Genomic DNA, 57,671 nt, shown 5'->3' with positions numbered 1-57,671 from the left:
GAAGCGTTATTGTTCATTGGTTCGGTGCAATACCTTGTTTAGTCTTAATTATAACCGGTGTAATAATCGGTGCGGGCAAAGTAATCTTCGACCCAGGTAGTAGCAACTGGGCGGCAGCCGTTAAGTTATCAGCAACTCTACATGAGTTTGCCGTATTTCCATTTATGATTGGTGCTTTCATCATGATTCTTATGTGGTGGAAAAAACAATTATTTAAAAAGTACGATATTGACTGGTTTAAAAAAGCGGGTGGCTACATTAATTTTGGAGAAAAGCAGCATCCAGAAGCTGGCTTCGCCAACGGTGGTGAAAAACTCTGGTTTTGGGTATTTACAATAAATTTTTTAGTTCTGTCTTCTACCGGTCTTATGCTCTTTTTCCCAGAGTTAGCACCATCCCATGAAAATGCTCCAGTTGTTATTTCCCTTCATATTATATCCGCAATGATTATCGGCGCATTCGCCGTAGTTCATATCTTTATGGCAACCGTGATTTCTGAAGGCGGTTTGAGCAACATGATCAACGGAAAGTGCGATGAGAACTGGGCAAAGCAGCACCACAATCGCTGGTACAAAACATTAAACAAAGAATAATAATAAGGCGAAAATAAAATGGATAGACGTAAAGCGATTAAGCTACTCGCTGGCGGTACCACGGTATCACTGGTATCAGCCTCACCCGTCATTGCATCAGTAATAGCCAGCGACTCAGAACAAGAAAACAAACAACTGGCAATGGTGATCGATCTGCGCCGCTGCAACGGCTGTAAGGCCTGCGTCACCGCCTGCGGTCATGAAAATGGTAATGAGCCTAATGAGCACCGGACTCAGGTACTTCAGAGTAGTACTGAAATTGATGGCAAGGAGTATGTGCTCAATCTCCCGCTGCTTTGCAATCAGTGTGACAACCCGGTATGTACCAAGGTATGTCCGACCGGCGCCACGTTTAAACGCAAAGAAGACGGAATTGTTGTGGTCGATTCCACCGGCTGTATCGACTGTAACTTCTGTGTCTACACCTGTCCTTATGATGGCGTGCGTTTCACCAATAGTAAAACTGGCACGGTAGATAAGTGCAACTTCTGCATTCAACGAACTTCGCAAGGCTTCTTACCCGCCTGTGTTGAAACCTGCACCGGGGGCGCTCGTGTCTTTGGTGACCTGAAAGATCCCGACAGTGAGGTCTCCAAATTGCTCAAGGAGCATGAAGCGTTAGTTCTGCAATCAGACAAGAACACCCAGCCTAACGTTTACTACATTGGCTTAACGGATACAGAAAGTGATCAGCCGTATAACCTAAATTCAGAACTTAGATGGCAGCGTTAATTATGGATCGTAGACAATTTTTAAAAACTGGTGCCGCCGCAACAATCACTGGCGGAATGGCAGGCATTTCTAAAGCGACTGCTGGCGAGCAAAGTCAGGACATCAGCCGTTATGCACCATTAAGTGCCGAGCCAGAATTTATTCTGGGCCCAGACAACAAGCTCACCAACAACCCGAACCAGCGCTTCGCATTTACCAAGTGTTTTGGCTGTTACAACGTTTGTGGTGCACGCATTCGTATCGACAATAAGACCGATAAAATCCTGCGAGTCTGTGGCAACCCATACGCTCTTTCCACTCAATCTGGTAATCCTGTTGCGATGGAAGTATCGCCCCAGGAGGCGATGTTACAGCTAGTCGGTGAACAAGGTAATGAGAACCGGGCAACACTCTGTGGCAGGGGGAATGCTGTCCCTGATGCCGTTACCGATCCACGCCGCGTTACTCAATGTCTGAAGCGCGTAGGTAAACGGGGTGAAAACCGCTGGCAGTCTATCTCCTATGAACAACTCGTTAAGGAAGTGGTAGAGGGTGGCGATCTGTTTGGTGAAGGTCACGTAGAAGGCTTGGCAGATATCTACGACGATAAAACCATCGCCAATCCAGCCTACCCGGATTTTGGTCCGAAGAAAAATCAGCTGCTGATGACCGGTTGCTCAGAAGACCCGGCTCGGTGGGAATTTTACAAGCGTTTCTCTGAAGCTTCTTGGGGAACACCGAACATCGGTAACAAAGACTCATACTGCGGCCACCAGCAGGTAGCGGGTTGTGCTCTTGGTGTAGAAGACGGAGCCAACAGTGGTGCCCTTCCGACAACGGATTTCGAGCACTGTGAATTTGCTATTTTCATTGGCACTAATCCCGGACTCAGCGGGATCAGCCTGAACTCTGCCTCTAAGCGTTTGGCAGATGCTCGTACACAAAACCCTAACTTCAGATATGTGGTAATCGATCCGATTCTGCGCTCGCTCACCACTTCATCAACATCAGAAATTTGTGAGTGGGTTCCTATTCGTTCCGGTGGTGATACCGCCTTGATGCACGCAATGATGCAGTACATCATCAACAACGAGCGGTATAATAAATCGTATCTGGCTTCATGTAGCCAGGAAGGTGCTAACAAGGTTGGCGAAATCAACTATACCAACGCTCCTTATCTGGTAGTCACCGATGTGAAACACCCTCTGTATCGCAAATTCCTTACTGCCGAAGCCTGTGGAAAAGGCGATGCTGATACCAAGATGGTAATAGATGCCAAGAGCCAGCAGCTAACGACTTCAGACAGTACAGAGCCTTGTAACATCAAGTTCAGTGGAGAAGTCACGACGGAAGATGGTCAGTCCATCCGGGTTGAAACCGCCTTCTCACTTCTGGCAAAACGCGTCAATGAACACTCTATGGCTGATTACGCCGCCGAATGTCAGATATCTGAAGCCAAAATAGTAGAACTTGCCAAAGAGTTCAGCTCGCACGGTCGTCGCGTATCTATCGAGACCAATACCGGTTGTAACGCCAGTGATGGCAGTCAGTTTGCTTTCGCCATGATCATGCTCGCCACCCTCGTCGGCGCACATAACGCCAAGGGCGGTATGCTGCACACCGGCAGTATGGGCTTTGAGAACACCTCACCTCTCTACGATATGATGGCCTTTGAACATGCGCATCTTAGCGGCTTTAATGCTGAGCGTTCGGGCGACTATCGTCAAAGCAATGAGTACAAGGAGAAAGTTAAGAAAGGAATCAATCCGTTCCCATCAGATATGCCGTGGAATGAAACCTTTGTCCAGGACAATGCAGGAGAGCTGCTCGTTGCCCATGCCAATGGTAATCCATTCAAGTTTAAGGCCTGGATTGCATGGGCCAACAACCCTATTTATGCCTGCTCAGGCTTAAAAGACCAAGTGGAAGAGTCTATCAAAGACCCTAAACAGCTGGGCCTGATCATCGCATCCGATCCTTACTTCAATGAAACCAATATCTACGCGGACTATTTCGTCCCGGATCTGGCTCAATACGAGCAGTGGGGAGCCTCCCGTCAATGGGGAAGTGAGTTAATGGGTGATGTAGTGTCCTTCCCGATTATTACCCCTAAAACACCGCTCAATGCACAGGGCAACCGAGTATGTATGGAGCAGTTCCTGATTGACGTTGCGGAACAGCTCAAGCTGAATGGCTTTGGTGACAATGCCTTTAAAGATGCTGCGGGTAACGCAAAAGCAATCTACACGCCGGAAGACTACTATATCCCTGTATTGGCCAACCTGGCACACAGTGATGAAGTGCTGCCTAACCCGACAGAGGAAGACGTTAAATTCACCAGCGTAGACCGCATTTATCCTCAGTTAAAAGAGCGGTTAAAGGCAGAAGAGATTGGACCGACCATGTTCCTGTTCACACGGGGTGGCCGTTATTATCCGGTAGACAGCCGATACGAAGGCGAATTCTTCAATGAAATGATGAGATGGGATGCTCAGTTCCAGATGTACAACGAAGGGCTTGCGCATATCACCAACTTCCATTCAGGAGAATACCTTGACGGCTTGCCGGTATTTGACAAGCAAAGACTCTGGGACGGTACCGCCATCCGGGATCTCTGGAACGAGAGCGAATATCCATTCTACTTTTCGACGTTCAAACATCAGCTTCGCAGTCCGTATTCCGTTACGCTCAAGAGCATCACCGCCCTGGGCGAGTCAAACTTTATTCAGATGAATGAGAAAGACGCGAAGAAGTACGGGCTGAAGACGGGTGACAAGGCACGAGTGACTTCACCAAAAGGTGCCTCCATTGAGGGAATCGTTCAGGCTGACGCCACCGTTGCGAAGGGCTGTATCGCCGTGCCACTTGGATATGGCCATACCGCATTTGGCGCGAGCGACATCACCATAGACGGTAAAACCCTTGCGGGGATCCCTGAAAGAAAGGGCGGCATGGCAGTGAATGCCTTTAACGCCGTAGATCCTACCCGTAAAGGAGCGAGCTTATACCGAGACAGAACTTTTGGTTCAACAGCACGTCATGGGATCCCGGTTGCTATAAAGAAAATCTAAGCAAAGCTACTAGACCATACATTACTAATAAGTGAAAAATGAAAAAGCCCTGGCATTTTGCTAGGGCTTTCTATTTTGGAGCGGGACTGATAGGACAGGCATCCTTAAAAACCATCAAATCTGTTATTTTCACTGCATCTCAATACTAATCCCAATCTGATCCCCTCCCCCTTTTCAAACCCAACTCATAAGCTATGGTCATTATTCCACCAGCGAGGAGTAACTCATGACCACCGCTAGAAAACAACATATTTGCCTGGAATCAACGCCATACTACCAGCTCGCGGTACATATTGATGAAGAAAATGCGCAAGCATTAACGGTTAAAGAGGTCATTGATCGCTGGTGCGCCCTTCATAGCAAACCGGTACTGATTCAACGCTTATTAGCTGGCGACACTAATAGCTAAGTCGAATTCAATGCCTGCAAAGCCATTATCGATGACTGGCGTTCTCGTCTCGCCAGCCTCAGCTGGTTTATGCGAGAGCTCAATTTAGATATCGCCACGCGGGTTAATAAAGAGTCTTTAGGTTTTGATTCTGTTGTTGCGGATTAACCCGCGTTTTACGTTTTTGCACAACTTACCGAATCGTGATATTTCATCAAAATCTGGAGTTACCCCCCGATTAATCGCGTGTTCCCAGTAAGTTAACTCTGTATCCACGATTTCCATTAGCTTCTTTGGACACCCAATACAGTTGTTGTCGGGGCCACAAACAAACGTGTCTGATTCGTAAAGTGGAAACTCCTGCTTAACTTGTTCAATAATCATTCGCATTGCGGTGGTGCGGTCAGGTTTTTGGCTCATGAAGTAAAATGCAGTTCTAAAATAATCACCAATTATAATTGGTGGTAGTCAAAAAGTCCCTACCACGATTTGGGGGAATGCTTCGGGCACCTACGGCTAACAAGGCACTGCGGTCGGTTAATTGTTCCGCTGAGTTTGTGCTAATGTAACAACATAACAAATAAGGATATATGTCGCCGGCTGATAGGACAGGCATGCTTAAGAAACCATTTCCATACTAGACACGACATCACGGGTACCCTGCTGTAGATGCTCAATCAGCGTCTGAATCTCCGAGGTAGCGTCTTGAGTACGCTGGGCCAGTCCACGCACCTCGTCAGCGACAACAGCAAAACCACGTCCCTGCTCACCAGCGCGGGCAGCCTCGATGGCCGCGTTAAGGGCAAGCAGGTTAGTCTGATCGGCAATGCCACGGATCACATCGAGGATACCACCGATATTGTCTGCTTCCTGCGCCAAGCCACCCAGCCGGGTTGATGTGTGGCTAATCTCACTTTCCAGCTTGTTGATGCTTTCAACCGTACCCTGCACCACCTGGATACCCGTTTGGGCTTCGCTATTGGCCTCGTTGGCAAACTGCGCCGCTTGAACAGCATTCTGCGCCACTTCTCAGTTAAATGTGCCTGTTCTATTTTGCTCAGTTGTACTCTGCGAAAATATATCGAAGCCTTCAGCAAATCCGTCTGAAATCAACTCGTGTACAATTCGAACATCAAGAGTGTTTGAATTACAACTAGGGTTACTCTGGATAAACTCTAAGGTTTCTTTGATTTTTTGATTTATTCCTTTTCGCATAAACATTTATTCTCAGCTGATATTTTGTGCCCACCTAGAATTCCTCGCCAATCAGTCTTCAATCAGCTGATTAAGTTCCTCGACGTATTCCGCCGGTTCTTCAAGAATTTTGTGGCTCAGCGTTTGGGCATGCCGGAAGTTGAGCTGCTCGGCATCCTTCATGTGACATCCCTCTCTTGCAGTGCCTGCTCGATTTGTTCAATCAGACCATCAGGCAGATCGGTTAAAATCAGCTGGCCGGTTTCATGGTTGTAGCTGACGCGCTTGCCGAGTTCGCTTTTGTGGAACGCGATCTCATAATCGTCGGTTTTGAGGGTGATGGTGTCGTCGTCGTTAATGGTTAACATAACGCTCTCCTGATTACTTCTCGGTCTCTAGTGTGGTGCCTGGTCTGGATTGATAGCGGGCAAGATCCCGTCGTTGGTTTCCAGCCTATCGGCCAACTCGCGCAGTCAAACACCCTCACCCTTTACCGCCTATGAAAGCAAAAAAACCCCGCTTGGCACTTGGAGAAGCGGGGGATTCATTAACAAAAAGGTATTTATCATGTTATCAGCTTTATTGCGCTGACATTAAGAGCATATGCGCGACCGACTGAAAGCGCACGAAATTAACGTCTCAAAGTTGATTCTCTCGCGCTCTACACTGCCCGCGGCCCACCCCGAGCCTCTTATTCGTCGTTGCCGTGCCTTATCTGCCTATCACGACTTTTCGGCAATAAGACAATTTTCGTCATCTTATCAAAGCGTGAACTATAAGACCATATTGAGCTAAAACGTCTTTTTTTCGACCATGCAGCACTGCAAGCTGTGGTGTAAAAAATCTCAGCTGTCGGAAATTCCAAATCCGAACACGGCTACGACACCTACAGTACAGATACAAGAAAGGCCGCCAGTTGGCAGCCTTTCAAATGTTCTGTTTATCCATTTTTAAAGTGTCCTGCTTTTCATCCATGTGAACGATGGTTAGATTAGGTAAAAAACGGGGATAACAACTGCCAGCCCATACGTTATAGGCGACCTTTCGGTGATTCATTGTTTGGCTGTTATGTTGAGTGGGTACCGAACCAATGCTTAAACGACACGCATAAAAAATGCCGGCCATTGCCAGCATTTTTTTCAGAAGATCAGTCTTCTAATTATAAAGCAACTACGTTCGCTGCTTGAGGGCCTTTTTGGCCTTGCTCCAGGTCAAAAGAAACTTTTTGACCTTCGGCTAGGGTTTTAAAACCTTCCGAAGCGATAGCGCGGAAATGAACGAATACGTCAGCGCCGCCGTTATCCTGAGTGATAAAACCAAAACCTTTATCTTCGTTGAACCATTTTACGATACCAGTACTTGAATTAGACATATGCTGCCCCTTATAAAAATTCATTAATAAATCGCCAAAATGCGATGTGCTAAGCGGTTGAATTATTTAATGTTACTAAAAAATATAAGGGAAACACTGAGGTACAAAACGATAACGTAGATGTAGCTGAAGGTTTAACTTGTACTTGATGTTGCATTTAATAACTCTCTGTACAACAGAGCGAGCGAGATAATAACAGCTGTACGTTTTTTGTACAGTAATTTTTAGCCATCCATCAAAAAAGGCCGCCAATGACGACCTTAATTCTACACATAAGCTTTTTGAGACGCTTTACGGGCGTTACGTTAAATCATTAATTTCGGTAGTCGATGCGTTATGCTGTACAGACTCGATACCTTTTTGTGCATTTTGCTTTGTTGCATACATTTTTTTAAAACTCTGTTTCCTTTGTTCTACATAAGGAACCAGAAAAAGAGAAAACAGTGATCCAGACGCAAATAAAGTAAGTTTCATCAATAAACACTTCTAATGATAATTTAGACAATAGTGCGTAATTGCCAAAGTAAACTATCAGATCCTTCGCAAAAGTGTAATAGGGAGCTAGTACGATAGTTTGATTAGGTTCATGAATATTTTTGGACAAAATTACATTTTCAAAAAAGTTGGAGCGCATGAATCGTTCACGGGCACAAGGATATAGGCTCACAACGCAAATCGCTCTAGAGAATCAAAGACTCCCCTCCTCATTCTGAAACCAGAACGATAAACCCTAACTTCAACAAGCCAAAAGACGTGAAATTTCATCGTTTTCAGACTATTAAAAGCAAGAAAAACAACAATGCTGTTCCAAGTGTATTTCACTGACTTAATAATGTAAGTCTTAGTAGACTCTTCTAAATGTACCTGTCCTATTTTGTAATATTTAATAAATTATGCCTCGGGTTGAGAATAATGTTCTTACCCGAGGTATACACCATTAAATTCAAATAGGAATAACTTACGAGATAGCTCCTTTATTAATTTTAGTTAAAGGTTCGTTAACGTCGAAGATTTTACCAAAGACCTCTTTAACACCTAAGTTTTTTAATCGTGCAGCATGCATTTCAAGGTACGCTAGGGCTGTTTCTTCACTCTCGAAAAGATAAATACCACCACCCTCTTTTTCCTGCGAATTCTCAGTCCAGATTTTCCAAATGAAACCTGGTTCATTATTAATAGACTCAGCAAGATCTTTTAATCCATCTGCCATTTCCTGACCAAAAGGACCGTTAAACGCAAAGTGTAGCTGCAACAATTTTTTCATGATTTATTCCTTCTTACTAATACATGAGTAGGTGTAACCAATTTAACGCGATTCACTGGATAAAATGTCACTCTGACATGTGCTGCGACTCGAGATATGTAGCAATAATACCTATAAAAAATGTACAATAAAGTTCAATAAATTGCGCATTTATGTGGACAAAATAGACCATGAAATTAAAGTCAACCTTAGAACAGTGGCTTACTCTTATAGAGGTAGATAAAGCTGGTAGTATTCAGGCTGCATCACATCGGCTGAATAAAAGCCACACCACCTTGATCTATGCGATCAAAAAATTGGAAGCTCAACTTGGCGTTTCACTAATCCGCATTGAAGGGCGGAAAGCTGTTTTAACTGATAATGCGAAAACACTGCTTCGTAGAGCCGTACCCATGGTGGATCAAGCACGGGAGTTGGAGGTCATAGGGGCTCAATTATCCCAAGGAATGGAGTCTGAGATTATAGTGTCTATCGACCATCTTTGTTGTCGTCGCTGGTTATACCAACCGTTACAAGAATTCTTTGCAAATAACAGTGGTACTTCGGTTAAAATTCGTGAAACGTCATTATCAAGCACACAAGATGCCGTTAAAGATCAACTTGCTGATATTGCAATCGTCAACTTACCTGTCGAAAACTATCTGGCCGAAGCATTTGGTGTCGTAACTATGATTCCCGTCGTGTCTCGAAACCACCCATTAGCGCAAAAAGACACAATATGTAACGATGATCTGCTCACTGAAACTCAGATTGTTGTACGTGATCTTGGCTCTGAAGAATCATTAGAGGAACAAAATGTGGGTTGGTTGAAATCCCAGCGGCGAGTTACGGTAGATAATTTTGATCATGCCTGGCAGGCGGTTAGCTCGGGGCTTGGTTTTTGTCGGATGCCTGACCATAGGCTAGAGGAATTAGATACATCAGAACTAGTGCGATTGCCTTTGCAAGGCGGAACGCGCTATCAAGTGCCGGTACATCTTGTTGCGCCGAAGGTAGGTCGCACTGGACTAGCAGCAAAGCTACTTTATGACATATTGCTCGCCGATGCGGGCAAGCGATTAGCTGCGACGTAATGAGTACGGAGTGTTTTTTTATTTCCAGTGGTAAGTTAGTTCTAAACCAAGCGCATAATGGTCTACATAGTGACCGGCGATTCGCCCACGGCTGGGATCAACACCGGTATCAATAGGAGCTTTTCCGCTATCGAATAGGTTGAAATTCACATCGACCAAATCCCCACTTTCGCGCTTGTACTGTATGCCGACACCCGCGCCGTAAATTCTATCAAGGGGAAAAGAGAAGCTGCGATTTTCATCTTTCATCGGGGATTGCACATAAAGTGCCCCTACTCTGCCGGTCATTTTTGCTGCTATCGGAAAAGATAAGCCGGCGGAGAATGCCCAGAAGTCTTCATATAAGTCATCGGGTGCTTCGATGTCATTACCAACAATACTGATCTCGGTCACGCCAAATTCGGAAAAATTTATCCACATGGCATCAAAAGTTAATTCCCACAGATTATCCAGTTGGTGATACACCCCGAATTGGAATTGAGCGGGGACTTTACTGGTAATTTCGAGGTCTTTGATCATATCCACGACTTCTGGTGGAACACTAGTCCCTTTGATATCGATATCAGGCTCACTACTTGCGTCAGACTCAGTGTGAAAATTAATCCCCACCCGCGTATGAGGAGTGAATTCTATTAAGCTACTGGCAACGAAAGCCACACCGAGACCGTCTGACTCAACATCCAGTTCACCATCTGACAAACTGGGATCACTATTCGCAATTGCAGACGTGATTTCAGAAGTCGTGTAATTTAGATTTAAACCAGCTCCGAGTGACAGCCATTCATTGACTTTATAAGCTACACTGGGATTTGCGCTGATTAAAATAAGGCTAGACTCAGTACTGTAGTATCGGCCAGCCCAACTGCCTCCGCTACTCGAGCCAAACCCCGTGGGAATATTCAATGAAAAGCCCGCTCGCCAATCGTCATTGATAATATGGACGTAATACATTGCAGGGATAATGATCGGATCACCGCTATCAGGCTCTCCACCATTTACCGTGGTTACACTTTCATTAATTTCAAATTCACCAAAATAATTAATTAAGTTACCTGACAAAATCAACTCATTTTCCGAGAGGCGGGTCATCCCTGCGGGTGTGTTGTAAGCTGTTTCGGCGCTGTCAGCTGCTGCAAATAAACGGCTAAAAGCCGGAGCCGTGGCGTTGGCATTTAAAGGAACAATCAAGAGCAGTGACAAGAAAATTTCTCGCATATTATGCCTTTACTTTCTTGGGGAGAATTAAAGCATAGCCAATTGAATAATGCGGTTGCTCTAATAGGAGTTCTTGTGGTGCTCAGGCACTTTCCCATAAGGCGATAGGTCATCACGGCTTTGCTTCAAATATCAGTGATTATTCTAATAATTCAATTAAAAACCTGGGTACCCGGATACCAATGTGACCATACCATCCAGAAGACACCGTTATGCATTGGTAACTGTTTTAATCGCCCATTTTCATTTGTACCTCTGAAGTCTATCGATTCAAAATCAACCAACTGGTCATCAATGACTCCATCGAACAGATTTACAATATCGTGCTCTTCATCGTAGACCAAGACTAAAGGATGACCTTCTAAGTCAAACTTAAACACCGGATTTTTCTGAGCAAAAGAACGGGTAAATGCTGCCTGAACGTCACCAGAATCGAATCCCCATATTTGCTCTTTGGGTGGCAATCTATTGTCATTCATCGCCAGTGTCGGAAATATTGGTCCATATTCATTGCTGAACTGTTGTTCCATTGGGCCTTCAAACAAGGCGAGCAGTAACGAATCAACCACACGATTAAACTCGTAATTAAACACCGTGGCTTGAGGATACAATTCCTTGAAACTTTTCCATGTCGTCATCGTATTGGGATGAGACACGACTTTCGCCTCAGAAAATTCAGGAGTGCGCGTTATCTGCTGGATAAGTTCACCTGAGTTACGATCAACCATCACCAAATTGTTGTGGGTTTGGATGAGGATCCCTAAATCGGATTGACCAAAACCGATATCCTGCTCAATCACCACCGGTAGGTTGCTGAGCGCACAGAAAGTCATTACGACATCTTTGCCGCCAATGTTGTCACCTGCAATGTGCGGCACTTCAAGATGCTTTCGTGGGTAGCCTCGTACCTCGTCATTGATTTCAACTGCATAAATCACATCGCTGTCGCTTAATATCTTATCTGCATCTGTAATAGAGACGTAGTTTGCGCCGTATTGATATGACGGAAAAAAAGCGGTCAGTAAAAAATTAGCGGCGATAATACACACCGCCACGCCGACACTTGCAAGGCTAACCCAAAATCTAGACCAGATATTTAAGCTCACATGCAAATACCATAGGTAGGCAAGCAAGCAAACATTCACGCCAATGAAAAACCATCGATACTGAAAGTACGTCATAACCCAACTGCGAGGCAAGTTCAGACTTTGCCCAGGTTCGGTCATCAATACAGCCGAGAATATTGAAAATACAGCGGTGACAATGGCTATCACCAAGAATAATATTTTTTGCTTTTTCGTTGCATCTATCATTGAGCGATTCCTTCATTCTTAAAAGCTTATGCAATGCTGTTCGACAAACAACAGCAAGTTGCACTGTTTTAATAATGCTCAGTTCTGAAGCGAACCCAGTGACACGACATCTTGCTTGATCACCTGAATCACAACAGCTGAATTTTCACATCGCTTGTACTCAAATATTCACGAATGAAAGCCACTTTCTTTCTCATCGTACTACTCGCTCATCACGCTAGATTAATTGGTCAAAAAGTCGTTTAAGCCTAGCTGGAAAACCTTTGGGGTGTTTTCCTATTATTAATAAAATTACAAGCAAGCAGGAAGTAATGGACTAAGATTTATAACAAATATTCATCGGTCAATGAGGTTTTCTATGCGTTACCTTAGTTTTCTTGTCTTCAGCACTAGCATGGTCTCATCAGCTTTCGCTATTGATTCAATTCCCCAGGAAAGCGGATTCAGTGGTTTTATCAACCTTGGAGCCGGTGTGACCCGCGTCGAGTCCAACACGCTGGCAGAGTTCGGCAGTGTCGAGCTCGGTAACAAAAGCATCGACACTCTCACTAAGTCACCTGATAGTGAAACTTCCGGTCTACCGGTAATAGGTCTGGAGCTCGCCTACACTTTTGCCAGCACCCGTACCCAGGTATTTTTTGGTAACCAGCTTGAAGACTATATCCGCTTCGATTTTGCCGCCCGCGCCGGTATGCGGCAAGAAATTGGTAATGCCGGTGTAATCGGTGTTAGCTTTTTGCAAACCCCGCTTGCGACCGAAGTGTGGGAAGATCCCTTTGTCACCGGCATCGATCGAACAAACACCGATCGTACCAGCAACGGCTATCGACTCATCTGGGATAATATATATGGTACTGAACTAGAACTGCGCTACTCAGCACGGGAAGTTGATATCGATAAGGAACGCAGTGGTGAAGCTCTTGGATTATCCGCTGCCGATCGCGCTCTGCTGGATCGTAACGGCGATAGAAATCGTTTCTCTGTTCAATACACATTTAACTTGGACGAGAATAAACATCGAGTCACCCCTGCAATAGCCTATATCGATCAAGATCTCGACGGCGACGCCGTGGCCTATGATGGACTGTCTTTTAATGTAAACTATATTTACTCGGTTAATCGCTGGAAATTTGTCACCAATGCCACTTATGCTGATCTGGAATACGATGAGGCCAACCCTGTTTACAGTAAAAAAGCAGACAGTAAGCGGTACGGTGCCAGTTTTACAGCCTTCTATAACAAACCTTTTGGTTGGGAAGACTGGCTGGCCAATGCTGGTGTGGTCTGGTTTGAAGAAAATAGTGATATCAACTTCTACGACTCGTCGGTACAGCTGATAAGCATTGGGATGTTATATCGGTTTTAATTAAGTAGCCTTCAATCATTAAAGCCCAATGGATTACCCCCACCTTTTTTGTTGACTGTATATAAAAGCAGGCAACCTTAAGCTGAAATATCATCTTGCAGACAAGATGGTTATTTGTGCCTGCCCTATTTTTGTTATCCCTGTTTATGGACATTTAGCCATAGTCATGACCGATCTACACGAATGATGTACAGGTGGGTGTCCCTGATACACTTCCTTCATGTTAGAATGCGTCCCCATGCTCTTCTGTTATGGACTGTAACCTTCGACTTATAGGACAGGCAGGCTTAAGAAACCATCAATTCTGTTAATTTCACTGCACCGCAATACTAATCCCAATCTGATCATCAGCCCCTTTTCAAACCCAACACATAAGCTATGGTCATTATTCAACGCTTGTTAGCAGGCGACACCAATAGCGAAGCCGAATTCAACACCTGCAAAGCCATCATCGAAGGGATCCCGATGCGATTGATGGATTACTTAGAGCTTGTTGACTGGACAGGTCGGCAGCTTCGCAAAGGTAAAACAAGGTATATTGAATCCCACACACCGCCAATCCTTCAACGTTTAAATTTCGAACAGCAAAATTGGTTAAAAGCCTGCACACAGTTTTAACGACAACGTGCGTTGCTCATTGGCTCATCACACTCCATTCAGACTGCAACAGTGAACTTCAATCGTTCTCGGGCACAAGGATATAGGCTCACAACGTAAACCGTTCTAGAGAATCAAAGACTTCCCTCCTAATTCTGGTCCCGGAAGGATAAACCCTACCTCCAACAACCAAAAACACGTGAAATTACATCATGTTCAGACTATTACAAGCTAGAAAATCAACAATGCTGTTCCAAGTGTATTTGACTGACTTAATAATGTAAGTCTTAGCTAGCTTCTGTTAAATGTGCCAGTCCTGTTTTGTTGCGCAGAAACACGGTTTCAAAAACGCGTCAGAGCCTTGCTTAGACATCAACCGTAGCTCAGCCTTGGATTATCTATATAGTCGCAGCCTGACAAACGAATGTGCGTACTATGGCTCTGATTCACACGTATTCTGGGGAGTAACTCACCCGACAACAGCGACTCACAAATACATCGCAGATCGTATTCTTGAATCTGTTTTCAACAAATTTAAGTTCTAAGTAAAGTTGTATCAACTAAGGTGATATAAAATAGACCAAGCACCCCATGCTTGGTCTATCTTTTGAGTGTGGTGCGGCGATATTGTTATCACCAGATAGCACTCTGTAGTGGTAATCAAGTGATGGTAAGTGTTATGTCGATTGTGAGTTATTTGTTATAAAGGTAAGCGTGAAATTGCACATGACGCTATTATTATGAAGCAACGGGCATTGTTTTTTGTTCATTACATTAAGCCCTTTTAAAGTGGGATAAACAGAATTTTGAGGGTGTAATCCCATAGAATGAAGTAGTATTCGGATCAGCTAATTAAGCTCTTTGTTGTAATTAAAACACCCGAGACTTTATCTTTCTTAGCTCACTTCTTTTTTCGGCAGATGTCTCAAGAAAAATAGATGTATTGATCAGGTTCTTAAATCGTTCATCACTTACATCTAACTTGTCTAATGACAAGCAGGCCGCGTGTAATAACTCATTAGATAATGGATATTGTCTATAATGCTTGAAGATATCATCTGCATTCTTGCATGCTGTAACCGTTTCAATCTTTAACTGTACCTCTTTTTCTAATTTATCTATTAGTTTTAACGCATTTTCATGCTGAAGTTGGTTAAAAGTTTCAGGATTATCATCTAACTGAACTCTTTTAGCATAACTGTTTCGGCCAAGCAGAGAAAACATCAATGAATAGATTATCGCTTCTTTAGGTGATACATCACATTCATCCAAGGTACGGATCTCGCGCTTTATAATTTCACCAGCAGCATAAGATTTACCCGCTAATAACATCGGCATAACTGATAGTACAAAACTCGTTTGTTTTGAACAATTTTGGATGATTTTTTTGTTGATATTTATCCTTATCCGATTGTTACTGAGCGTATTAACAAAAAGCTTTCTCAGTACGCTTGGCTGATACATGAACCTATTTGCTGCTGACATGGCTAGATCCAACACAGCATCTTCCCGTGACAAAATATATTTATTTAGAATACCCAGAGAGCGGCTAGACGAATTCTTGGCATGCAGTTCGAAGATAAAATCAGGATCCGTTTCACCCAGCTGACTTTGATCTGTTTTTAGAAAATATGCCAAAGCCTTTTCTGGTGATCTTGCCATATGATACTTACTTAGCGTATGGTTTGCCCGGAACGACCAGGGGCATACCTTTAACAGTTCTGCGGAGTAAACAAGCCCACGCTGGAAGCTGCTGTTTTCTACAAAGTAGTGTGTTAATTCAGTTAATAAACTAATTTTATGGTTTTTCTTATAGAGAGCCTCAAGAAGTGCAATCTTGTAGTTTCTGTATACATAATCCCGAAAAATAAGCTTCACAAGTCGGTGATCGGACACAAATTTAATGAAAATCTGCAAATACAGCTTTTCAGTTATTTCTAGTGTATCAAGTTTGAAAGCCAGTAAGTTTCTTGTTTTTAGCTTTTGATATAACGGAGTAAATTTGCTTTTAAAATCCCTTAACTGATAAGCATCATCTAAAATTAGATCATACCCCTGTTCTACAAGAAAGTTTAACGATTGAGCATTCAATATTTTAGGGATTGCAACGATAATGGTTTTAACATTATCTGTAAGGCTTTTATTTTTATAGACGTTATTAACGCTATAATATACCTCTTTAATGTATTCTTCAGAGCCAGCAATGAACATCAGTTGGATAGGGTGATTTTCCAAAACATGAGTAATATCTCCCTTCCGATTTGAGTGGTAAGCTTCTACCTTACATAGAGCGTTCAAGCTGCTTCGCATCAACAGCCCGGCTGATTTATCTTCATAGCAAAACAGTGTTACCAGTCTCTCATTTAGCACTTGCATATGTTTTAGTTATATCTTTGTTGGATCATCATCATCGTTGTCATTAATTTATCATGATAATCTAATCAGTTAAATATATTAGCGGAAAACACTCATAACATGAGTACTGTGCCATGAGCCCTCATCCTGATTACGGCGAATATCTCGGGTGGTGACGTTGGTCGATACCGTATCTTGTTCATTGAAACGGCGAAGATTACCCACAATTCAGTGTAGTTAGGACTATCTTTAACAAACCGATATAAATGGGAGCCTGAAAGCAAGCTAGGTGCATAGAGCCCTTGAAACTTGGCGCAGACTTGCTGAATCAACAAGGATTTTAGCCTTGCATAATTTTGCGGCCGATACATCTGAATCCTCAATTGATGTACTTCTGTTGACTTCATCGAATAGCGAGTTCAAAGCACCCATTCATTCACATGAAAGAGGACAGTTAGTTATGCCCGTGACTGGCTCAATGATTTGTGAAGTAGATAATGAAATATGGATGGTACCTACTGAGTCGGCAGTATGGATCCCAGCCAGCTTGCCACATAGAAATACCCCAGCCTCTTCTGCAACATTCTGCTTCGTGTTCATTGACTCTGCCAGAGTGGCACTACCTGATAGGTGCTGCACTCTCTCAATCAGTCCTTTGGTGAGAGAAATGATACTCTACTTGACCAAGCTCTCTGCTGAAGAGTCAGCAAAGGAGCAAACAAAAATGCTGATTGATGTGCTATTTAAAATGATGGCGCAAATGCCGAGAGAGCAACTCAACTTTCCTCTTTCCAGCGACGCAAAGCTGAGGAAAGTCGCGGACATACTCCTCAGCGATCCTGCTGACAGGCGGACTATCAAGCAGTGGGCCTCTTTTCTTGCAATGAGTGAAAGAACATTCTCTCGGTTGGTGGTGAAGGAAACCGGAATGACATTTGGTTTATGGCGAAAACAACTGCATATTGTCGTTTCACTCCAGTTACTTACAAAAGGTGAGTCTGTTCAGCCTGTCTCAGAACAACTCGGCTATGACTCTGTTAGTGCATTCATCACAATGTTTAAAAAGGCGTTGGGAAAGTCTCCAAAACGCTACATAAAGAAATCGTGAGTAGTTGTTTCTAACGAGTCTCCGCATTCCGTCTTTGACTATTTTTAGTGATTATTTGTCAATTCTTCTAAATTTTTACACTTTGATAATCGGTACTATGAGACAGTTAATTAGAGAGACATAAGGCATCATTATGTACCCCGTATCAACAATCGATGAATTACGACTTGGCAAAGTAAAAAAATCATTCTCAATAAATACCGGTATTGATAAGCACCCAATAGACTGTTGCGAAGTGACTCTTATAGGTCTTGCTGGTGATGAACAGGCTGAAACCTTCCATGGTGGTGAAGAGCGGGCAATTCTACAATATGATTCAGAGCACTATGAACCACTAGGTGTGACGCTCCCTAACTCCAATCACTTGTTTGTCAAAGGCGGATTTGGTGAAAACTTGGTTGTGGCAGGAATGAATGAACACAATATATGCGTGGGGGATATCGTTAAAGTTGGCACTGTGTTACTTCAGGTTACGCAACCGAGGCAGCCATGCTTGATGCCTTACGAAATAACGGTGTAACGGTTGAATCTGTCTGTGAAACCGGTATGTGTGGTAAATGCAGGGTTGATTATGAAGGTGAAGTTGATCACAGGGATTCAGTTTTGACCAAAGGCGAAAGTAAGAAATGCATGACACCATGTGTTTCACGAGCCAAAGGTAAAGAACTGTTAATATCAATTACATAATTGAAGCGTTTTAATGTTCTCTTCGGTGTGTTAGTTGAACCAGTAAACCTCGTTAATCAATAACAACTTTAAATGTTAGCCCTCGAGAATGATCGCAGAAAGGGGGCTATATTAATTTTTCTCACTTTGGGAGTGGGCTATCGTAGCCTACAAATAAATTGTATTAGGTTTCAATTTGTTCAGAGAGACGTAAAGCGTCTTCTAGTGCAACAACTTGCCAAACTTCTGCTTATACAGAATCTATTTATATCACCACTTGTAGGTGAGGCCGAAGTTTGCACCTTGCACATCAGGCTGAAAGTAACCTGTATAAGCCATATATTCAGCTGAAAGGCTTATGTTATCTCCTGCGTCGTAAGAAATTCCGATCCCCCATGACAGGCCATCATCTGTGTCAGTATCACTCCACCCTATAAGCATGTAAGGACTGATTGCTGCAGGGGTTGTTGCTTTGCCGTAGATGCCAGTTAGGTCAGTATCCCACCCTTTTGCGATTCGCGCTTCGGCTGCTAACACTTCACCTCCATATCCAAGCGCCAGTCCCGTTACCTGGTCAGAATCAACAAACCCACCGAATACGCCAACATAGGGTGCAGCGTTAACAGTGAATGTAAATAGTGTTGTTAGTAGCAGTATTTTCATGAGAATCACCTTTAGCAAAAATAAAACAGGGCAAACCTGGTTTATTGATATACAACTAAATGTAGCCTCAAATATATGTAAAGGATTTCTAGTTCGAATAACGCTTCTATTGTTAAGAATAGTAAAAAGATCATGATCTTTTTACTTATTGTTGCTTCTAATCTGAAGCAACATTAAATAAAAGAGATCATCATTGCTTATACATTCATGACTCAGACGAATCTGCTGATGGCCATCCGTAATTTAGGCACACCCAAAATAATATGTTCAAAGTTATTTTCTTTGCAGCGTGATTTCACGCAATGCTAATAGTTACAACTCTCGTTACAATTACTTTTGCTATATCATAAACTGGATGTCTTAGACTGAGATTAGCGTGCTTAATGCCCATAATCTCCCTCATGCGGTAAACGCGACGAAAAAATTCTATGACATTTCGACAAATACCTGGACTCGTCTAGAGCCAGTCGTCGATGCCATTATTGTATTAGATACAAAGGAAAAAAAGCCATCTCCAAGTGGTGAATCGGTCATTAAACATTGATACTTTCCGGAAAGCGCATCGGATACTCTTCCTTCATGTTAGAATGCGTCTCCATGCTCTTCTGTTATAGCCTTCAGCCTTAACAGTTGTTTATTAATCATACACCTGAGACTCCAAATGCCATTTTCCAACCTTGGATTAAGCGATCCGATTTTAAAAGCTGTAACCGAATTAGGCTACAAGACTCCTACGCCGATTCAAAAGAAGGCTATTCCGGTCATATTGACGGGTAAGAACCTTATCGCTGCCGCGCAGACGGGTACAGGTAAAACAGCTAGTTTTGTATTACCAATATTACAAATGCTGAGCGACAAGCATCCCGTACGTGCCAAACGTATTCGCGCCCTCATCCTTGCACCGACGCGTGAACTGGCAGTGCAGGTTGAAGACAATATTGCGCAATACAGCAAGCACCTAAACCTCACCTCGCTGGCGATGTATGGCGGTGTTGACTATAAAGAGCAAAAGCAGCGCCTCATAGAAGGTGTCGATATTTTGGTTGCCACTCCTGGTCGACTTCTGGATATGTATAGCCAAAGAGCCGTGCATTTTGATGAGCTAGAAATATTGGTTTTGGATGAAGCCGATAGAATGCTCGACATGGGCTTTATCGAAGACATCAATAAAATTATTGAACGCTTGCCTTCGCAAAGACAAAACCTGCTGTTTTCGGCCACGCTGTCAAAGCAGGTTCGCGTCTTAGCCAAAACCGCTATTGAACATCCGGTTGAAATATCGGTCTCTTCCGACAACACAACTACCCCGAAGATTGACCAATGGTTGATCACCGTCGATAAAGACAAGAAATCGGCATTGCTGAGCCATTTAATTCAAGAGAATGATTGGGATCAGGCGCTTATTTTTATCGAAACAAAACACGGCGCAGCGAAGTTAGTTAGCCAGCTTGAAAAGCGCGGAATTAAAGCAGAAGCTATTCACAGTGGCAGAAGTCAGGATGCTCGTGCAAAAGTATTGGAAGACTTTAAATCGGGTCAACTCAAGTTACTAGTTGCAACCGGTATTGCTGCACGCGGTATTGATATTGACGAGCTGACGCGTGTGGTTAACTATGACTTACCTCATCCAGCTGATGACTATGTTCACCGTATTGGTCGTACTGGCCGTGCTGGTGCTTCCGGCGAAGCGATCTCGTTTGTTTCTAGAGATGATTTCAGAAATCTTTGCGCTATCGAAAGTCGTTTGGGGCATCTTATTACCCGAAAAGAGATTGAAGGATTTGTACCCAACAAAGAGGTGCCAGTTTCTATTTTGAATTTTGTTCCAAAACATAAACAAAACGGTGAACGCCAAAATTCAAAAAACAAGCCAGCTAACCGCCGGACTCAAGAGAAGAACAATCAAGCATCAAAAGGGAAACGCTAAAACAGACTGATAGCCTGAACTCATACGAAAAAGCGAGTACTGCAATTGCGGCACTCGCTTTTTTTATAGTGATTAATGAGGTCGTTGCGATGATCGCCCTCTTTCTTCTGTTAATTAACAACTATCTTATTTTTTTGGTTTCCACGCTTCGAGGTCAATATCCAGATCAGGGAAATCTTTGGGGTCGAACAGTGGGTGTTCGATACCTGCTTTAAGTTGCTTCTTATAGTCTTTCAAAATACGGATGAGCGTAGGAAACAGCATTATAAGTGCTAACAAGTTAACGATAGCAAGGATGCCCATCATCGGATCTGAGAAGAAAAACACTGACGTTGCTCCCGGAGCAACAGCACCCATAAAGATAATTCCGATCACAACAAAGCGAAGAATGTGTACAGACAGTTTGTTCTGTGACATGAATGTAAGGGCGTTTTCCCCCAGGTAGTAGTTGTAGATAATAGAACTAATAGAAAAGAGCAAAATCGCCCCGGTCAGAAAGTACTGAGACCAAGCCCCTATGTGTGAAACCAGTGACTGCTGAGTCAGAACGACACCATCAATGCCTTCTGCGCCAGGGACATATACATCACCCAGTAGGATAACGAATGCAGTACAGCTGCATATTAGGATTGTATCGATAAACACCGATAAAGACTGTGTGATACCCTGGCTGATTGGGTGAGTGACGTCTGCCGTAGCGGCAACATTAGGTGCGGAACCCAGGCCCGCTTCGTTTGAGAACAAGCCTCGACGCAAGCCTTGTGCCATCGCAGTCCCCATACCGCCACCTACAGCCTCCTCCCAACCAAATGCGTTAGATACGATACTACCAATGACCGCTGGGATCTCAGTGATGTTGATTAGGATGACTAGAAGCGCCATCGCGACATACCCGATAGCCATAATAGGTACGATAACATCCGCCGTTTTTGCGATACGTTTAATACCACCGTAAATAATGAAACCAGTAATAATAGCTAACAGGCCACCAGTCCACATGCGGTCAATACCCAGGCTATCCTGGGCAGCCCCTGCAACGGTATTACCTTGAAAGGCATTAAAACCAATCGCAAAGGAAGCAATCAAACAGACAGCATACAGGTAAGCAAGCCACCGATAGTCTTCACCAAGACCATGAATTATCGAACGTGCAGCACCTCCACGAAATGCATCACCTTCTTTACGCTTATAAAGCTGAGCGAGTGAACATTCCACCAGGCTTGTTGCCATACCAACCAGGGCAATTGCCCACATCCAGAATACAGCACCAGGACCGCCAAGAGAAATTGCAACAGCAACACCTGCAATGTTACCGCCACCAACACGACCACCAACAGATAACAAAAGCGCTTCACGACCAGAAATTGCGCTTTTGTCAGCTGTTTGGTTTTTGTTTAATAAGACACGGAACATACGTCCAAAGAAAGTAAATTGAACAAATCCGGTAACTAAAGTAAAGAATAGACCCAACACTACCAGGAATGGTATAAGTGCCCATCCCCAAGTGAGATCTCCAATTACACCAAAAAGGCTTTCTAACAATTCCATCTCGACTCCTAAACATATCATCCCGGAATCGAGGAACGAGATATCCGGGATCCAGCTCTAACCGTGTACGCCTTAGATACCGTACAAGTTCGTTCCTCACTTTACGGAATGATTAAGTTTGGTGACTGACTCGTCAAAACTTCTGTTATGTACTACCAGCCCTGAAAGATAGTTGAGAGAAGTATAGTCGGTCACAACATCTTTAGTCGGAAATCTCTGAGACGTTTTGGTTATTTCAATGCCCAAAGCACTTGTGTACCTAAAGATATTTTCTGTCCGATTGGAATAACATCTATACCCAAACCACCTCAAGATGCGAGACTCAGAGCTTGCTCTGGAAATTTAATTCGAGCGAAATGTATGTAGGAATGGCATGCGTTTTCAATCTTATACGCTCCATCAAAAGAGGCTGCATACTCCTAAATAGGTGCAGATAGTCGGTTTCAAACTATACTTCCAAACGAGTGCGTTCGGTATACATATCGATATACCATCCGAATCAGCATCGTTTATTTTTATACAGGGAAACGGAGGGTCATCATGGCTGACAGGGACAGAAGTAAAAAGTATTTAGTATTAGTTATGGGAGAGAAAATCGTGAGGCTCCTGTGGTGGCGCGGATTAAAGAAAGCGACGTCTGCCTTTAATGACAAGCACGCGAAGCTTGAACTATTCATCCAGGAATTTCTGACAGACTTTGCAAAAGTAGGCTCCCTGACGAAAGTGCTTGGCGAAAAACCTCTGGAGCCTTTTAGTGCCGATAACAGTGAGCTCAACGAAAAATACTATGATAACAGTAAAAGCTATACGCAAGCCTTGATGAATTTTTTCATAGATCTCACTCCCTTTAAAAAGGAATGTAAAATCAAAGCCTTGCACCCTCCTGTGGATGTCCACAAAATCAATCCCACGCCAAATGAAACCTGGTTTTTCTTGAATGGGATCGGAACAAACGAGGACATGGCAAAGGTAAACGCCCGAATGCTCAGCGATATATTCAAGCGCCCCATCACCCCACTTCACAACCCTGCCAATGGTTTCATGGCCGATTTAACTGAAGTCATGAAGGGAAGAGCCTTCAACCTGAATACTGCCATAGCTGAATCCGCCAGGGATCACATCTGGAATGAATTAAAAAAAGCTAAGGAAAAGATGAGAACCGCTGACGAGGAAATGAAAAAATCTTACAAGGTCGTGGTGATTGCCCACTCTCAGGGAGGACTCATCATTTCAAATGTCGTCAAGATGCTGCTTCAAGACCACGGTGGTAATCCACTGTTAAATCAGCTGGAAGTCTACACCTTCGCCTCCGCACATGATGAATATCCCTCTTCTTGTACGGGTGCACAACAACATCAGGTTCCATTCACCGAGCACTTCGCGAACAGCGATGATTACGTTGCACAGGTTGGCGTCCTCAAGGGTGGCAGCAAAGAAACGGTGGGAAATATCTACATTAAAAATGGAGCCGGTCATCTGCTGAACTTCCACTACCTTAGGGACTTCGTTCACGGTAAGTATGAAGGCAAGGACGGTAGCCGCCTGTATTCTCTGCTTGACGGAAGCCGCCTAGCCGAAGCCGAAAAATGAGCACAGACAAGACTATGAGATAAAGGGCAAGCTGGTCCAGGGTGGACGCTCCGATAGGAGCGGGTTGTTACCTGCCTAAGAACTTTTCTTCATTGTTTATTAAACAAAAAAGGCGCACATGCATGGCACATGTGCAACCTAAAAGACAATCACCCATAGTGAGATGACAATCCAAACAAGGTTACATATCTTCTGGGTTAAGAGATGTAACCAAGTATCGACAGTTATTCTTATTCTGCCAATTTTTCGACTGCTTGGGTCAGTCTGTCTATTTTATCATCCATATGATCGAGCTTTTCACGATCAATACCGCTTAGGCGATATAACAGGTCATTTGTAACTGCTTCACTTTCATCAGCAGCTTTATCTGCTTTCTTTGCAATGCATTCTTTCGTTTGAATTTCTACTTCTTTACCTCGTTCGACCAGCTCATCAAACGCAGTTGTTGTTTTCTCATTAACTTGCTGGGCTTCTTCCAGTGTGCGGCTATATAGACCAAGACCTGCTAACCAAATATTACGCGCAACACCTTCGCCACTTTCTACGACATTTTTAGCCGCTTTCACTATTATTTTATCGTTCATAATCATATCCTTCTGCGCTTCAGCGCTGATCTGTGCAATGGTTAATTGTTAGTTACTCACCAGAAACCAGTCTTCCTGTTACTATCTGGCGTTGCGGCTTTTGCTAGCTTACGACGCACTACCCGTGAGTGGTTTGTGCGACTTAAGCAACGGTTTATTTTTCAGCCTTAACGGGTACTTTTTTTGCCGCAGGCTTTGTTTTCTCTTGCTTGCGAACTAATAGCGCCTCAATGTTTGCTGTTAGTTGGTCGATTTTGTCATCAACACGATCTAAGTGATCATTATCGATACCGACAACTTTCTGCACCATTTTGTGTACACGTTCTTCAATTGCAACTGAAGTGTGGCTACGAGCTGTATGTACACGTTCTTTCGTATTTGATTCAACGGCACGGCCACGTTCAACCAACTCATCAAATAAGCTTTTACCTTTACCTGATAACTGGTTTACTTCATCAGTGCTCTTTGCGTATGCGCCCAATCCGGCCAGCCAGATGTTATGAACCAACGCGTCACGAACAAGATTTTTCTCTTTGCCGGTATCTTCAGCTTTCTGTTTAAATATGCTCATCGTTGCGCCCTCTCTCACTCATATAATCGTTAATCAGCCTGTGAGTATTTCCTGACTGCTTATAAACAGAATAAGAATTTAAATTAGAGTGTTCTAACTAAAATAGCGATTTAGAATTCAAGATCAGCAGCCGGGTGTCCGTAACCCAGTTTGGTGTCCACCCTTCAGTTGGAGCTGTATCCCGATTGGCATTAGTTATGCTCGACAACTAAAATATAAACTGAGAATACATAAAGACGATTGATCTAAAGAATCAATGGATTGTATGAACTAAGTCACGGCACGTTTCCTGGTTGCTTGCTAGTTTGATTATATGACCTGTCGATTTCTTATTCGTTTGGTTATAACGTTTTAAATACAGAACGTATCAACGCAAGGGGTAGCTTATGAATACTCAGTTTACAATTACTATCGCGGGCCAGGATCATCCACAATTAGTCAATCAACTAGCAGCTACAACCAATAATCTTGGGGGAAAGTGGCTGGACAGTAAAATTAGCCGGTTAGATCATCAGTTAGTGGGTATCATCAAAATAGAAATTCCGGCAGCTTCCGCTGATCAGTTAAAGCAGGAGTTCAATGCTCTGAAAGAGCTCCATGTACGTATCGTCGAAAGCGATATGCCAACAACACCGAGTAAATTCGAGCAGATAACGTTGAAAATTGAATCCAATGACCGCCTTGGAATCGTTAACGATATCACCCATATACTCGATAATATCGGTATCGACATCATTCAAATTGAAAACCATCGTATTGCTCTAGCTGACCTTGGCCGAACCGTGTTTTCCGCCAGGTTAGCCGTGGATGTGCCAACCGAAGTCAGTATCGAACAGCTAGTAGAAGCCGTTCAACAAGTCGACGAAAATATGCGAGTTGAAGTGATCCATTAGCATTGCCTCAAGTTGATAAATAGCTTGATACGAAAAAGGCGGATCCAATAGGATTCGCCTTTTGGCTTATGCACGTCCTCGCCCATAAAAACGGGCTACACTGACAGATAGCTATTGTCAGGGGGAAGTCGTCATGTCATATCCGGTGGTCTGCGTAAACTGCGGCACAACACTCCACGAAATCCGTTATCAACAATCGGCAGATAACCCACCTCTGACCGATCCTCCTCTGGGCACGTGTTTTTATGAGGTCGAGTGCACCTGTACTCAGTGTGGCGCTGTCTCGTGGCACGACCCGGAGTTAATTTTTGAGGCTCAGTCAGAATACATAGAAAGTAAGTGACTGCATTGTCGATAAACTACATTGTTTGCAAAGCTCAAACTAGACATCAGCGAGCAACGATGCCCAGCGTTCATGCCTGTCGATGTAACAACGAATGTAACTGCAGACAGGTACAACTTTGTAGCCTTCTGACTGAATCTGCGTTAACACGGCTTCCATAAGTACACTGCCGTAGCCTTGCCCTCTTAGTTCATGAGGCACTTCGGAGTAATTGAGGTGTAATACCTTATCCTGCTTTGTATAGGTTACCAATGCCCAGAGCTCAGGTTGAACTTGTACGCGGTACTGCTGCTTAGCAGTATCGTGTTCAACACTGTATTCGTGTTTGGTTATCATGGTTTCAGCTGCCTTCTTTTGGTTTATCGATCTTTCGATAACTGTCTTCTTTTCAACATTAACAATATCGCCAAACCTTTCAAGTAACCGTTTGAGCTTAGGGGTGATTTGAGTGGTACAAAACGGTTTGTCTGGGTTGGAATAGTAATAATCTTGGATCTGTTGACGCGATGGCATGAACTCTTTACAAATCAAAGCCTTTGTAACTACAGGCTTATCAAAGTCTGCCTGTAGTTCTGTCAGGCAAGCTTTGGCTGCTTCCTTCTGTGGCTCTGTATAGGCGTAAACTGCAGAACGGTATCGGTGCCTTAAGGGGTGATTAGAGGTACAACTGTGAGTATGGAGATGTACTTCGATTAAAGTACACAGGCTGATAAGTTGTTCATCAAACTCAATAATGACGCCTTCTGACAAACTATCATCTTCGCCGGCTGAAGCAAGCCAACCCTGAACAACAGTGGTTACCCCTTTCAGAGAAAGGAATACTGCTTCAGTACACCAGTGGCAACTTCCACCCGTTCCGACTTTTTGCATACCTTTACTCACTGTGCATTTAAACCACTCTTCATAACTATAAGTGTTCTTTATCTGATCAGATCTGCGCTTTATAAAGAAATAATGTAATGACTACTATTGTCAGTCCGTACAATATTGAACTCACCACCAGCTTGAACTGCGGTTGGCTCTTTACCTTCTTGCTCTTTCTCATCTTCAGCTTACTCTCTTAACTGCTATTTGCTTACGGTAAAACTTATTGAGCTTATGACGGCGATCTACGGCAATATTCAGGCTTCGCCCGACAGGACAAAACAGACGACACCAAAAGTCTTTGATGAAAAAGGCACCTATAAGTGCTAATGGCAAGATATACCATTGCACACCGACACCATCGAGTGAAAATATCATCGAAAACGGCTCATAAGAGCTAACGGCCGGGTTACGTGAAACAAAAATCAACACCAAAGACAGCCACAGCATAAAATTCACAATATTAACGCTGTGTTTATTTATTATGCTCGGCACCGGCCAGTTATTTCTGCCCAACATATAAGCCCAACGCTGGATATGGTGAAACGGGCATAGCTGGCTGCAATATATATTTCGGCCTAACCAGATGATCCCCAGCACAACGCCTGCCAGCAAGATATAAAGCGAGGGCTGTGTTATCACGTCAGGCCAATAGCCTAATGCGATTGACGATAGCGTTGCCAGTGATAACGAAGTATTAATCCAGTATCCAATCACGATAACAGAAGCAATACCGATAATAGCCAGGTGATATTTTCGTATTTTTACCGGCAGATGGCGCTCAAACAGTGCCAGCAATACCAAAGCAACCAACGCTGCATCTGCAAGCTGCAAACGGTAACTCTCACCAGGCCACTCTTTCGCAACGCCTCTTTGGGTTGCAATTTCATGAGCCGGAGCCTGAACGGCTTCGATGATCCCTTTTGATGTCAAAGTTGCACCAGAAACACCGTCGACATCATCATTCATGACAAAATTATCTGAAACGAGTTTTCTTTCAAACTGCCTTAAAAAATGTTGATTTATTACGTTCACGACATAGCCGGGGGTATCAACATGGGCAAGCAGTTCGATATTGTTGATTCTGTTTTTATCATCGACCGAAAACTGAACCACCAGTGGCCCTCCATACCCTTTGCCAGTAGAAGCATACACGGTTGAATGCCCACCAGCTTCCGACACGGTGAAAGCGTAATCTGATCCCTTTTGCGCCACTATTTCGGCTTCAGGATAATGCTGTGTAAGCAAAGAAAGTACGCCAGTTTCTTTTTCTGCCCCAACCCACCAGGCTACAATCAGAGTAATAATTGCAAATATGTTGACTGCACTTATGCCCTTTTTTTTCTTTTTCCTGACTTTCATCGCTTCATCTTTACCTATATTCAATAATGAAGTTAACATACTGGTTTTCTAATGAACCATTTTATCACTTGAGGAATATGCTATAAGTCCAATAGCTGAATAGGGGGTATAACTTAATTGATATGAATAAATTGTCTTTTATCACAAATGCATATTTTAAATGATATAAATCAATCTCCCCCCCTTATAAAATGAAGAAAAGCTTCGCTGTATTATTCATAATGCTCATAGTTAACGGAGTTATTATGAAGATAGAAGATTTAGAATTATTTGTTCTGGTTACTGAACACATGAGTTTTACCGAGGCCGCAAATCAACTTGACTTGCCTCAATCAAGCGTCAGCCGGAAGATCAAACAAATTGAAGACAGTCTGGAGGTCAGGCTGTTTGAAAGAACAAGCCGTAAGATCTATCTGACCGAGCAAGGCGATCGATTTTATAAACAATGCAAACAAATTGTGGAAGAGTTCAACTGCGTCACAGAAAGCCTTACAGAACATCAGAAAGAACCGGAAGGAACACTTACCCTTTGTATGCTCCCCCTCATGGCAGAGATGCTCGCCGAGGAGTTCTTTGTTTTCTTTATGAAAACCTTTCCTAAAATCAACTTGGTATACCATGCATTAAATCCTGAAGATTTAGAACATTCGTTCAATGCCGACCTAATGCTTTATATTCATCCGCCCAAAGAGCAGAATATGATTGCCCGCAGGATCATGACCGTTTCCAGACGTTTTTATGCTTCACCAGATTATCTGGACAAACATGGCATACCGGAGCATCCATCGGCTCTCAATGAGCATAATTGCCTGAAATTCGACACCAAAGTTTACCCAATAAATGAATGGAACTATCTTGAAGATCAAACCATAAAAACAGTATCAGTTAATGGCTCATTCACCAGTGATTCCATCAACCTTACTATGGATTTTGCCATTAAGGGACAAGGTATTTGTTGGATACCTCAATTTCTTGCCAATAAGGCTGTCAGAGAAGGTAATTTAGTCTGTTTGTTTGACGGGAAATTTAGCATAGAGCAGCCCTTTTATGTGATGTATCACTCACGTCGGTACATGCAAAAAAAAGTAAAGGTTTTTTTAGATATGCTCACTCAATATATGGAACAAAAATACAATGTGTTTAATAACTGAATAAGGGGCATAACTTTTCTGTTATATATTGCAGCGAATCTCTTAGATAAGATCTATCCCGTATCTTATATAGAGTGTGTATAACATGGATAATAACAAAACTGAGCATCAAGCTGACAATGATTATTCAATTGAGAACCTGAACCGTCGTAAGTTCTTTCGCATGAGTGCAGTTACTGCTGGCGTTGTTGCCGCTGGCAGTGCTGCCGGTTGGATAAATCACCGTGTACAAGGGGTTCCTTATGACTCATTTCCTGTAGAAATAAAGGATGATGAGCTCAAGCCTATGGATCAGCGCAACCTGATCTTCAGCTATGCCTTATCCCCTAAAGAACAGCGTAAATATCCCGAACGTGAAAAAGCCTTTGGCGATGCCATCGGTGATCCTGACTTTAAGTTCCGAAAAGTCATCAAAAGTTTAATGAAGCATTCAGAAGTCACTCCTGAGGCGTGGGACAACAGCAAGCTAGGCTACCGCCAAATCGACTGGGCATTAGCCCTCGCTTCCAAATCATCCCTTGATCGCTCTCTCGCGCCTTTCAGTAAATTCGGCGTCCCAAACACAGGTGAGCATACCTGGGAGCAGCTTCATCTTGCCCCGGTTAAGTGGCAGTTCGAATCCCCAGCAGAGGCCTCGCAGCATATTAAACGCGCAAGCCACCTGTTTGGCGCGGTGCGTGTTGGTATCACCCCGAATGATCCGCGCTGGAACTACTCGCCGCTGTATGATGCGATCAATGAGAAGACCTATAGTTGGGAGGACGATTTTCCTTTCAAGCCTAAATCAGTCATTGTGCTGGCTTTCGAGCAGGATTATGAAGCCATTCGTGCGGCGCCTGCGCCCTTGGCAATCGGCTCGGTCAATAATGAATACACCAATATGTCACTGGTCGCAGGCCAGCTTGCCGACTTTATCCGCCGCTTAGGCTATAAGGCTGTTGCTTCCGGCAACGATTTGGGCAACAACGTGGCGTATGGCATCGCATCCGGTATAGGTGAAGGGGCCCGTAACGGCACTCTGATCGTACCAAAACTCGGCAACCGCGTTCGTCTGGCTAAAGTCTATACCGATCTTGATCTTGTCGAGTACGATATGCCACGTAACTTCGGCATTATGGAGTTTTGTGAAAACTGTAAACGCTGTGCCGAACAGTGCCCGTCAAATGCTATCAGCATGGATGATAAACCCGATTTTTATCCCACCTATGAAGACGGCGATAACCCCGACTACGCCTGGCATGGCCAAATTGCGGTTAAGAAATTTTATAACGATGCCAAGAAATGCTTTAAGTACTGGGGCGACAATGGGATCGGCTGCGCGATTTGCATCAAAGCCTGCCCTTGGAACAAACCTGATTTCTGGCACCATCGTCTTATTGATGCCTCTAATACATTCACGTCAGGTTTTGTTCACCGGTTAATGAAAGATGCCGATATTCTGTTTGGTTACGGCAATATGGATGTAGATAACGCCGTACAAGCGTTCTGGCACTCAGATAAGGAGTCTTAATATGATTGGTTTAATGTGGTATCTGATGGGCATGCTGACAATGGGCGCAGCATGGGGGTATGTCAATTTAAATCGGCAGTATCGTTTAAGCCTGATTGCTAATTTGAGCCTCGCGGCAGTATTTGGTTTCTTCTGGATCTGCATCGGCTGGTCATGGGCTTCTTTTGCCGAAGGCGAACCTCGATCAGGGGCGATGGGATTAGTCTGCTTTGGCCTGCCCGGACTGATTTTAATGAGCCTGACCTGGACGCGCTTGATCAGTCCAAACGCCAAGTAGCTGCAGTAATGTAATCGTAAATGCTTGCTGCAAAAAACTCGTACCTGAGTTTTTTCAGCAAGCCTATTTTCCTGATGGTTTTCTCTTACTCAACTTGAAGCCAAAAAATATAGTTCTGATGCGACTAGCAAGGTTATAAGATCAGGTTTTATTACAGATCACCTTCTCTTGTGATCAGCGCTTATGCTCACCGTGGAAAGCGTAACGGCTATACTTGTTTCCATCTTCCGTCACTGCTACGTACTTAATTGATCTTGAATGATTCAATGATAACGGTACAAATACACGACCATTCTCATTAGTCTGGAACGTATTACGATTTTGGGGCAGATTCGTTAGTGACACCGCCGCATTCGCAGCTGGCTGACCATTCTCTGTTACCGTTACCCACGCCCCGTTTTGCGTATCAGACACACTGATATCAGCAAGTGATATTGAAGAAAAAGCAATCATCATAGACGACAGAACAACATTTACTTTTTTCATCTTAGTTTCTCCATCATTTAGTTTTAGCCGCTGTTATTTCCTTCACCTTGCAGAGCACAAAACGTGTTCAGCACAGGGAAAAGAGTCATATTTATAAATTAATAGTAGTGCTTTTTAAGTAAACAAACGCTGAATGCATGTAAAGCTAAGTAAAAGAATGAGGCTGTGTATCTGGCTTTCCTGCGTAACAGGCCCCCACTCGTCATTTTCTTCTGTGTGATATTAATTCAAACCTATCTTGCTCAGGATTTTTTTCCAAACCGGTATACTCTTCTGCGTGGCAATATTTCCCTGTTCAACTTTATCTGCCAGCAAGGGAATGTTTTCCAAATCGGCTTTTGCTCCTGCGATGGCTTTTTCTGCCATTTCAGGGCCCATTGCCAATGCTTCGCTGTAAACCAGTTCAACGTCTGTAATACCGATAAAACCAAGCACGGTTTTCAGGTAAGGGATCATCACATCCGTCGGGCCGTCTTTGTGTATACCGCCGCGAGTGGTTACAACCACAGCTTTTTTATCTTTGATCAGGCCAACAGGACCGGTTTCGGTATAACTAAAAGTGACACCGGCACGGGCAACCAGATCGATCCAGTTTTTAAGCTGGGTCGGGATGTGGAAGTTATACATAGGCGCGGCAATGACGATAGTATCGTGTGCTTTCAATTCATTAATTAGCTGGTCAGACTGTTCCAGGGTTTCTTTCTGACGTTGCGACAGGCTATCACCACCTCTCAGACCACCAGCAATTTCACCGTCCAGCACAGGCAGAGGCTGAGCCACCAAATCACGCTCGGTGACAGAAGTGACAGCGTCACCCCATGAGGCAACAAGATGGTCAATAAGACCGTTAGACTGAGAATAGTCACCAAGAATACTTGATTTAAGAACGAGAACTTTAGACATATTGCTACCCTTGTTAGATTCAATGCTTTTCGCTGTTGAGTTAACTATAGAGACGGAACCCAGAGGAAGATAGCGTAAAAAATTGCCGTAGTTGTTCAAATTATCCGAACAGATTAAATCCATTACAATGAACCAATTAAATCACTTAATAACAACAACTTGAAACTCAAATTAGAGAGGGGCCACACACTTACCGCTGTTTGCCCTGCGAAAAATCAAGCCTATCGTTTAAATTATTACGTGAAGAATTAATGCGTTATTGTCACGATGATGTAGAGAGGATTTTCTGTTAACCATTACGCTAGGATTCAGGTTATAACAAGGCCAGCCGCTTCGCTGGCACTCATAGATGACGTATAAACCAGGTAATCTAACCTAACTGAAAATGCACAGCATCTTTTCTAAATTGGCTGTACTTTGCAATCAGTTCGCTTTTGCTCAGTGTTTCATCGCCAAAGAAGAAGACGTCTCCGGCACGTAATTGATCGAAGTTGTTGTTAATTAGGTTCAGAGCCAAATCCGCTTTTTTCAGGGTATAAGGGGTGCAAGATTGTCCGTGTAAATCATCGAGTAGATCGAGAACATTTGAGCGGTAGGTTTCTGCCAAATATAACTCTCGCAAAGCGACCTCATTAGCCAGAGCTGCCTGCCAACGATGATTAATTGCCTGCTGCCACGTAATCACCCTCGCGTCTGCGCCAAGTTCAACAAGCTGCTGCAGTTTGCTTTGATAGGCTTGTAGCGCACACTGCTTTTCGAGCTTATACAGCTCAAATAATGCTTCTGTAGATAGATTGAGTGGATTTTTCAGTAAAAAATCAAAAAAGAAACGGGTTTCGAACCGCTCTATGCCATGAAATAACTGCGTATCTTGCCCATTGCTATTAAAATGAGCCTTAGGATCAAATTGATACATATAACCAAAGTCGAACAATTTTATCTCGTCTTGGGTGTCGAGTAAAATATTGCCCGGACAGAAGTCCCACTCGAACAGCCCATTCAGTTCAAGGTTTACTATGGTGGAAAAAATCTGTTGAAATAACGAGCGATTTAAACTGGATAACGGTTTACCTTCAATCCACGGTGACAGAATAATGCCGTCTCTGAATGAGGCAAATTGGGTATCGACGATATGTACTAAGCATTCTGGATAACGTTGTTTCAGTTCGGCCAGATCTCGCCTGCGCTGAACTTCGTTTAAAAAGGATGTTTGACCATCAATATTATTGACCAAACTGACTTCTCTTTTTAATTTCAACGTCCAGCTTTGATCATTAATTAGCAGATGATAAACCACTGCAGTAAGACCAGAATTAAATGTTTCTACCACATAGCTTGATTCAGCAGATGTGGCTTTGAGTTGCTCCAGCGTTAACGGAAAGCCTTGCAAGGTTCCGACTTCGATATTCTGCCCGTTCTCTGTAAACGCTTGCTGAGCTCGCTGACGTTGCTGCTCCATACTCATCCTCAGCTCTCCTTAGCATCGTAAAGTAACAATAGCCGGTGAGAATATAGATGAACATGTCCTACATACTGTGATAAAGGTAGTAGATTCCGCATCAGATACTAGATAAAAACAGCGATATAACGGAGCAGGCTAATTACTATTAACTTCGCTTTAAATAAGAGATAGAGCTTGATCTAATGCTTCATCTCCTTTCATCATACCGTATACCATATTAGGGATAACCGCGACTGGCGTACCATACTTACTGCCAATTTTCTGTAAATCATCTTTATAGAAACTAATCTGAGGGCCTATTAGACAAACATCACAATCTTGCATTTGATCTTTCATTTCAATCTCGGCAAACGCTTCAACCGTACAATCTATCCCTCTAGTTTCAGCCTCCGCCCTCATTCTCTTTGCCAGTATACTGGTTGAGAATCCACCACCGCAGCACAATATAATCCTCATATCACTTTCCACCATTTAACTTCATTACTTATATGTGAAAACGATAGCATAGCGATTGAATACAAGAACTAAAACATGCTGCAATTGATGTGAATAGACTCTCAACCTAACAAACAAAAATTTAATTCGTTACATACCAATAAGTTAAAACATCAGAGACATGTTCGGCACTACATGTAGTAACAGGTCAGAATCACACTTTATAAAAAGCTGTAACTAATGCTTAGCCTACAAGGTTGATCCAGAGTTAGTACCTGTTATCCATGGACCAATGAGATTAGAGGCTTCTAAAATGATTGAAAAATGATTTTCTTCGTCAACGATTATTATTTCCTTTCGCGCTTTTTCGTCACTATTCTCTTTTGCAAACCTAGCTACTTTTACTGGATCAAACGCTTCATCTTGCTTGCCAATCCACAGTCCGAATTGCTGTAATTGGGATAATTGCGCATCAGGGGAATGAGGCGTTACCGAGTTAGACATATTAACCGTATTAAACGTCACAATTTCAGGATTCTGCTCTAAAACGCTCTCCGGAAAATTAAAGTTAACCGCTTTCGAGTGGCCAAAAAACAGACCGCCACTCATGGTGTTGATCACAAAGTCTGACACATTAACCGTAGAAAACTCAAAGCCATTATTTTTATCTTCGTCATAATTGGTTTCCGAGCGATAGCCAAAATAAGGCGCGAGAAAGACATACCCATCAATTGCGGCTCTTTGATCCCAACTGGAATAATTAAGTGCAAGACCGGCTCCGCCAGAATGTCCTCCGACAAAGATCGGAAGAGCAGGATACTGAATGCGGGCATGCTTAACCACCGCGTTAATATCTGACCAGACTTGCTCTTCACTCGGCGCATCACCCCGATCACCACCAGAACCGCCATGCCCTCTTATATCTGGCATATAGACAGCGATATCAAAATCATCTCGCAATCCGTCGCCAAGGTGGTTATAGGTCAGTCCACTATGAGCACCGGCACCATGGTAAAAAATCAAAATCGCTTTTGCTTGCTGCGGAAGATAAGACCGATATGCCAGAGAAATGCCATCACTCGCCGGTATATATTCCAAAGGCATCAGCTCCTTCTTATCGGCGTTTTTAATCTCGGTCAATGAAAAAAACTGCTCTGATGGTTGCTCCACTGTATTGGCATGTGAATGGCCGACTAAAACAGAAGACGATATAAGCACCGCAATACTGACAAACACACTTTTTAACTTCATCATTATTTTCCCATCCCTTTTAAATAAGCTGCTTTTGAACCATTTACTTACTACGCCTTGTACTCTTTCACTTAAATCATGAAGAGTTGAAGCTCCTAAACATGTCGCCCCTCACTTTACGGAATGACGACGTTTGGTGACTGAGCTCGTCAAACTTCTGTGATGTAGTACTAGCTACTTCAAGGGCAGGTAGATATCTGTGGTCACCTCAGTTTCAAGCACGTCTGGGTAAAAGCTGACCCTTTCAAAAAATAACGGGTAATCACGTAACTCTTCTTCACTTTGCGCAAGCCACTCTGAATATAAGTAAGTGATTGTCTCACTAATGGTATCGTCTGAACCAACATGTCGGATAACCGCACAACGTCCCGCAGGTATGATCTTTGTCGTAACACCATACTCGTTTTCTTTCACATCAGATTTAACCGAAGCACATATGTCACAGCGATATTTATCTGGTTCAGTCACCGCCGGATCATCATAAGCAATATTAAATGTTCTGCTTACCTTAGGTGATAAGTTGTTTTCCTTACGCCAGTTAATAAACTGGTTAATCGTATTACCCACTAATTCAAGGGCACCAAGATGCTCTAATGCGGCAACTTTAGTTTCACTAAAATCTACAATTTCAACTATATGCCCACTACTGTCTGATTTCATACGCTGAACCCTCAATTTCTTGAATAATTGATATTTTTCGTGCCAAGAAACCCATTGCGGCTGCTCTCTAAATTGAGAAGGATTCTGGCCAATCGACTGACTGAAAGCACGTGAAAAGGCTTCTGAGCTTTCATAGCCATTGGCAACAGCGATATCAACAATCCTCATGTTCTTCTTAAAAACCAATTGATATGAGGCTCGTTTCATTCTTGCTTGTTTGATATAAGCAAATGCCGTGATGCCAACGAGCGTAGAAAACTGCCTGTGGAAATGATATTTGGATAAACAGGCAATATTACTTAACTTATCAACGGTTAGTTCCTCATCTAAGTGAGAATCTATGTAGTTTAGTAAGTTATGAAAACGTTCTTGATAATCCATTATTTGTAATAGCCTTTAGACAATATCGTCTCGGTAACAACACGTTACTCATTTGCTTCTGATGATACATGATGAAAGTTGCGGAGTTTCATAAAAATACCAATGCCTTGATTGTATAGTGAAGCCCAGCATGGCTATGAACTAATGAAGCGAAACAAATAAAAAACCGCCTTTACAAAAGGCGGTTTTAAAGGTCTGAAGACAAACTTAAGTCATGTTATTGGCTATAACAGAGACTCAATGTCGTAATCTTTACCGTAATGTTCAACAACAAAATCAATATCTTTGTCGCCCCGTCCGGATAAGTTCACCAGAATGCTGCCTTTCACACCTTGCTGAGCCAGTTTTATTGCATAAGCGATAGCGTGGGCAGATTCAATGGCGGGAATAATGCCCTCTGAACGCGACAGCTCAAAAAATGCGGCAATCGCTTCATCATCATCAACGGTGCCATATTTAGCTCGGCCAAGATCCTTCAGGTAGCTATGTTGAGGTCCAACAGCCGGATAATCCAATCCACTGGCAACTGAATAGACTTCCTGCGGCTCACCTTGCTCATCTTTAAGCATGTAAGACTTAAAGCCGTGCATAACACCGGGTTCACCCAACGTTAGGGTTGCCGCGTGCTCACCCGGCGTTTTTAATGTGTGCCCTGCGGGCTCAACACCGTGGAGGGCAACCTGATCATCTTGCAAAAAGGCACTGAACAGCCCCATCGCATTCGAACCACCACCAACACAGGCAACCAGATTATCTGGCAACTGCCCGGTCATTTCCTGGAACTGTTCGCGGGCTTCATTGCCGATGATCGACTGAAAATCGCGCACCATCATCGGGAAAGGATGCGGCCCCACCACCGAACCAATGGCATATAACTGATTGACCGGATCGCTAAGATAAGCAGCAAATGCGGCATCTACGGCTTCTTTCAAGGTCTTACGACCATGGGTAACCGGGATCACATTCGCACCTAAAATACGCATTTTGACGACATTTGGATGCTCTTTAGCAATATCAACTTCTCCCATGTAGATATCACATTTCAACCCAACCAATGCCGCTGACGTTGCGAGCGCCACGCCATGCTGTCCGGCTCCCGTTTCTGCAATCAGCTTTTTCTTGCCCATTTTCTTTGCCAGCAGTGCTTCACCGAGACAATGATTAATTTTATGGGCGCCGGTATGGTTGAGATCTTCACGTTTGAGGTAAATATCAGCACCATATTTCACAGAAAGATTCTGCGCGTGGAAAATAGGGCTGGGGCGCCCGACAAAGTGTTTATACAAACGAGCCAGTTCAGCGCGGAATTCCGGATCTTTACGGCATTCAGAATAAGACGCAGTAATTTGATCCATTACGAGCTGTAACTCTTCCGGAATATAACTACCGCCGTACTCACCGAAATACCCCTTAGCATCAGGAAGATCGTGTTCAAATGTGTTTTCCATGGGAATCCCTATCCTCTATGTTCATCTTCTTATTAAATCACCCTTATCATATGGAGATAATGAACATAAGTGAATATAAAACAGCAGATATTGATGATTTATCAATCAAAGCAACCAGATTAATACACGCTAATAGTAATGCATCGAGTTTTATACTTAGTACGATGGGTAAAATTTGCTACCAGACTGGCAGAGCGAATCGCGATCACTGAACAGCAATTAATTCTGATTAAAATGTGACCACCACCCCGCATTAGAGTAAATACTCCTGTAACAGATCTTTTCTTGGTTTAATGTTAATAAAGTTAACGCAGTGTAACGTTAACTTTGTTTTAGGATGCAATATCTTAACGGCTATTGGGAGCGCTCCAATGAAAATGTTAAACCTGCCAAAAAATTTCTTCTTCAAAAAACAACCTGCCCGGCATAAATCAACTGCAATGGCTAAAGGGGTTTTACTTAACCCAAAAACCGAAAATTATGACCAGCTGGATGAAGCTTCACAAAAATTAATTAAAAGCACCATTGCCTTCTTTGAACAACGGGGCAAAGCCAAACTTAAAGAAGATGATCATGAACGCCTTTGGTATGCGGATTTTTTAGAGTTTGTGAAAAAAGAAGATCTATTTGCCACTTTTCTGACTCCCGACGCTTACGGCAATAATAAAGATGCCCGATGGGATACATTCCGCAACTGCGCCCTGAACGAAGTACTTGGCTTTTATGGGCTGGCGCACTGGTATACCTGGCAGGTAAGTATTTTAGGTCTAGGGCCGATCTGGATCAGTGACAATGAGATTGTTAAAAAAAGAGCGGTTGAATTACTGAATGAGGGCGGCATATTCGCTTTTGGCCTCTCAGAAAAAGAACATGGCGCTGATATTTATGCCAGTGACATGTACCTGACACCACAAGAAGATGGCACGTATCGGGCTAACGGCAGCAAGTACTACATAGGCAATGGGAATAAGGCCGCACTGGTTTCAACCTTTGGTAAGTTATCTGATTCAGACGAATACGTCTTTTTTGTGGTGGACTCTCAACATGACAACTATGAATTAGTTCAGAATGTTGTTAATTCGCAAAACTATGTGGCCGAATACCGCCTTAATGACTACCCTATCCGCGAAGAAGACATTCTGGCAAAGGGACGGGATGCCTGGGATATGGCGCTCAATACCGTTAATGTCGGCAAATTCAACCTTGGCTGGGCATCTATCGGCATCTGTACCCACGCCTTCTATGAAGCAATTAATCACGCCTCTCACCGGCGGTTGTTTGATCATTATGTGACAGACTTTGTCCATATTAAGCTGTTATTTACCGAAGCCTATGCCCGCCTTACAGCAATGAAGCTATTTGCCCAGCGAGCGATCGATTATATGCGTGCTGCGGGACCTGACGATCGGCGTTATCTGTTATTTACCCCGATGGTTAAAATGAAAGTGACGACCCAGGGTGAAGAGGTAATGAACCTGTTATGGGATGTAATGGCCGCCAAAGGGTTTGAGAAGAATATGTACTTCGAGATGGCGGTAAAAGATATTCGCGCCTTACCTAAACTGGAAGGTACAGTTCACGTCAATATGGCGTTGATACTGAAGTTTATGGGTAACTATTTCTTTAAACCGGGTAAGTTTGAAGATATCCCGCAGATGGATCAAGCGATCAATGATGACTTTTTGTTTAATCAGGGCGCAACCAAAGGGTTAGGCAAAACTCGCTTCCATGATTATCGCGAGGTTTACGGTAAAGTCGATTTACCCAACGTTAACCTGTTCAAAAAACAGATCCGCCTGCTGAAGATCCTGTTGCTTGTGGGTAAACCCACCGAAGAGCAAACAAAAGACTTCGATTTTCTATTGAATTTGGGCGAGCTGTTTACGTTAGTGGTTTACGGGCAATTGATTTTGGAAAAAGCCAAACTGATGGATCTCGATGATGATATGGTTGAGCAGATCTTCGACTTTATCATCCGGGACTTCTCAAAATTTGCCCTGCAGCTCGGTGCCAAATCGAGCGCGACGCTACTGCAGCAGAAGATTTGTGACCGTATGATCAAGCGTCCGACGGTGGACAATGAACGCTATCAGCGCGTGCTGGATAATTATGTTTATGTCACAAAAGATCAATACGAGATGAATCCATAATCTATTAAAGCCATCTTAATTGCCTGCTTAATCACGGCCCGTGCTCACGGGTCGTTGTCTTTTCAATGCTAAAAATGACAGCAAAATAAAGTAATCAACAACTCCCTCCCCTGCTGCAACCAGAGAGTCTCTCCCCTATTTCCACATGAAAATGCACATGTCAAAAATACTGTGAACGAGTACTAGCAGGGTCATCACGATAGACTCATAAGGCACCTCTCTGGCGCTGTTGATCGTATTAGTCTATTAATTAATTGCAGACTATTTCAGGGGCATGACGACACGGGGTATGGGTTAACTGGCCTGAACGGTGCCGCCTTTGCGAACAGTTGGACGAGGATAAACCAAAAAAGCGAAACGAGGTGATGATGGACGTCATGATGAAGAAATGTTGCGACGCAAACGGGATGCCGGATTTTGAAAAAATGAAGTCTTTTATGGTTGAGTGTGGGAAGGAGCAGTTCAGCGACGATGATATCGAGATGATGAAGCAGTTTTGCAGCAGTGGCGAAAAGCCGGATTACGAACATATCAAGCAACTGATGAGAAACTGCGGCTGCCATTTTATCTGAATAAATGGTTTGAAACGCTCCCGGGGGATTATTGAGTTCTCCCGGTAAGCGATTAACTGAATAAGCAATAACAATTGTGAATTTGCCCCTGAACGCGTTACGGTTTCACTGCTTCGATAGTTGCTGATAGAACATATTCTTCGATCTTGCGCCCTGGGATCCACTCGCGGATAATCTCCTTGCTCTTATCCAGAGGTTCGATGCGGATCTCGACAAACCCTGCCTCTTTCAACATCTCTTTTATTTGGCCTATCTGCAAAGCGCCTGCCACGCAACTGGAGTGCAGTGTCATATCTCGCCGCACCTCATCAGGCAATTCGGCTAATGCTACGACATCAGTAATAGCAAGCCTACCCCCGGATTTGAGAACGCGAAATGCATCGGAAAACACACTCGATTTCTCAGGCGACAGGTTAATAACACAGTTGGAAATAATGGCATCGACAGAGTTGTCTGCCACAGGCAGGTGTTCGATTTCACCCAAACGAAACTCTACGTTTTTAAAGCCTGAGCGCTCTGTATTTTCCCTTGCTTTAGTGATCATTTCCGACGTCATATCTATACCGATGACGTGACCATTTTCACCAACTTGGCGGGCGGCCAGGAAACAATCAAAGCCACCACCGCTACCGAGATCGACCACGGTCTCTCCTTCCTTCAGGTTCGCGATGGCCTGTGGATTACCGCAACCCAGCCCCATGTTAGCGCCTTGCGGTACACTTGTTACATCGTCATCTGAATAACCCAGGTCACGTGAAGTCTCCTCAGAAGTCGCTTGTCCACCACAACAGCATCCGCAGCCTTTTTCTTGTTTGGCAATCTTGCCATAAGTTTTGCGTACCGCTTTTCTAACTTCATCATTTTTCATCGTTTAAGACTCCTGAATGGAATTATAAGTAGCGCTTTTTGCAGCTTAATCCTACTAGTACCTAAACACAGTGAAGATGATTGATTAAAACAGTCAAAGTCCGTCATCCCAGAAACCGCCAAACACTGAACTTTCAGGCTTTCTCAAAACTCACCAGGCGGTTATCAGGGATCCATCATGCACGGAAGGTTCAGTGGACTGTGGATCCCCGATAATCGCTACTGTAAATCCAATCGATAATGAAAAGATCAACATTAAGCGATTTCGAGGATGACGACTGTTTGGCTTCATCGATAAAAAACTAATCTGTTCAATCATAATTAATGAGTCAAGGTACTAGACGTTAAAAATATGAATAAAGGGGTACGATTTAATATCGTAACCCAACAGAGCCATTCAGTTTCATCTAAGCTCATAAATAACAAATAATCAATTTACAGAAGTGTCAATTATGGCGTGGACAGACAAAGAAAAAGAACTGGTCGCTGTAGGTATATCCGTTGCTGCAGGGTGTCGGCCATGTACCAAATATCATTACAAGCATGCAAGAGAAATGGAGATATCTGATGATGAGATCCGACGGGCCGTTGAGGCTGCCATCAGCGTGAGAAAACAGGCAGCCATAAACATGGAAAGCTTTGCTATTACAAATTTGAAGAGTGGAGACGAGGGTGATTCTAACAGCTTACTGGGAGATGATCGTATCAGTGTCATGGTGCGGATAGGAGCAGCTTATGCTGTAAACTCAACGGCAGATCTCGAAATCCAGCTTATGGTTACCGAGTCTGTTGCCATAAGCGGAGATGAACTTCAGGCCATCGCGAAACTGGCAGGGTTTATCAGGGGTAAAGCGATCTCCCACGTAGAAAAACTCATTCCGCTAGACAATATAACTGAACCATAGGTTTTAAGGCGACTCAGAAATAATAGGCTAGCTCGAACTTAAAATGGTCGTCATTTCGTAGGCTATATATTGGATCACCTTGCGGCAGGTCTTTGAAAGTACGAGCTTCCAGACTCGCCTTAAACTGTTCGCCAAAACGACGACTGGCCTCAAGCTGAAAGATCTTTGTCGGGCTTTGCACATCCTGAAACCAGCCGGCCAGAAGCGTGGAATCATTGATATCATTAACAGCCAGTCGAAGGCCAAGTATCGCATCATTCTGAAAAGGTGTTGTCGCACTGCTACCACGGCTGTCGTATGCGTACTCGGCAATCACACCAAGATCCATCGCACTCTCTGCGATACCGATAAAACTGTATTCAAATCCCCCCGTCGCGGCAGTGAAGGAGTCATCCTGCCCTGTTCGATACAGCGCCTCCAGTTTCCATAGCCACTCACCGGCCACCAGCTGCAGATCGGTCCCAGCCTGATTGATCTGCTCATAATAAGGAATGAGTACGGGTTGCCCGATAGCATCAATAACCGGGATCAGCGTGGGATCGCGACTGGTGCCGGTAAAGTAGTACAGGCCAAAATCCAGATCGCCGATCGTATGGCTATACCGCGCAGAAAAGTCAATATGACGCTGCCGATCACCACTTTCGTAGCGAGCATGATCGGTATCAACAATCAATGCTGTACGAAGACGGCCATTCACACCGGGAAAGGTTCGTTCGCGGAAATATGGCAGAATGAAGACCTCGGCAACTCCCCAGTCCCGGAGCAGAGTAAGATGCCCCATCGGCTGTCCCAGCTTCACCTCAGCATCAATGCTCTCCACGATATCGGTCTGATTAATGATATCCACGAGATGAACGAACTCTGTCGCCCCCCAGAACACCTTGGCAATACCGATTCGAATTTCCCAGCTATCATCAATCCAGAGCATATTCAGCTCACGAATATCAGCATGACTGCGCTGCGAGTCGGCACTGTCCAGACGACCGAATGGCACAAATATGAAACTCGTGCCTCCATCCCACTCATGATAAAACTCCGGCTGCGCTGCCATTGATGCACTATGTCGGGTTTGACCGGGAAATGTCGGATCATGAACAAAGAGACTCGCTTCCGCAGCCACATATCCGGAAAACTCAACGGAGCCCGCCGTTGATGAAGCCAACAGCATTGTCACCAGCAGTACCGATATAAAAAACGTCCGCAGTGCTTTCATTTGGCTCTTTTCAGACTGTTCTTGGTGAAATCACGCTCGGTAAGGCCCGTTCGAAACCTGTATGAACCCCATATGAGCTGGGTATTTTTACCATTCTGATGGTTAACCATGTTCATCTCATCGGGGCGCCAGTATTTGTTCAGATATTGCCTGTAGCTCTTGAAGGTCAGAGTTTTGAAGTGCGACTTTTTTCGATCGTAAAATTCTATTTTCCAGCTCCGATATTCAGCCTTGTCGATCCAGCTGACAAGTCGTGTATATCCTGAGTATTTTTTATCAATCGGATAAGATTCAACAACAAAACATTCTCGCCCTTGATAGTTCTCATCACGGAGCCACTTATAGCTGTATTTCTCAATCTCCTGGCTCGCGATGTCCTCATAGGCAAACTCACTGCCCATAAATGACCCCGACTTATTACGAGATGCTATGCGTTTTACCCGTTTAAGAGCAGGCAGAAAGAGCCACTGATCATCATCGCCCACTTTGTGGGTAAAATTGAGAAAAGCCGTGCCCTTTACATCCTTGGGCGTATCGAAGATCGTCAGCGTTTTATCACCGTCCCCCTGAACCTCAAGTGCCTTGCCACGAAGCTCCCTTTTACTCTCGTCGCCATGGCGGTTCCGCAAGATCATTATCAACGTCGATTCGGAGTCATTCCAGCCATTATCCCGCCGGTCAGCTTCGCGGGCGATCTCAAGCCCTTTCTGTTCCGGAGTCTCGGCCCCAACAGTCACAGGGATCATCAGTAATGAAAATAGTACGGCTACTCGCATTTCTCGCATGGTTTCGCTCCTTGTTTCCGGTGTTTGGCACTTATCATAAGCAGGGTTGGCAGGAACAGGAAGTCCATGGCCAGCGCCAGAAGAATGGTCACGGCTGAGAGCAGGCCCATATCGGAATTCATTTTAAAACCGGAAAGCGTCAGCACCATAAAGCCGGCAACAAGTGCCGCTGTCGTCACCCACATTGCCGTACCCACAGTATGGAACGCATACTGAATCCCCTCTTCTGGCCCCATGCCATGTTCACGGTGGGCTCGCAGGTACTTGCTGATGAAATGCACCGTATCGTCAACAACAATACCCAATGTCATCGCCACAACAACCGACAGGCCAAGCCCAACCTGCCCCATTGTCACTCCCCAGAGACCAAACGCCATAAATGCCGGTACCAGATTAGGGAGCAGACTGATCAATCCAAGGCGAACGCTTTTCAGGGCAAAAATAAGAATAAGGGAGATCAGTACCAGTGCGCCGAAAGAGGCACCTAGCATAGTTTGAATATTGCGCTCTGACAGATGCGCCCAAATCACCGATAGCCCTGTTCCATAGGTGAACATGCCTGGCGGCGCATGCTGCTTCAGCCACTGCCGCGCTTTCTCATCCTGCTCACGGATCTCCCGGGTTGATGTATCCCTGATAATAACCGACATGCGGGTTGCTGATTTATCCACATTGATCTGGTTGTTAAGATCGAGGCCAAAAGGCAGAGACAGCTCATAAAGCAACAGGTACTGGGCCGCGAGCTCCCTCGATTCAGGAATACGGTAATACGTTTCATCATCACCATGCAGGTTCTTGTTCAGGCGTTTCACCGTATCAGTAATAGTACTAACCTGCACAACCTTGGGCTGCTGGCGATACCAGTTAGCAAACGCTTCCACGGTTGCCAGATAGTCGGGGCTATTGATGCCGCCCGACTCTTCCGCCTTAAGGGAATACTCGATAACATCGGCACCGCTCAGGTTGTTCTGAAAAAAGTCACCGGCCTGACGCACCTCATATCGCTCCCCCAGGTAGTGGAGAAAACTGTCGTTTAGTTCAATCCGTGCTGTTCCGGCACTTATAACGATGATGCTAACTAACGAGCCAAAGAACACAACATTACGCCTTTTGATAACGAAACAGGCCAGCCAGTTGCAACTGGGAATTATCTCGTCATTGGTGCTCTTTTTTGCTCTGAGAGGCATGACAGTCAGCAGCAGAGGGAGAAAGAAGACAGAATAAATGAATGCCGCCATTACCCCCATTGCGACGATATTACCAAGATCGCGGAAAGGGGGGGCATCGGAAAAGTTCATCGACAAAAAGCCGATAGCGGTGGTGATGCTGGTCAGAAACACCGGCTGAAGGTTAATTCTGAGTGACTCGACTATCGCATCATGCTTTGATTTTCCTTCCCGCATAAGCTGATAAATTGAAGCCTGAATATGCACACTGTCTGCTACGGCAAGGGTCATAATAATCGTTGGTGCAGAAATAGAGGCGGCGGTAAGACTGATACCGAACCACCCGGCCAGCCCCATACCGGTTAACATCGACATCAGAATGATCAGAAAGGTGGTGAACGTCGCTATGACCGAACGCAGGCAGAGGCCGATAATAACGATCAGTGCCAGGTACATAAACGGGATCAGGTTCACCATGTCATCGAGCCCGATTTCACCAAAGGCATTGTCCATAATGACACTACCGAACAGGTAGATATCAATCTCGGGATATTTGCTTCGAAACTCACCGGCAAGGTTGCGTGAAAACTCAGTGATCTGCGACACCTCATCCAGCGACTCTCCGGGATAGAGACAGTTAATGAATACACTGGTGACATGGCCTGAGGGTGAGAGCAGACGATTAACGATCACTGGTTCTGAAAGTGCAATATTCCTGATGCGGGTTAAATCTTCATCCGTCAGCTGTTGTACATCTTCAGCCAGGTTCTCAACGATGAGATCATCTTCAATCGCATATGCATGCTGGAAGTTCGTAACGGAGTCAACCCGGCTTGAATAGGGTATTTGCCATGACTTTTCGGTCAGTTCCTCAATAGCCGACAGGGTCTCACGGGTAAAGACATTCCCATTTTTCGGCGCAATCACRAAAACAACGCTCTGATCTTTGGTATAGGTATTTTCCAGTGCCTCCAATGCCTTGAACTGCGGGTTCTCCTCGGAAAAGAAAACCCGGGTGTCATTATTGATGGTCAGGTACTGAACACCGTTTGCGGCCACAAGAAGAAGAACTAAAGTGGAGAAGATGAGCCACCACCGATGGTTGATAACCCAGTGACTGAAATCTTGATTAGATATATCACTCAACTTAATCTCCCCAACTTTTCGGGAATCATCTGTATCTATAGATTAGCTATCTTCAAAATGCATTGCCTGATAATCCTTCCTCTATTGGTATGAAATTACAGCTCACCCATATGCTGTATCATGTCTGATATCGGGCACAAACCGCTTAAGGTGACCACTAAGCCCATCATGAGAATAAAAGCGGCGATCACAAAGATCCAGATCGCCAGCACCCGGCCAAATGTCTGTAGCCGACCGTCGACTTTAGAGGACAGAAACAAGACCACGTAACCAATGACCAACCAAAACGTTGCAGGTATAAAACTAAAAAAGAAACACATGCAGCCACCTCTCAGCCATTATCAAAGTTGCTCTAACTTGTTTATATGATGGTAGCTGCTGAAATTGTCGTTGTATTTAATACTGCTTTATCTGATAGTCTTCATGAACTTAATTAAGAAGGATCTCAAGAATGGGACTATTTGATGCACTATTAGGCAATGCTGGCGAGATGAGTATTGCTGATGCGACCGAAGAGCTGTCAACAATTCTGGGGCAATCAGAACAAATTGAATTAGCTTACAAACTGATCCGTGACATGATTGTACTGACTGATCAGCGTTTGATCCTCATCGATAAGCAAGGGCTAACCGGTAAGAAGGTTGAATACCGCTCTATCCCATATAAAGCCATCACTATGTATACCGTTGAGTCTACCGGACATTTTGATCTCGATGCTGAACTCAAAGTCTGGGTATCAGGTCAGTCTTCGCCAATCGCACTTGAATTTAACGGCAAGACAAATATCTACACCATGCAAGGTTTACTTGCTGCAAAAATCGCAGGTAAATAAACCGTTAAGAAAGGCCACATGATGTGGCCTTCTTAGGATCAGAAATAGAGAGCACAATTATGGATTCGTATTGACGATTATTGGAGCTCGCGCAATGCTACAACCTGTGAAATCGAGCGTTCAGGATCAGCGACTACACCTTCAAAATGGTGAATGATCTGCCAATCGTCAAACTGCTCCACCAACTCATTTTCCCGGAGTAAAAAATCAGGGTTGTGAGGTCGGCCATAAGCTCTTTGCCCCAGATTGAAGGTTTCATAAATCACTAAACCAGAGTCAGCAATGCTGGCTTTTATCAGCTTAAAAAGCGGCCGGTGCAAATAACGAAATACAATGATGGCGCCAAACATTTGATCCACCACTGGCTCTCCCGCTTCGAGATCTATCAACCAGGTTTTAGCCGGAAGCTTTTCGGCTTTAATAATGCTGTCTATTTGGCTTAGTTTATCGGTATCATGATCGGCAAACACAACGGGAATACCCAATCGGGCCAGATACAGACCATTACGTCCATTCCCACAAGCCAGATCCAGTACTGAACCTTGCTTGGAAGCTTGTTTCAGCTCAGTAAGAAACCTCTCGACCAGAGCAGAATGCACTGGCTGAACATAACGAATTACCATAAAACGACTCACCTTTTGATATCTTGCTTAGTTGTATCATATTTCGGATTGCCAGTATAAGTCGGTGTTATTCATTTTGAGGTAAGCAAGCAATGTTAGTTGCGACTTATAAACCCCTGGTACTTAATTTATGGCGCACCCGTGCAGGAACAACCGGATATTTTGCCGGTACAGTTTCTCACAATACTGAATGGTTTCTTCCTCTGAGCTGCCTTCCTTTTTTAACGGGTAGAAGAAAAAAGGCATCATCACTAAAGCATTAAAACTGTCTTTTAGCAAAATGACATCCAGCTCTGGTTCTATAAAGCCTTTTTGTTGCAAGGCAGAGAAGATCTTAATATGGAAATCATCGGTATATGACAAAATTGATTTATCAATATAACTTCTTCTCGGGCCATCATTAAGTACCAGCGTTTTATAAATAATGCCTAATAGCTCCGGATATTCTACATCCAAATTAAAAATTGTCATGAAAAGATCTTCAATCGTATTTCTGTTTGATGAGGCTTTCTCAAGTTGATTCAGCTTTTGAAAGAACGGTTTATAAATATCATCAAACACCGCTTTATAAAGCTGGCCTTTATTTCCAAAATAATAGCCAATTAACGCGACATCAACACCTGCCTCCTGTGCGATCTTCCGCGTTGTTACCTTACTGTATGAATGCTTCATAAACAGACTTCGGGCAACATCAAGAATAGCTTGGTGGCTGCAAAACTGCTCAGCTTCTTGTTTAGGTCGCCCACGAGGTTTTGCTGAATCTATCATAAACGTCTAATAATCTTCCATAATCAAGACACTACTTTGATTAAACATTAACCAACAACCATAAACCTCTGCCTAGTTCAACTTTCTCATATTCTGTTATCTCTTCCTAAACAGCTTTTGATTTAAATCAATTTTGTCATTGATGAATTCATCAAATAAGCCTTTATGCGGAATAATAAAGTCCGCAAAGTGAGAGCCACGTCATGCCTATTTCATCGATAAATTCCCTAGAATGTATTCGAGTATTTAACGACCCATAGAAATTATAAATCGTCAGCACCTGAAAATAATTATGAATAGCGCGATTATTTGTCATTAATAAATCTTCGCGAAAAAATTTAACTCAGTTTATTTCACGATTGATTGGATTGTCTTCAGTTAAGACAAAGCATCGAGCAATGATGTAACACATTCAGAAATAAACTGCTTAATCAGTGTGCCCACCTGTTAGATGAAAGACGACAAGGAATTATTTATGACCATGCCAAGCAGTGACAATAGTGCCCCCGTCAATGAGGGCTCTACAGATTCATTGACCGCCCCTCAAACTGAGCCCCAACAGGGGTTTATTGAAAGCCATTTTAAACTCACAGCCCATAACACCACCCTATCTACCGAAATAATTGCAGGTATCACCACCTTCATGACCATGGTGTACATTGTGTTTGTTAACCCGCAAATACTGTCTGCCGCCGGGATGGATCCGAGTGGGGTTTTTGTTGTCACCTGTTTAGTCAGTGCCATGGGCTGTATTGGCATGGGGCTTATTGCCAACCTTCCTATTGCGTTAGCACCAGCGATGGGACTGAATGCCTTTTTTGCCTTCTCTGTTGTGGTCGGCATGGGGATAAGCTGGCAGGTCGGTATGGGGACAATTTTCTGGGGAGCAATATGCTTTGCCCTGATGTCCGCTCTTGGTATTCGCTCATGGATATTGACTAATATTCCAAGCTGCTTACGTATCAGTATTCCAAGTGGTATCGGCCTGCTTATTGCGCTGGTCGGGTTGAGCAACGCCGGGATTGTCGTCGCCAGCCCGGCGACAATGGTCACCATTGGTGATTTAAGCTCGCTACAGTGTGTTTTAGGTGCACTTGGCTTCTTTATTATTGTTATTCTGGCTTCCCGTGGTATTCATGCCGCCGTGCTTATCTCTATTGTTGTCGTCACTTCAATTGCTGCCCTCATGGGCGATGTGGAATACACCGGCATTATGGCAATGCCGCCAAGTATCGAAAGTACCTTTGGCCAGGTCGATATTGCTGGTTCGTTAGATTTTGCCCTTGCTGGCGTTATTTTCTCCTTTGCTTTAGTGAGTTTGTTTGACAGCTCAGGCACCATGATCGGTGTCACCGATAAATGCGGGATCACGGATAATAAAGGCCGCTTTCCCCGAATGAAACAAGCCTTGATGGCAGACTCACTGACCTCTGTTGCTGGTGCTTACATGGGAACATCAACAGTAACAGCCTATATTGAAAGCTCCGCTGGTGTTGCCGTTGGTGGCCGAACCGGTTTAACCGCCATTGTCGCTGGCCTGTTATTTATCGTCGTTATTTTCTTTTCTCCATTGGCTGCTATGGTGCCAGGCTACGCGGTTGCCGGTGCCCTGATTTACGTCGGTATTTTGATGTCTTCCGGGCTGGCAAAAATAGACTGGCACGACATGACAGAAGCCGCTCCCGCCTTTATTACTACCGTCATGATGCCATTTAGCTTTTCCATTACTGAAGGTATCGCTACAGGCTTTATTACTTACTGCGTGATGAAAGCGGGTACAAACCGCTGGCGTGAAATCCACCCCGGCGTCGCGATTGTTGCTCTGCTGTTTATTATCAAATTTGTATTTATCGATAGTCATTGATCAGGAGTCGGTTATGTCAAACATAATGCATAAGCACACCCAGCAACTGAGTCGGGAACAGCTCACGCGCATACTGGCTATCCTTCGCAAAGAACAAACCGCTTCGCTAAAACTGACCAACCTGTCGGTACTGGATTTGATTAATGGCGAGATCAATTCGGGGCCCATTGTGATTGATGAGGGCTACATCGTTGCTCTCGGTGCAGAAGCCGAGCACTTACAGGCCGAACGCATAGTCGATTGCCAAGGGCAAATCGCCGTACCGGGGTTTATCGACGGGCATATGCATGTTGAAACATCAACCATGACCCCGTTCGAATTCGAGCGCACGACTTTGCCTCTCGGCACCACCAGCATCGTCTGCGACCCGCATGAATTAGTCAATGTAGTGGGAAAAGAAGGGCTTGAATGGTTCTTGCGGTGCAGTGAGATGACACACCAGAACATGTTTGTGCAGGTTAGCTCTTGTGTTCCAGCTGTGCCCGGGCTTGATATCAACGGCAGTGACTTTACCCTTGATGAAATGAAGAGCTATCTCGACCATCCGCATGTGCTGGGTTTAGCCGAGGTGATGGATTATCCATCGGTGCTTAATGGCCACCCTGCCATGTTAGATAAGCTGGCAGCATTCAGTGAACTCAATCTGGATGGACACTGCCCGTTATTGAGCGGACTTGAGCTGTCTGGTTATGTCGCCAGCGGTATTCAAAATTGCCATGAAACGGTGAGTTACCATGAAGGCAAAGAAAAGCTCACCAAAGGAATGGCGGTGATCATACGAGAGGGATCTGTCGCCAAAAATCTCGATGCCCTGGCCCCTTTAATCACCGAATATAGCTCGCCGTTATGTTTGCTATGTACCGATGACCGCAACCCTCATGAAATAGCGAAAGAGGGGCATATCAATTACTTAGTCAAAAGGCTGATCCAACATCATAAAATCAAACCACACCTTGCCTACCGGGTAGCTTCCTGGTCAGCAGCTAAACACTTCGGCTTACGTCGGTTAGGACTCATTGCTCCCGGATATAAGGCCGATCTCAACCTGATGACTGATTTACATCAGGTCGATATTCAGCAGGTATTAATTGGCGGTAAGTTTGTTGACGAGTTGAAGCTGGCAGCGTCGGTTTCAGACAAACTAGCCATCTCTACCCCTCCCTTGCAGCCAAGCATGCAGCATAAGACAGTGACGGCGGATGAATTTAAAATCAACCTGAAAACAGGCGATTATAATGTGATTAGCATAGTAAAAGATGAGCTGATCACCGATCACCTGATTTGTCGCTTCGATGGCTGTCAGTTTACCGAAAAAAATATCAACAAACTGGCCATCGTTGAACGCTATGGTCACCAGCTTCCACCGGCGATGGGGTTAGTGAAGGGGTTTGAACTCAGCGAAGGTGCCATTGCATCCAGCGTTGGTCACGACTCTCATAATATTGTTGCCATAGGTGTTAATGAAGAAAGTATGGCCCTTGCCATCAACCATCTGTTGGCGATAGGCGGTGGGTATTGTGTTGTACAAAACGGCAAGATAACCGCAGATCTCATGTTACCGCTGGGCGGGATCATGAGCTTGGAAAGCTCAGAAATGATCGCCAGTCAAATCGAGGTATTAAAGGCTGCAGCCAAACGGATTGGGGTAACCGTCGCAGAACCATTTGTGCAAATGAGTTTCTTAGCGCTTCCGGTTATTCCATCATTAAAAATGACGGTAAAAGGTCTGTTCGATGTAAACCAGTTTAAACTTATCGATCTTCGGCTTGAACCGTCGATAACCACTTAATCGACGGATAACACGAAGCAAATAGTAGAAATAGCACTTACCTGCTCATTTTTGCATGACGTCTTCTTACGGAAAGGCCATCAACGATGGCCTCACGCATAAACTTTACCGACATCTTTAGAGAAAACGCGTCGATAGTGAGGCTATCGTACACGTTATTAACAGTCCTATCTGTCGCATACCAACAATATCTCCCCCTGAAACAGCAGTAACCACCCTAGGTTGAATTATCCCCCCAACCAGAGATTTCCTTTCTCTTTAACGGACAATTGCTCCAGCGTTACTATACTTATCAACTGGTACGATTTGTTTGCATTTCTATTATACCGATTGGTATTACACAACAGGTCTGGTTAATACAGAGGAAAACACAAGCATGACAGAGTCAGTGATACGAACAAACCAAATTGAAAAAAGGACACTGAAAGATCTGCCCCAGCCCAAAGGCTGGCCGTTGCTGGGTAACTTTCTGCAAGTACAGACAAAAAACCTCCATCAGGTACTTGAACAATGGTGTTTGGAATATGGCGATACCTACAAGATTAATATTGCGGGCATGTTGTTTGTGGTGATATCAGACCCTGTGGTGGTAAAAGATATTCTGCGACGACGTCCAAAATCCTTCAATCGTACCGCCAACCTGGAAAAGGTATTCAAAGAGCTTGGGATCCACGGTGTCCTTTCAGCCAATGGCGAGAGCTGGAAGCGACAACGCAAACTGATTATGCCTGCATTCAGTAAAAAGAGCCTGACCTCATTTTTTCCCTTGCTGGAACAAATCACTGAACGGCTTCGTCTGCGTCTCATGAAAAAAAGCGAACAGAGCACCCTTTTCGCCATTCATGATGATCTCCGTCGTTTTACTGTTGATATCACCACCTCACTGGTATTCGGCCACGACACCCGACTGCTGGAGCATGACGGCGATGATCTGCAGAAATATCTGGAAGTGATCTTCCCGGTACTAAACAGCCGCACAAAAATGCCTTTTCCTTACTGGCATTACATCAAACTTCAAAAAGATCGCAACGTTGAGCAGGCGCTGATCGAAGTTGAGAAATATGCACTGGAAATAGTGGAACAGACCCACGCCGAACTTCAACAAAACCCGGAACTGGCGGATTCCCCAGAAACCATACTGCAGGCAATGGTAGCCGCCTCTGATGACGATAATAACCGGCTAACCAACAAAGAGCTATTTGCCAACATTCTGACGTTACTGCTGGCAGGAGAAGACACAACCTCTAACCTGATCGCCTGGATGCTGTATTTTATCAGCCAGCAGCCAGAGGTTCAGGACAAAATTTGTGAAGAAGCAAAACAGATCAGACAAAACCATGAGGGACTACTCAGCGTTCAGGGGTTGGATGAGCTGATCTATCTGGAGTCAGTAGCCCGGGAGACGTTGCGCCTGAAATCTACCGCGCCCATGATATCAGCTGAAACCGTTGATCAAGTCACACTAGTAGATGGCACAGAATTACCAACTGGTACCCGCCTCTTTTTAATGACGCGACTGGGGGGAATGAATACAGACCGATTTCCTGACGCCTATCAGTTCCGACCGGAACGTTGGCAGACTGAAGCAATGGCTACTGAAGCCTGCCCGCATAGAGCCACCAGTCACTTTCCCTTTGGTGGCGGCGCCCGCCACTGTCCCGGTGAATCGCTGGCCTTTATGGAAGCAAAAATGGTTGTCGCCATGTTATGTCAGCAATTTGATATTTATCAGCCGGAGGTTCCTCCTGTGGTGGAAGAAGAATTTGCCATTACCATGCGGCCCACAAACCTTCAGATATGCTTGCGACCAAAAAGCTCATAATCGCGTAAGTCAGACAGGGGCCACAAGATACAGAAAGGCCGAAGCGAATCAATGAGGGTATAGATCCTGAACAATATAGGCTGGATCAGGCTGGTCGATTTCGGTAGCTCGCCGCCAGCCATTACGGCCAGCGGTATTCAGTTTGGATTCGATGTTCCCGCTTAACTCAGACTGCAGGTTTACCCCTGTATTTCGTATGCAACAGATGGTGAGATTTCTCGCCAAGCGGCTGTTCGAGGAACTCAGCGTACAGCTGCTGAACCGCCTCATTCTCATGGGATTTACGCATCAGCTTGCCTTCATCTTCAGCATAAATTGCGTTAATCCGTTTCATGCGCACAGCATCACTGGTTAGACGCGGTTGCCCGCCACCTCCGATGCAGCCTCCGGGACAAGCCATCACCTCGATAAAATGGTAGCTCTTCTCGCCTGATTCGATATGTTCAATCAGGCTGCGGACATTGGCCAGCCCGTGCGATACCGCCACCTTGACTTCCACGCCATCCAGGAATGACCAGTCGGCCACCGGCTGCTCAATCACAATCGATGCCTCCTTTATCCCTTCCAGCCCAGTCACCGGAGTAACGTGCAGGTTCTCCACTGGTAGCTCCCGCCCGGTCACTATCTCGTAAGCGGTACGCAATGCTGCCTGCATGACCCCACCGGTATTGGCAAAGATGTCTGCGGCACCGGAGCTCAGCCCCAGCGGTGCATCCATCTCACTCTCCGGTAGTGCCATGAAGTCGATACCTGCCTCCTTGACCATCTGCCCTAACTCGCGGGTTGTTAGTACATAGTCCACATCCTGCACGCTGCTATCAATCATCTCCTGCCGCTGGCACTCAAATTTTTTCGCCGTACAGGGCATGATGGATACGACGGTCATCTGCTCCGGCCGGATCCCCAGCTTCCGGGCATAGTAGGTCTTGGCAACCGCACCAAACATCTGCTGTGGCGACTTACAACTGGAGAGGTTGGGCAGCATGTCAGAATAGTAGTATTCGGCAAAATTGATCCACGCAGGACAACAGCTGGTGAACATTGGCAGCGAGACCTTTTCCTTATCCAGCAGCGCCTTCTTCAGCCGCATCAGCAGCTCTGTTCCCTCCTCCATGATGGTGAGATCTGCAGTAAAGTTGGTGTCGAACACCCCATCAAAACCCAACTGACGCAGTGCGCTGGCCATCTTGCCTGTCACCAGGGTACCTGGTTCACAGCCGAAGCACTCGCCAAGTGCCGCGCGAATGGCCGGTGCGGTCTGCACCACGACGGTTTGCTGTGGATCCTCGAGCACTTTCCAGACATCTTCTACGTGATTGCGCTCTGAGATGGCACCAACCGGACAAACCGCAGCACACTGACCACACTGGACGCATGCCACATCATTGAGATCCAGGGTAAACGCCGGTCCGATGACTGTATCGAAGCCGCGTCCCTGCGGATAGAGTGCACCCACGCTCTGCACCTGAGAGCAGACTGTGACACAGCGGCGGCATTTAATGCATTTGCCATTATCGCGCAGCAGTGCTGGCGTACTGTCGTCGATGTGTGAGGCTGCCTTTTCGCCCTGATAGCGGATCGCTTTCAGTCCCAGCTCTGCGGCCAGTTGCTGCAGCTCACAATCTTCATTGCGGTCACAGATCTGGCAGTTGCCCTGGTGCTCTGAAAGGATCAGCTCAACCACTTTTCTGCGGGCGTCACGCACTTTAGGACTATGGGTCATCACCCGCATCCCGTCTGCAACCGGTGTAGAGCAGGCTGTCGTCAGGGTTCGCGCACCCTCTATTTCAACCAGACAGGCCCGACAGGCCCCGGTGGGCGCAAGCTTCTCCAGAAAGCAGAGCGTAGGGATATGGATGGCGGCCTGCTTCGCCGCCTCCAGAATGGTAGTGCCTTCGCCTGCGGCAATCTCCTTTCCATTGATGGTAACCTTAAGCATCGGAAGCCTCCTCCTGGTGAACTGGGCATTTTCCATAATCACAGCGCAGACAACGTTTCGCCTGGCGGATCGCCTCGGTCTCGTTCCACGCCTGCTCCACCTCATCAAAGTTATTTCTTCGTTTTTCTACCTGGATCATCCGTAGTGCCTCCCTTGGATAGGGAACGGGATCGGCATCGGGATCATAGTTGGTGGTATTTTCATGCTCTGCCCGCCAGAAGGCATGCTTCTCACCGCTAAGGAAGCAGTCGATGCCCACGGCAGCCCGCTCACCATCGGCAATCGCCCTGACCACCGACATCGGTCCGGTCACAGAATCGCCACCGGCAAACACGCCCTCCATTGAGGTCTGGCCGGTGACCGGATCGGCTTTCACCCAGCCATTGCTGTTGAGTAACTGCTCTTTGCCAAACACACTTGTATCCAGAGTCTGTCCCACAGCCAGGATCACCTGGTCAGCATCGACGCTGAAGCATTCATTTTCATCCGCTTCAGGGCGTCTGCGACCGGAGCGGTCGAACTCACCCAGGTGCATATGTCGACATTTCACCGCTGCTACCCGGCCCGCCGAATCGCTCTTTATCTCTTGTGGAGCGGTCAGGGTTCTGATGCTGACACCCTCCTGGATCGCCTCA

General features: G+C 44.7%; 53 protein-coding genes and 2 pseudogenes (2 of these 55 cut by a window edge). 24 read left to right on the top strand and 31 right to left on the bottom strand.

Translation table 11 applies throughout. The annotated features are described in order from the left end of the window. The 4 genes from L4D76_RS04155 to L4D76_RS04140 all read left to right on the top strand — a co-directional run. On the top strand, positions 1–593 hold the 3' portion of the coding sequence (locus L4D76_RS04155; protein ID WP_428439676.1) for a formate dehydrogenase subunit gamma. The gene continues 175 nt to the left of window position 1, outside the view; only the last 593 of its 768 coding nucleotides appear in the window; its start codon lies beyond the left edge, outside the window; the stop codon is at positions 591–593. Positions 594–611: 18 nt separating this feature from the next. Then, the gene (locus L4D76_RS04150) at positions 612–1,325 is read left to right on the top strand and encodes a 4Fe-4S dicluster domain-containing protein (protein ID WP_428439675.1); all 714 of its coding nucleotides are present in this window, start codon (positions 612–614) and stop codon (positions 1,323–1,325) included. A gap of 2 nt (positions 1,326–1,327) precedes the next feature. Next, complete coding sequence (locus L4D76_RS04145) at positions 1,328–4,375, top strand: molybdopterin dinucleotide binding domain-containing protein (protein ID WP_428439674.1); 3,048 nt, start codon at positions 1,328–1,330, stop codon at positions 4,373–4,375. Between the two features lie 226 nt (positions 4,376–4,601). Further along, complete coding sequence (locus tag L4D76_RS04140) at positions 4,602–4,784, top strand: hypothetical protein (protein ID WP_428439673.1); 183 nt, start codon at positions 4,602–4,604, stop codon at positions 4,782–4,784. Positions 4,785–4,901: 117 nt separating this feature from the next. Here the strand turns inward: L4D76_RS04140 and L4D76_RS04135 are convergent, their stop codons facing one another. The 6 genes and pseudogenes from L4D76_RS04135 to L4D76_RS04110 form a co-directional block, all read right to left on the bottom strand. Beyond that, positions 4,902–5,183, bottom strand: coding sequence for a hypothetical protein (locus L4D76_RS04135; RefSeq protein ID WP_428439672.1), 282 nt, complete (start codon positions 5,181–5,183; stop codon positions 4,902–4,904). Between the two features lie 210 nt (positions 5,184–5,393). Further along, positions 5,394–5,792, bottom strand: a pseudogene (locus L4D76_RS04130) (methyl-accepting chemotaxis protein); the annotation flags it as partial. A gap of 344 nt (positions 5,793–6,136) precedes the next feature. Further along, entirely contained in the window at positions 6,137–6,325 is a 189-nt protein-coding gene (locus L4D76_RS04125; RefSeq protein ID WP_107284489.1) for a hypothetical protein, read from the bottom strand. A gap of 791 nt (positions 6,326–7,116) precedes the next feature. Continuing rightward, positions 7,117–7,329, bottom strand: coding sequence for a transcription antiterminator/RNA stability regulator CspE (gene cspE / locus L4D76_RS04120; protein ID WP_428439671.1), 213 nt, complete (start codon positions 7,327–7,329; stop codon positions 7,117–7,119). Between the two features lie 300 nt (positions 7,330–7,629). Then, on the bottom strand, positions 7,630–7,716 hold the full coding sequence (locus L4D76_RS04115; protein WP_428439785.1) for a DUF1508 domain-containing protein: 87 nt from the start codon (positions 7,714–7,716) through the stop codon (positions 7,630–7,632). Positions 7,717–8,287: 571 nt separating this feature from the next. Continuing rightward, positions 8,288–8,593 carry a monooxygenase gene (locus tag L4D76_RS04110; RefSeq protein ID WP_428439670.1) on the bottom strand — a complete coding sequence of 102 codons (306 nt, stop codon included), beginning with the start codon at positions 8,591–8,593 and terminating at the stop codon, positions 8,288–8,290. A 170-nt stretch (positions 8,594–8,763) separates the two neighbouring features. Here L4D76_RS04110 and L4D76_RS04105 point away from each other — a divergent pair, with 170 nt between their 5' ends. Beyond that, positions 8,764–9,666, top strand: coding sequence for a LysR family transcriptional regulator (locus L4D76_RS04105; RefSeq protein WP_428439669.1), 903 nt, complete (start codon positions 8,764–8,766; stop codon positions 9,664–9,666). Between the two features lie 18 nt (positions 9,667–9,684). Here the strand turns inward: L4D76_RS04105 and L4D76_RS04100 are convergent, their stop codons facing one another. Continuing rightward, positions 9,685–10,881, bottom strand: coding sequence for an OmpP1/FadL family transporter (locus L4D76_RS04100; RefSeq protein ID WP_428439668.1), 1,197 nt, complete (start codon positions 10,879–10,881; stop codon positions 9,685–9,687). Positions 10,882–11,033: 152 nt separating this feature from the next. Continuing rightward, a complete protein-coding gene (locus L4D76_RS04095) occupies positions 11,034–12,194 on the bottom strand; it encodes a DUF3179 domain-containing (seleno)protein (protein WP_428439667.1) in 1,161 nt (386 codons plus the stop codon). Positions 12,195–12,552: 358 nt separating this feature from the next. Here L4D76_RS04095 and L4D76_RS04090 point away from each other — a divergent pair, with 358 nt between their 5' ends. The 3 genes and pseudogenes from L4D76_RS04090 to L4D76_RS04080 all read left to right on the top strand — a co-directional run. After that, positions 12,553–13,560 carry a DUF2860 domain-containing protein gene (locus tag L4D76_RS04090; protein WP_428439666.1) on the top strand — a complete coding sequence of 336 codons (1,008 nt, stop codon included), beginning with the start codon at positions 12,553–12,555 and terminating at the stop codon, positions 13,558–13,560. A gap of 378 nt (positions 13,561–13,938) precedes the next feature. Continuing rightward, on the top strand, positions 13,939–14,178 hold the full coding sequence (locus tag L4D76_RS04085) for a hypothetical protein (RefSeq protein ID WP_428439665.1): 240 nt from the start codon (positions 13,939–13,941) through the stop codon (positions 14,176–14,178). 308 nt (positions 14,179–14,486) lie between these two features. Continuing rightward, positions 14,487–14,702: pseudogene (locus tag L4D76_RS04080) on the top strand (thermolabile hemolysin); the annotation flags it as partial. A gap of 325 nt (positions 14,703–15,027) precedes the next feature. Here L4D76_RS04080 and L4D76_RS04075 read toward each other — a convergent pair. Next, on the bottom strand, positions 15,028–16,533 hold the full coding sequence (locus tag L4D76_RS04075) for a hypothetical protein (RefSeq protein ID WP_428439664.1): 1,506 nt from the start codon (positions 16,531–16,533) through the stop codon (positions 15,028–15,030). A 325-nt stretch (positions 16,534–16,858) separates the two neighbouring features. Between L4D76_RS04075 and L4D76_RS04070 the strand changes: the two genes are divergently transcribed. The 3 genes from L4D76_RS04070 to L4D76_RS04060 all read left to right on the top strand — a co-directional run bounded on the left by L4D76_RS04070 (position 16,859) and on the right by L4D76_RS04060 (position 18,307). After that, positions 16,859–17,620 (top strand): AraC family transcriptional regulator, encoded by a 762-nt coding sequence (locus L4D76_RS04070; RefSeq protein WP_428439663.1) that lies wholly within the window; start codon positions 16,859–16,861, stop codon positions 17,618–17,620. A gap of 133 nt (positions 17,621–17,753) precedes the next feature. After that, a complete protein-coding gene (locus L4D76_RS04065) occupies positions 17,754–18,140 on the top strand; it encodes an MOSC domain-containing protein (RefSeq protein ID WP_428439662.1) in 387 nt (128 codons plus the stop codon). After that, positions 18,110–18,307, top strand: a complete 198-nt coding sequence (locus L4D76_RS04060; RefSeq protein ID WP_428439661.1) for a 2Fe-2S iron-sulfur cluster-binding protein — start codon at positions 18,110–18,112, stop codon at positions 18,305–18,307. The genes L4D76_RS04065 and L4D76_RS04060 overlap by 31 nt, the downstream gene beginning before the upstream one ends. Before the next feature lie 249 nt (positions 18,308–18,556). Here the strand turns inward: L4D76_RS04060 and L4D76_RS04055 are convergent, their stop codons facing one another. Continuing rightward, positions 18,557–18,949, bottom strand: coding sequence for a hypothetical protein (locus L4D76_RS04055; RefSeq protein ID WP_428439660.1), 393 nt, complete (start codon positions 18,947–18,949; stop codon positions 18,557–18,559). 661 nt (positions 18,950–19,610) lie between these two features. Between L4D76_RS04055 and L4D76_RS04050 the strand changes: the two genes are divergently transcribed. Continuing rightward, positions 19,611–20,876: a DEAD/DEAH box helicase gene (locus L4D76_RS04050; protein WP_428439659.1), complete on the top strand. Its 1,266-nt coding sequence runs from the start codon at positions 19,611–19,613 to the stop codon at positions 20,874–20,876. 126 nt (positions 20,877–21,002) lie between these two features. Here the strand turns inward: L4D76_RS04050 and L4D76_RS04045 are convergent, their stop codons facing one another. After that, the gene (locus L4D76_RS04045) at positions 21,003–22,424 is read right to left on the bottom strand and encodes an alanine/glycine:cation symporter family protein (RefSeq protein WP_428439658.1); all 1,422 of its coding nucleotides are present in this window, start codon (positions 22,422–22,424) and stop codon (positions 21,003–21,005) included. Positions 22,425–22,964: 540 nt separating this feature from the next. On the opposite strand from L4D76_RS04045, the gene L4D76_RS04040 reads away from it, so the two are divergent. Next, the gene (locus L4D76_RS04040; RefSeq protein WP_428439657.1) at positions 22,965–24,014 is read left to right on the top strand and encodes a lipase family protein; all 1,050 of its coding nucleotides are present in this window, start codon (positions 22,965–22,967) and stop codon (positions 24,012–24,014) included. A 230-nt stretch (positions 24,015–24,244) separates the two neighbouring features. Here L4D76_RS04040 and L4D76_RS04035 read toward each other — a convergent pair whose 3' ends face one another. Beyond that, the gene (locus L4D76_RS04035) at positions 24,245–24,598 is read right to left on the bottom strand and encodes a phasin family protein (RefSeq protein WP_428439656.1); all 354 of its coding nucleotides are present in this window, start codon (positions 24,596–24,598) and stop codon (positions 24,245–24,247) included. A 154-nt stretch (positions 24,599–24,752) separates the two neighbouring features. Then, positions 24,753–25,169: a phasin-related domain-containing protein gene (locus tag L4D76_RS04030; protein ID WP_428439655.1), complete on the bottom strand. Its 417-nt coding sequence runs from the start codon at positions 25,167–25,169 to the stop codon at positions 24,753–24,755. A gap of 386 nt (positions 25,170–25,555) precedes the next feature. On the opposite strand from L4D76_RS04030, the gene L4D76_RS04025 reads away from it, so the two are divergent. Then, the gene (locus L4D76_RS04025) at positions 25,556–26,062 is read left to right on the top strand and encodes a glycine cleavage system transcriptional repressor (RefSeq protein WP_428439654.1); all 507 of its coding nucleotides are present in this window, start codon (positions 25,556–25,558) and stop codon (positions 26,060–26,062) included. 382 nt (positions 26,063–26,444) lie between these two features. Here the strand turns inward: L4D76_RS04025 and L4D76_RS04020 are convergent, their stop codons facing one another. Further along, positions 26,445–27,275, bottom strand: coding sequence for a peptide-methionine (S)-S-oxide reductase (locus tag L4D76_RS04020; protein ID WP_428439653.1), 831 nt, complete (start codon positions 27,273–27,275; stop codon positions 26,445–26,447). 177 nt (positions 27,276–27,452) lie between these two features. Further along, positions 27,453–28,670: an FMN-binding protein gene (locus tag L4D76_RS04015; RefSeq protein WP_428439652.1), complete on the bottom strand. Its 1,218-nt coding sequence runs from the start codon at positions 28,668–28,670 to the stop codon at positions 27,453–27,455. Positions 28,671–28,876: 206 nt separating this feature from the next. Between L4D76_RS04015 and L4D76_RS04010 the strand changes: the two genes are divergently transcribed. The 3 genes from L4D76_RS04010 (at position 28,877) to L4D76_RS04000 (ending at position 31,569) form a co-directional block, all read left to right on the top strand. After that, a complete protein-coding gene (locus L4D76_RS04010) occupies positions 28,877–29,782 on the top strand; it encodes a LysR family transcriptional regulator (RefSeq protein ID WP_428439651.1) in 906 nt (301 codons plus the stop codon). A gap of 85 nt (positions 29,783–29,867) precedes the next feature. Then, entirely contained in the window at positions 29,868–31,292 is a 1,425-nt protein-coding gene (locus L4D76_RS04005; protein ID WP_428439650.1) for a reductive dehalogenase, read from the top strand. Position 31,293: 1 nt separating this feature from the next. Next, positions 31,294–31,569 (top strand): tetrachloroethene dehalogenase, encoded by a 276-nt coding sequence (locus tag L4D76_RS04000; protein WP_428439649.1) that lies wholly within the window; start codon positions 31,294–31,296, stop codon positions 31,567–31,569. 174 nt (positions 31,570–31,743) lie between these two features. Here L4D76_RS04000 and L4D76_RS03995 read toward each other — a convergent pair whose 3' ends face one another. From L4D76_RS03995 to trpB, 7 genes are all read right to left on the bottom strand, one after another. Next, positions 31,744–32,055 carry a hypothetical protein gene (locus L4D76_RS03995; RefSeq protein ID WP_428439648.1) on the bottom strand — a complete coding sequence of 104 codons (312 nt, stop codon included), beginning with the start codon at positions 32,053–32,055 and terminating at the stop codon, positions 31,744–31,746. Positions 32,056–32,277: 222 nt separating this feature from the next. After that, a complete protein-coding gene (locus L4D76_RS03990) occupies positions 32,278–32,958 on the bottom strand; it encodes an FMN-dependent NADH-azoreductase (RefSeq protein WP_428439647.1) in 681 nt (226 codons plus the stop codon). A gap of 370 nt (positions 32,959–33,328) precedes the next feature. Next, the gene (locus L4D76_RS03985) at positions 33,329–34,423 is read right to left on the bottom strand and encodes a protein kinase family protein (protein WP_428439646.1); all 1,095 of its coding nucleotides are present in this window, start codon (positions 34,421–34,423) and stop codon (positions 33,329–33,331) included. A 153-nt stretch (positions 34,424–34,576) separates the two neighbouring features. Continuing rightward, positions 34,577–34,891, bottom strand: a complete 315-nt coding sequence (locus L4D76_RS03980; RefSeq protein ID WP_428439645.1) for a PTS sugar transporter subunit IIB — start codon at positions 34,889–34,891, stop codon at positions 34,577–34,579. A gap of 213 nt (positions 34,892–35,104) precedes the next feature. After that, positions 35,105–36,109 carry an alpha/beta hydrolase gene (locus L4D76_RS03975; protein ID WP_428439644.1) on the bottom strand — a complete coding sequence of 335 codons (1,005 nt, stop codon included), beginning with the start codon at positions 36,107–36,109 and terminating at the stop codon, positions 35,105–35,107. A gap of 171 nt (positions 36,110–36,280) precedes the next feature. After that, positions 36,281–37,147: an AraC family transcriptional regulator gene (locus L4D76_RS03970; protein WP_428439643.1), complete on the bottom strand. Its 867-nt coding sequence runs from the start codon at positions 37,145–37,147 to the stop codon at positions 36,281–36,283. Positions 37,148–37,371: 224 nt separating this feature from the next. Further along, on the bottom strand, positions 37,372–38,595 hold the full coding sequence (trpB, locus tag L4D76_RS03965) for a tryptophan synthase subunit beta (RefSeq protein ID WP_428439642.1): 1,224 nt from the start codon (positions 38,593–38,595) through the stop codon (positions 37,372–37,374). Between the two features lie 371 nt (positions 38,596–38,966). Here trpB and L4D76_RS03960 point away from each other — a divergent pair, with 371 nt between their 5' ends. Together L4D76_RS03960 and L4D76_RS03955 are read left to right on the top strand one after the other, a co-directional pair. Then, a complete protein-coding gene (locus L4D76_RS03960) occupies positions 38,967–40,745 on the top strand; it encodes an acyl-CoA dehydrogenase family protein (RefSeq protein ID WP_428439641.1) in 1,779 nt (592 codons plus the stop codon). Positions 40,746–41,122: 377 nt separating this feature from the next. Continuing rightward, entirely contained in the window at positions 41,123–41,317 is a 195-nt protein-coding gene (locus L4D76_RS03955; RefSeq protein ID WP_428439640.1) for a hypothetical protein, read from the top strand. A 97-nt stretch (positions 41,318–41,414) separates the two neighbouring features. Here the strand turns inward: L4D76_RS03955 and L4D76_RS03950 are convergent, their stop codons facing one another. Beyond that, positions 41,415–42,185, bottom strand: coding sequence for an arsenite methyltransferase (locus L4D76_RS03950; protein ID WP_428439639.1), 771 nt, complete (start codon positions 42,183–42,185; stop codon positions 41,415–41,417). 451 nt (positions 42,186–42,636) lie between these two features. On the opposite strand from L4D76_RS03950, the gene L4D76_RS03945 reads away from it, so the two are divergent. Beyond that, positions 42,637–43,089, top strand: coding sequence for a carboxymuconolactone decarboxylase family protein (locus L4D76_RS03945; protein WP_428439638.1), 453 nt, complete (start codon positions 42,637–42,639; stop codon positions 43,087–43,089). Positions 43,090–43,102: 13 nt separating this feature from the next. Here the strand turns inward: L4D76_RS03945 and L4D76_RS03940 are convergent, their stop codons facing one another. The 4 genes from L4D76_RS03940 to L4D76_RS03925 all read right to left on the bottom strand — a co-directional run bounded on the left by L4D76_RS03940 (position 43,103) and on the right by L4D76_RS03925 (position 47,719). Continuing rightward, complete coding sequence (locus L4D76_RS03940) at positions 43,103–44,302, bottom strand: hypothetical protein (RefSeq protein WP_428439637.1); 1,200 nt, start codon at positions 44,300–44,302, stop codon at positions 43,103–43,105. Continuing rightward, positions 44,299–45,087 (bottom strand): outer membrane lipoprotein-sorting protein, encoded by a 789-nt coding sequence (locus L4D76_RS03935; RefSeq protein WP_428439636.1) that lies wholly within the window; start codon positions 45,085–45,087, stop codon positions 44,299–44,301. The genes L4D76_RS03940 and L4D76_RS03935 overlap by 4 nt, the downstream gene beginning before the upstream one ends. Next, on the bottom strand, positions 45,069–47,399 hold the full coding sequence (locus L4D76_RS03930; protein ID WP_428439635.1) for an efflux RND transporter permease subunit: 2,331 nt from the start codon (positions 47,397–47,399) through the stop codon (positions 45,069–45,071). Before L4D76_RS03930 ends, L4D76_RS03935 begins: the two co-directional genes overlap by 19 nt. Before the next feature lie 95 nt (positions 47,400–47,494). Beyond that, positions 47,495–47,719: a hypothetical protein gene (locus L4D76_RS03925; protein ID WP_428439634.1), complete on the bottom strand. Its 225-nt coding sequence runs from the start codon at positions 47,717–47,719 to the stop codon at positions 47,495–47,497. A 131-nt stretch (positions 47,720–47,850) separates the two neighbouring features. Here L4D76_RS03925 and L4D76_RS03920 point away from each other — a divergent pair, with 131 nt between their 5' ends. Next, positions 47,851–48,231: a PH domain-containing protein gene (locus L4D76_RS03920; RefSeq protein WP_428439633.1), complete on the top strand. Its 381-nt coding sequence runs from the start codon at positions 47,851–47,853 to the stop codon at positions 48,229–48,231. A 77-nt stretch (positions 48,232–48,308) separates the two neighbouring features. Here L4D76_RS03920 and L4D76_RS03915 read toward each other — a convergent pair whose 3' ends face one another. Together L4D76_RS03915 and L4D76_RS03910 are read right to left on the bottom strand one after the other, a co-directional pair. Next, entirely contained in the window at positions 48,309–48,854 is a 546-nt protein-coding gene (locus tag L4D76_RS03915) for a class I SAM-dependent methyltransferase (RefSeq protein WP_428439632.1), read from the bottom strand. Positions 48,855–48,977: 123 nt separating this feature from the next. Beyond that, the gene (locus L4D76_RS03910) at positions 48,978–49,622 is read right to left on the bottom strand and encodes a TetR/AcrR family transcriptional regulator (RefSeq protein WP_428439631.1); all 645 of its coding nucleotides are present in this window, start codon (positions 49,620–49,622) and stop codon (positions 48,978–48,980) included. 475 nt (positions 49,623–50,097) lie between these two features. On the opposite strand from L4D76_RS03910, the gene L4D76_RS03905 reads away from it, so the two are divergent. The 3 genes from L4D76_RS03905 (at position 50,098) to L4D76_RS03895 (ending at position 55,097) form a co-directional block, all read left to right on the top strand. Beyond that, a complete protein-coding gene (locus tag L4D76_RS03905; protein WP_428439630.1) occupies positions 50,098–51,486 on the top strand; it encodes an NCS2 family permease in 1,389 nt (462 codons plus the stop codon). A gap of 13 nt (positions 51,487–51,499) precedes the next feature. Beyond that, entirely contained in the window at positions 51,500–53,275 is a 1,776-nt protein-coding gene (gene adeD, locus L4D76_RS03900) for an adenine deaminase (protein WP_428439629.1), read from the top strand. A 376-nt stretch (positions 53,276–53,651) separates the two neighbouring features. Beyond that, positions 53,652–55,097, top strand: a complete 1,446-nt coding sequence (locus tag L4D76_RS03895) for a cytochrome P450 (protein ID WP_428439628.1) — start codon at positions 53,652–53,654, stop codon at positions 55,095–55,097. 166 nt (positions 55,098–55,263) lie between these two features. On the opposite strand, the gene L4D76_RS03890 is transcribed toward L4D76_RS03895, so the two are convergent. Then, a complete protein-coding gene (locus tag L4D76_RS03890) occupies positions 55,264–57,036 on the bottom strand; it encodes an NADH-dependent [FeFe] hydrogenase, group A6 (RefSeq protein WP_428439627.1) in 1,773 nt (590 codons plus the stop codon). After that, positions 57,029–57,671, bottom strand: the final stretch of a protein-coding gene (locus L4D76_RS03885) for an NADH-ubiquinone oxidoreductase-F iron-sulfur binding region domain-containing protein (protein ID WP_428439626.1). Its footprint extends 2,495 nt past the window's final position; 643 of the gene's 3,138 nt are visible here — the last part of the coding sequence; its start codon lies off the right edge, out of view; it ends in the stop codon at positions 57,029–57,031. The genes L4D76_RS03890 and L4D76_RS03885 overlap by 8 nt, the downstream gene beginning before the upstream one ends.

Origin of the sequence: Photobacterium sagamiensis, assembly GCF_050337085.1 — a bacterium.
Lineage (GTDB): Bacteria > Pseudomonadota > Gammaproteobacteria > Enterobacterales > Vibrionaceae > Photobacterium > Photobacterium sagamiensis.
This window is presented reverse-complemented; position numbering and strand designations above follow the sequence as displayed.

Coding starts and splice junctions, on each gene's coding strand:
- L4D76_RS04075 (WP_428439664.1), bottom strand. CDS start 16,533: ATGCAAGTGCTAAATGAGAGACTGGTAACACTGTTTTGCTATGAAGAT.
- L4D76_RS04145 (WP_428439674.1), top strand. CDS start 1,328: ATGGATCGTAGACAATTTTTAAAAACTGGTGCCGCCGCAACAATCACT.
- L4D76_RS04150 (WP_428439675.1), top strand. CDS start 612: ATGGATAGACGTAAAGCGATTAAGCTACTCGCTGGCGGTACCACGGTA.
- L4D76_RS04085 (WP_428439665.1), top strand. CDS start 13,939: ATGGTCATTATTCAACGCTTGTTAGCAGGCGACACCAATAGCGAAGCC.
- L4D76_RS03960 (WP_428439641.1), top strand. CDS start 38,967: ATGAAAATGTTAAACCTGCCAAAAAATTTCTTCTTCAAAAAACAACCT.
- L4D76_RS04095 (WP_428439667.1), bottom strand. CDS start 12,194: ATGATAGATGCAACGAAAAAGCAAAAAATATTATTCTTGGTGATAGCC.
- L4D76_RS03940 (WP_428439637.1), bottom strand. CDS start 44,302: ATGAAAGCACTGCGGACGTTTTTTATATCGGTACTGCTGGTGACAATG.
- L4D76_RS03975 (WP_428439644.1), bottom strand. CDS start 36,109: ATGATGAAGTTAAAAAGTGTGTTTGTCAGTATTGCGGTGCTTATATCG.
- L4D76_RS04030 (WP_428439655.1), bottom strand. CDS start 25,169: ATGAGCATATTTAAACAGAAAGCTGAAGATACCGGCAAAGAGAAAAAT.
- L4D76_RS03950 (WP_428439639.1), bottom strand. CDS start 42,185: ATGAAAAATGATGAAGTTAGAAAAGCGGTACGCAAAACTTATGGCAAG.
- trpB (WP_428439642.1), bottom strand. CDS start 38,595: ATGGAAAACACATTTGAACACGATCTTCCTGATGCTAAGGGGTATTTC.
- L4D76_RS04045 (WP_428439658.1), bottom strand. CDS start 22,424: ATGGAATTGTTAGAAAGCCTTTTTGGTGTAATTGGAGATCTCACTTGG.
- L4D76_RS04060 (WP_428439661.1), top strand. CDS start 18,110: ATGCTTGATGCCTTACGAAATAACGGTGTAACGGTTGAATCTGTCTGT.
- L4D76_RS04115 (WP_428439785.1), bottom strand. CDS start 7,716: ATGTATGCAACAAAGCAAAATGCACAAAAAGGTATCGAGTCTGTACAG.
- L4D76_RS03890 (WP_428439627.1), bottom strand. CDS start 57,036: ATGCTTAAGGTTACCATCAATGGAAAGGAGATTGCCGCAGGCGAAGGC.
- cspE (WP_428439671.1), bottom strand. CDS start 7,329: ATGTCTAATTCAAGTACTGGTATCGTAAAATGGTTCAACGAAGATAAA.
- adeD (WP_428439629.1), top strand. CDS start 51,500: ATGTCAAACATAATGCATAAGCACACCCAGCAACTGAGTCGGGAACAG.
- L4D76_RS04025 (WP_428439654.1), top strand. CDS start 25,556: ATGAATACTCAGTTTACAATTACTATCGCGGGCCAGGATCATCCACAA.
- L4D76_RS04035 (WP_428439656.1), bottom strand. CDS start 24,598: ATGAACGATAAAATAATAGTGAAAGCGGCTAAAAATGTCGTAGAAAGT.
- L4D76_RS03990 (WP_428439647.1), bottom strand. CDS start 32,958: ATGTCTAAAGTTCTCGTTCTTAAATCAAGTATTCTTGGTGACTATTCT.
- L4D76_RS04000 (WP_428439649.1), top strand. CDS start 31,294: ATGATTGGTTTAATGTGGTATCTGATGGGCATGCTGACAATGGGCGCA.
- L4D76_RS04135 (WP_428439672.1), bottom strand. CDS start 5,183: ATGAGCCAAAAACCTGACCGCACCACCGCAATGCGAATGATTATTGAA.
- L4D76_RS03915 (WP_428439632.1), bottom strand. CDS start 48,854: ATGGTAATTCGTTATGTTCAGCCAGTGCATTCTGCTCTGGTCGAGAGG.
- L4D76_RS03925 (WP_428439634.1), bottom strand. CDS start 47,719: ATGTGTTTCTTTTTTAGTTTTATACCTGCAACGTTTTGGTTGGTCATT.
- L4D76_RS03985 (WP_428439646.1), bottom strand. CDS start 34,423: ATGAGTATGGAGCAGCAACGTCAGCGAGCTCAGCAAGCGTTTACAGAG.
- L4D76_RS04090 (WP_428439666.1), top strand. CDS start 12,553: ATGCGTTACCTTAGTTTTCTTGTCTTCAGCACTAGCATGGTCTCATCA.
- L4D76_RS04040 (WP_428439657.1), top strand. CDS start 22,965: ATGGCTGACAGGGACAGAAGTAAAAAGTATTTAGTATTAGTTATGGGA.
- L4D76_RS04015 (WP_428439652.1), bottom strand. CDS start 28,670: ATGTTAACTTCATTATTGAATATAGGTAAAGATGAAGCGATGAAAGTC.
- L4D76_RS03935 (WP_428439636.1), bottom strand. CDS start 45,087: ATGCGAGAAATGCGAGTAGCCGTACTATTTTCATTACTGATGATCCCT.
- L4D76_RS03980 (WP_428439645.1), bottom strand. CDS start 34,891: ATGGTGGAAAGTGATATGAGGATTATATTGTGCTGCGGTGGTGGATTC.
- L4D76_RS03955 (WP_428439640.1), top strand. CDS start 41,123: ATGATGAAGAAATGTTGCGACGCAAACGGGATGCCGGATTTTGAAAAA.
- L4D76_RS03910 (WP_428439631.1), bottom strand. CDS start 49,622: ATGATAGATTCAGCAAAACCTCGTGGGCGACCTAAACAAGAAGCTGAG.
- L4D76_RS03995 (WP_428439648.1), bottom strand. CDS start 32,055: ATGAAAAAAGTAAATGTTGTTCTGTCGTCTATGATGATTGCTTTTTCT.
- L4D76_RS04100 (WP_428439668.1), bottom strand. CDS start 10,881: ATGCGAGAAATTTTCTTGTCACTGCTCTTGATTGTTCCTTTAAATGCC.
- L4D76_RS04050 (WP_428439659.1), top strand. CDS start 19,611: ATGCCATTTTCCAACCTTGGATTAAGCGATCCGATTTTAAAAGCTGTA.
- L4D76_RS03905 (WP_428439630.1), top strand. CDS start 50,098: ATGACCATGCCAAGCAGTGACAATAGTGCCCCCGTCAATGAGGGCTCT.
- L4D76_RS04140 (WP_428439673.1), top strand. CDS start 4,602: ATGACCACCGCTAGAAAACAACATATTTGCCTGGAATCAACGCCATAC.
- L4D76_RS04105 (WP_428439669.1), top strand. CDS start 8,764: ATGAAATTAAAGTCAACCTTAGAACAGTGGCTTACTCTTATAGAGGTA.
- L4D76_RS03920 (WP_428439633.1), top strand. CDS start 47,851: ATGGGACTATTTGATGCACTATTAGGCAATGCTGGCGAGATGAGTATT.
- L4D76_RS04005 (WP_428439650.1), top strand. CDS start 29,868: ATGGATAATAACAAAACTGAGCATCAAGCTGACAATGATTATTCAATT.
- L4D76_RS03970 (WP_428439643.1), bottom strand. CDS start 37,147: ATGGATTATCAAGAACGTTTTCATAACTTACTAAACTACATAGATTCT.
- L4D76_RS04020 (WP_428439653.1), bottom strand. CDS start 27,275: ATGCAAAAAGTCGGAACGGGTGGAAGTTGCCACTGGTGTACTGAAGCA.
- L4D76_RS04010 (WP_428439651.1), top strand. CDS start 28,877: ATGAAGATAGAAGATTTAGAATTATTTGTTCTGGTTACTGAACACATG.
- L4D76_RS04065 (WP_428439662.1), top strand. CDS start 17,754: ATGTACCCCGTATCAACAATCGATGAATTACGACTTGGCAAAGTAAAA.
- L4D76_RS04110 (WP_428439670.1), bottom strand. CDS start 8,593: ATGAAAAAATTGTTGCAGCTACACTTTGCGTTTAACGGTCCTTTTGGT.
- L4D76_RS04055 (WP_428439660.1), bottom strand. CDS start 18,949: ATGAAAATACTGCTACTAACAACACTATTTACATTCACTGTTAACGCT.
- L4D76_RS03895 (WP_428439628.1), top strand. CDS start 53,652: ATGACAGAGTCAGTGATACGAACAAACCAAATTGAAAAAAGGACACTG.
- L4D76_RS03945 (WP_428439638.1), top strand. CDS start 42,637: ATGGCGTGGACAGACAAAGAAAAAGAACTGGTCGCTGTAGGTATATCC.
- L4D76_RS04125 (WP_107284489.1), bottom strand. CDS start 6,325: ATGTTAACCATTAACGACGACGACACCATCACCCTCAAAACCGACGAT.